Here is a 55,074-nt window from a genome sequence, read left to right on the forward strand (position 1 = left end):
AAAAATGCCGCCATGCGTTACCACCTGCTGGTCAGCGGCGTGTACTGGCAGGTCAATGAGCAGATCCAGGGCTTCTCGGCCAGCCGGCCGCCCACCTTGCGCGCGGGCCAGGACGCGGCCGGCCCGCAGCCGCCGGCACGGCGCCGGGAACGCGCCACGGCGGACGAACTCGCGGCCTTTGAAGCCGCCTGGGAAAAAGGGCGGGCGCTGCAGATCGGCGACCGTGTTTACGACTCGGACATTGCACCGCTGGAGCCGGATTCGCGCAAGGGAGACAGCCGAGGCTAGGAGCCTGGGCGGCAGAAGGAACATCGGCTGCAAAGCGAGCGCAGCGGTCCATTTTTCACCGGCTTTTTGTCCCATAGCTGGGCTATGGCCTGCAAATCCGGCAAAAACTGTCCTCGCTGGGCTCGCTTTTCGCTTCGATGCCTTCTGCCGCCCAGGCTCCTGGCGATTCCCCTGTCAGGACCGGCGCCGCTGGAGGTGGTTCGAAGAAAGACCAAGGCCGGGCCACGCTACCCAAGATGGGCGCAAAAGCATCAGCAGTGAAATGCACCAGCCGGACGAGAAAGGATTGCCGGGGCGCAACAGCGGATGCATGTTCTTTCGCCGGACCAAGCCGGCCAGTTTTCACTGGAGCTTGCGCATCAAGCGCTCCGACAGGTACATTGCGCCATCAACACTCAGGTGTTCTGCATCGCGATAGAGCAGCTTTCCATCCCTCAATGCCCAGCAGCTGTTGCCGTCGCATAACTCCTGCGCGGAATCGGCGACCGTGACCCTGGGGAATTCCCGCGCAACTTTATTGACAATCAAATTAAATGATTCGCCCCGCGCTTTCGCCTCGCTCTGCGGCATTGCGCACGGGGTTTTCAACTGGAGGGGCGTAATACGCCAGGGCCGGGAAGCCACACAAGTGCGGGGATCAAAGTCCAGCATCGGTGCGCTGATCAGGAGCACGATTTTTTTGTTCGTGGCCGACAGGCGGGCCAGCGTCATCCGCATCGAGTGTTCCAGGACGGCGAGGTTCGTGTTCAAGGCTGGATCGGCGATGCTGGATACCCGGATGAAGAAGGGATTGACGGGGGTCGCGGACCGATAGCCTTCGGCGTAGCCTTCTCCCATCATGGAGAGCACCACGGTCCTGATCGACGGATCATTGACTGCGTGTGCAAGGGCTTTTTCGGCGACGGCGTTGCAAGGCATCTTGGTGTTCCCGGCGCTGACGTCCAAGTCCAGGAGCGGGGGGCAGAGTCCGTGTCCAAGATTCAGCAAGTTGTCTCCATCCTTGGCATAGGCAAGGGAAAGCCCGGGAAAGAAATGGTTTGCATTGCTGTCGCCCAGCAGGATGACCGTGGGTCTTTTGTTCGAATCGTAGATGGAACAAAAATCCCAAGATTCTTCGCCGAATGCCTTCTGGCATTCACGGGTAGGCGCCCATTTTTTTTCCCATTTTGTCGGACCCGATTCCGGGACACCCGAGTGTGAATGGATCTTAAAGCCGGTAAATCCTGTGATTGCCAGGGCGGCACCCAGTCCGGCAATCAGTTTCAAGGTTTTCCCGTTTCTGACCGGCCGTTCTATCAATCGATACGTACCCCAGGCGAGCACCAGGCTTAAAGCGATGATGGCCAATCGCATTTCTTCGCTGACTGGTCGCTCTTCCACGATTCTGGCGAACGACAGCAAGGGCCAGTGCCAAAGATAAAGCGGGTAGCTGATCAAGCCGATGAACACAAGCGGTCTTGCCGCCAGTATGCGGCGGTTGATCCAGGCTTCGTTGCCGCTGACGATGAGGCAAGCCGCTCCGATAACCGGGAAAATTGCCCGCCACCCCGGAAGTGGCATTCCGGCGGAAGACTCGACCAGCGCCCAGGCAATCAGGACGACTCCGGAGAACGCTACAAGATCGGGGCTCCTGGTCACCCAAGCCTTCTTTTGCAGATGAAGGTGGGCCAGAAATGCCCCGACCAGCAATTCCCATGCGCGGGAAGCCGGGCTGAAGAACGTCATCGTCGGCCATCTCTCGACCATTGCCACATTCAGGGAAAATGAGGCAAGGAGCAACAGCAAGGTCAATTTCTTCGTGTCGAATTTTTGGCGCGATGCCAGCATCAGGGCCAAAGGCCAGACCAGGTAAAACTGCTCTTCAATGCTCAGCGACCACAGATGCAGGAACGGTTTGCTTTCGGACGAAAAATCAAAATATCCTGCTTCGGTCAGCAGCAGGAAATTTGAAACATAGGCCGCCCCTGCCAGCGCGTGCTGGCCCAGGCGTCGATATTCCTCCGGCATAAGCACCCACCGGCCCGCCAGCAGGCAGCAGGCCATCACCAGGATCAGCGCTGGAAATATCCGCTTGATGCGGCGGGAGTAAAAGTCAACAAGGCTGAAGGTTTCCTTCGCCTGGGATTCAATGATGATGCCGGATGAGATAGCCGGATATCACAAAAAAGATGTCGACCCCCACGAAACCGCCCGGCAGCAGCCCCGGAAAGGCATGGAACAGCACGACTGAAATGACTGCCAGAGTGCGCAAACCATCGATGTCGGGGCGGTATGTCAAACGAAATTTTGTGATTGCTGGGGTATCGTAAGGCCAGTCCCGATGTTCAATCGGGCGGCCAGATTAACAGATTGATGTTTGGGCAAGAAGCTCAACGCGCTTGGCGTTGTTTATTGACACATGCGGCCCGCTCAGGACCTGCGCCGCCGCGGCGCCACTGTCAGCTGCATCACGTTCTTGGCCAGCACCGCGCCCACCGTGACTTGCTGCGGCGCGATGTCGATCAGCTGGTCGGCCTGCCAGACCTTCACCTGCGCCGCGCCCTCAGGCAGGTCTTCAAAGGTCGCGATGCCTTCCGAGCTGGTTTTGGCGGCCCACGGCGATTCACTGGCATAGATGTAGCCGCGCATGGATCCGTGAATAAAGCAGCCCAGCAGGGTCGCGCCCAGCACGCCGGCCTTGTCCAGCGTCACGTCGGCGGACTTGCCGGGCTTGCCGTCCGGTTTGCCTTCCAGCCGCAATTCAAAACCCGCGTTCGTCGCGCTGAACTGGCCCATGCCCGCGGGCGAGCTGCGCACGTGGTGGTCCCAGGGGTCGTTGTTGATGAAGTGAACTTTGGCGCCCACGGGCACCACCGTCACCGCCGGGATGAACTGCATCTTTTCCTGGTTGATGGTGGCTTGCAGGGGTAGCGGGTTTTTGGGCGCGGCGCCCTTGCTGGCCGGCGTCACCACCACCACCGCGTCCTGCACCGGCTTGCCGTCCTTGTCGAGCACTGAGACCACCAGGTTGCCGGCCTGCGCCGCCATGCCGGACGCCAGCAGCGCCGAAAGGGCCATGCCCTGCGCGAGGGCCTTCATGGCCTGGCCGCGCCTTCCGGCGGCGTGATGATGTCGCGGTTCATGGGCGCGAGCAGCGCCAGCATTTCGTTCTGCTTGCGAAAGGGAATGCCCTTGGCATCCATGCTTTCCTGCAGCACCTCGACCAGTGCGTGGAAGTCGGATTTCCTGATCTCCAGGTTGGCATGCGAACTCTTCATGTCCGCGCCCTTGTAGACGCAGGGGCCGCCGCTCAGCGCGCAAAGCTGCTCGACCAGTTGCTCCTTCACGCGTTGCTGGTTGGCAGGCTTGAAGTGCGGGCCGGTGCGCGGGTCGTCCAGCAGGCGCACCATGAAGTCGTCCATCAGCGCGACCAGGCCGGGCTTTTCGCCGAAGGCCTTGTAGAGCTGGTCCTTTGGGGCTGGGGTTTGCGCGAAGGAGGCGCCGGCCGACAGCAGGCCGAAAGCCGTGAAGGCCAGGCATGTTGCTATTTTTTTCATGAGGATTCCTTGAGTGATGTGGGTACTGGTTCGGAGTGGGTTCAGAAAGCGACCTGGGCCGACAGGTAGTAACCGGTCTGCTTGCGGCTGGCGGTGGTGGCGGGCACGATCACGCCCAGGTCCACATAGGCCAGGGTCAGCGAGACGTTTTTGTTCGGCGCCCAGGCGATGAAGATGTCCTTCCAGTCTTCCGAGCGCAGGCCGTTGCCCAGGCCCGCCGCGCGGCCGGCGCTTTCCAGCTTGTTGCGCATGAAGCGGTATTCGGCGCCCACGGCGATGTTCTTGCTGACCAGGTAGGCCACCGAAAACTCCGGCTGCAGGCCGTAGCGGTTTTCATTGCCGCCCAGCGTGGCGCCGTAACCCAGCAAGCCGTTCTGGTTGGCCTTGGTCGCGCGCAGCGTGGCATTGACCAGCAGGCTCTGGCCCAGGAAGAGTTTGGTGGCGCTCACATACACGTCCACACCCTTGCGTTTGGCGCCCAGGGCCGACAGCGTGCCGTCCAGGCCGGTCGAGCCCAGCGTCTTGTACTGCACGCCCACCGCCACCTGCGGCACCAGCGTGTCGCTGTCGAGCACGGCATCGCCGAGCACGCGCACCTTGGCGCCCACGATGGTCTGCTTCAGGTGCAGTCCCGGCAGGCCCAGCGCCGTGCCGGTGTCCCGCGTGTTGAAGTCCTGCTGCGCGATGGACAGCTCGTAGCGGTCGTGGATACCGACTGCGGCACCGTAGATGTTCAAGCCGTAGTCGCGCGTGCCTGCGTTTGTCAGGTAGGCGGAGCCGCCGATTTCGTCCGCCGTGGCATTGCTGCCGATCACGGCCCAGGGCGTCAGGCCGCCGCCGGCCGCGCCCTCAATGCTGCTGACGCCGCCAGTGAGCAGCAACTTGCCGGTGTCGGCCTGGGCGCCGGCGCACATCAGGGCCAGCAGGCCGGCGACCAGCGAGAGGGGAAAGCGGTGGTGAATGGGATCGGAAATGGGATGGCGCATGGTGGGTCCTGGTTTTTTTGGGAAGGAGGCGTGGGAAGCGTGACTTGTAAAAAGATGTGTACTTATCAGTTCCAGTACGGCAGGGGCGGGCCAAGTGGATTCAACTATTTGAAAAAACAGGCGTGGAATGCCAAAAAGTGAATCCGGGCGGGGGTTGCGGGCGTATCTGGTACAGACACCCACACCTCACTTCAGGACAGCTGAATGCCCGCTTTTTCTCCGGCCGTGCGCCGGCCGGTTTTTCTCGCAAGGCGATCGGTGATTGCCCTGGCTTTGGTTTTGATGGGTGTGGCCGCCCAGGCACAGCCCGCCCCGGCCCGTGAATGGACCAGCCCGCCGCCGGGCGACGTTGCGCGCGGCGCTGCGCTGTACCAGGAGCGCTGCACCGCCTGCCACGCCATAGACGGCAACAAGATAGGCCCGGCCCACCGCGGCGTGATGGGCCGGCGCGTCGGCAGCCTGCCGGGCTACAAGTATTCGGACGAGCTGGCGCGCTCGCGCCTGCGCTGGACGCCGCAAACCCTCAATGCGTGGTTGCAGGACCCGGAAGAACTGGTGGCCGGCCAGCGCATGGGCTTCCAGGTGGATGACGCGCGGGAGCGGGCGGACCTGATTGCTTACCTCGGCACGCTCAAATAAACAGGTTCTGGCCGGTTGTCCGGAATACCCGGGGGCCGTGCCGGGTGTTGACGTCAGGCGCGCGCGACCCAACCCCGGAATGCGAGGCCGGTGTAGAACACGCCCACATGCGTGAAGCCCGCCTCCTTCAGCAAGGCTTCCTCTTCCTCGGGGCCCAGCAGCGGCAGGCGTGAACCTATCATCGTGGCCGCGTTGCGCGCGTCCGCGGGATCAAGGCCTGAAGAAATGGCGAACGCCGCGTAGCGTGAAAGCCATGTGTCCCGCTCTTCGGGCGCCTGCGGGAAACTCAGGTGGGCAAGCAGGCTGGCCCGCAGGCCGGTGCCTGTTACTTCGTCGCCGCGCGGGCGGCTTCGGCCTTGCGTTTGGCTTCGTCGGCCTTGTGCTGCAGTTCCTGGGCTTCCTTCTCGGCTTTTTCCGCTTCTTTGGCCTTGGCTTCCTTGTCTGAAGAGGAGCCGCCGGCCAGCGCATTGCCTGCCATGGAGCCCGCCACGGCGCCCACGGCGGCCGCACCCATGGTGCCCATCATGCCGGGGCCGCGGGCGGCGGGGGCGGCCGCCGCAGCCGGAGTTGCGGTGGCTGCGGGTGCGGGTGCGGCCGGGGCCTTGGCCGCTGGCGCAGCGGCCGGGGCAGTGCTGGTCCGGGCGGGAGGCATGGACCGGCCTCCGCCGCCCATGCGTTTGGCGTGTACCAGCGAAGATGCGGCCATGGATGCGATGGTCACGGCGATCACGGCGGCGGCTGAGGTGAGAAAAGAAGTGCTCATGGAATTCCTGGAATAAAAATGAATGAAAGTGAATGGGCCCGGCTGGATTTGCGTCTCAGTCGAAAATTTCACTGAGCCACGACTTGGGCTTGCGCCGGCCGTAGCCCGTGTTGTGGCGGTAGTCCGAATCCTCAAAATCGGGACGGCGTGCGGGTTGCTGGTACACCGGCTGTGGTTGCTGCGCTGCCGGCGCGGGAGCCGCGTCGCGCGCGATGAGCTTGTCCAGCTCGCCGCGGTCCAGCCACACGCCGCGGCATTGGGGGCAGTAATCGATTTCGACGCCTTGGCGCTCCGTCATGACCAGGGTGACGTCGTTGCAATGAGGGCATTTCATGATGTTTCTCCTTGAAATCAGTCGTTGTTGCCGCCGAAGCCGAAAAGGCTCAGCAGGCTGGTGAACAGGTTGAACAGCGAAACGAAGAGGCTCACCGTGGCCATGACGTAATTGGTTTCACCGCCGTTCACGATGCGGCTGGTTTCGAACAGGATCATTCCGGCCGACAGCAAGGCCACCATGGCCGACACCGCCAATGCCAGCGCGGGCAACTGCAGGAAAATCGCAGCCACGCCTGCCAGCAGCGCGATCACCATGCCCGCGAACAGGAAACCGCCCATAAAACTGAAGTCGCGCCGCGTTGCCAATACCCAGCCCGACAAGGCCAGGAAAGTCACGCCCGTCGCGCCCAGTGCCAGCGTGATGGCCTGCGCGCCGCCCGGCAGTGACAGGTGCAGCGATAACAGGGGGCCCAGCGTGTAGCCCATGAAGCCGGTGAGGGCGAAGACCGCCGGGACAGCCCATCCGCTGTTCTGCACCTTGTGGATGAGGAACAGCAAACCGAAATAGCCGGCCAAAGTAATGATGAATCCGGGAGCCGGCAGTTTGAGCATGACGCCCAGCGCGGCCATGGCGGCGCTGAACAGCAATGTCATGGACAGCAAGGCATAGGTATTGCGAAGCACCTTGTGCTGTGCAATGCCGGCGGCCCAGCCGGAGCCGCCGGCGGACGATGGAGAGGGAACAACAAGAGGTCGGTTCATGGTTTGCCTTTCGGGAATGCGGAAGGAGGAGTCCTGCACGCAATGACTCCAAAGAATAGGGCTTCAATGCTGAATAAAAAAGCAGACAATGCATGAATAACCATCCCGTAAAATCTGACCATGAGCCTCGCATTCAACTACCGGCACCTCTACTACTTCTGGGTGGTGGCGAAAGAAGGCGGTATGTCGCACGCCGCCGCGCGCCTGGGCATGGCGGTCCAGACCGTGAGTGCGCAAGTCCGGGAGCTGGAGCGGGACCTGGGCTGCCAGTTGCTCAAGCCCGCCGGGCGCGGGCTGGTGCTGACCGAAGCCGGGGTGGTTGCGCTGCAGGAGGCGGAACACATCTTCCAGCTGGGCGAGGCGCTTCCCGAACTGGCGCGCAGCGCCGCCCAGGCCAAATCGGTCCGGTTGACGGTGGGTATTGCGGACGGCCTGCCCAAGCTGGTGGTGCAGCGCCTGCTCCAGCCGGTGCTGGGCACGCCCGACCTCAGGCTTGTCTGCCATGAAGGTGAAATGGCCGACTTGCTGGCCGACCTGGCCATGCACAGGCTGGATGTCGTGCTTTCCGACCACCCCGCGCCCTTCAACCCGCACCTCAAGGTGCACAACCACCCTTTGGGCACTTCAGGGATGGGTTGGTATGCGTCGCGGCACTGGTGGGCGGCGGCGCGCAAGGATTTTCCGGCATCCCTCGGCAAGGTGCCGGTGCTGCTGCCCACCACGCATTCCATCGTTCGCGGGCCCCTGGACCAGTGGTTCATCCAGCACGGGCTGCGCCCGCGGGTGGTCGGTGAATTTGAGGACAGCGCCTTGCTGGAGACCTTCGGCGGCAGCGGCCTGGGTGTGTTTCCCGCCGCGCTGTCGGTGCAGGACGACCTGCTGCAGCGCCACCAGGTCAGGCTGCTCGGACCTTGCGAAGGCGTGAACGAAAACTACTATGCCATCAGCACCGAGCGCAAAGTCAAACACGTGGTGGTGCAGAGCCTGCTCACCCAACGCTGACCTTTGCGCTCAGTCTTTGCCGCGCGGTTTCTTCGCTGATTTTTTCCCGGCCTTCAGCGCGCGGCGCCGGCTCTCCAGCAAGGCCAGCAGCCGGTGCTCGGCGGCGTAGAGGCGGCGCATTTTTTTGCCTGATTCCAGCTGCGGCCACAGCGTGGCCATGGCCTGGGCGTCTTGCGCCAGATGGCCGCCCAGCTCCAGCACGGCGGGGTGGATGTAGGATTTTTTACAGACGGCCGGTGTGTTGCCCAGCAGGCGCGCCACTTCCTGCAACACCGCTTTGGCGCTGTAGCTGTTGGCGGATGCCGCATCGCCGGCGCCGTTACTGTTGCACGCCAGGCGCGTGAGTTCCAGCGCCTGCACCGTGCCGTGCCAGGTGCGGAAGTCTTTGGCGGTGAAATGTTGCCCCCACGGTTGCTCACTGCGTGTAGCGTCCTGCCCCCCGAGGGGGCCGCTGCGCCTGCGGCCTGGCAAAGCCAGTTCCGCGGCCCCTGTTTGATGGGGAACTTGTGTCGACGCATGTCTGCTTCTTGTGGGTGGAGCAGTTATCTCCGCCAGGTAGTCGTTGACGTCGCCCGAACCCACGGCGCGCAGCTCGCCGGCCTCATCTTCATACTGGAACAGCAACTGGCCCGGCAACTGCTGGCAGCGCCGCACGACGGCCGCCACTTTCGGGTCGTCGACTTTGAGGTCCTGCATCACGCCGCTTTTGCCGCGAAAGCGCAGCTGCAGGGTTTTGCCGCGCACGCCGGCATGCGGGTTGCGCAGCGTGGTCAGGCCGTAGGAGCCGTTCTCGCGCGCGTACTCGTCGTTGCCGACGCGCACAAAAGTGGTGTCCAGCAGGCGCACCAGCGTGGCCAGCACCAGGCTGCGGCTGACAGGCTTGTTGCGTTGCGGCGCCAGGTCGCGCGCCACGCGGGCGCGCAGGCGCGGCAAGGCCTCGCCGAAGGCCTGCAGCCTTTCGAATTTGCTGTCGCCGCGCAAGGCCTGCCAGTCTGCGTGGTAGCGGTATTGCTTGCGGCCGCGCGCGTCATAGCCGGTGGCCTGCAGGTGGCCGTTGGGCCGCGGGCAAATCCAGACACGGGTATAGGCCGGCGGAATCGCCAGCTTGTTGATGCGGCGGATTTCCTCGGGGTCCTTGACTGGTTTTCCCGAAACGTCGCGGTAGCGAAAGCCGCCGCCGCTTTTGATCCGTGTGAAACCGGGCGCGTCGTCGCTGACATACACAAGGCCTGTGCCTTTGAGGTCCGGCGCCGCGTCGGCTTTGGCGGTGGAGGGTTTTGCGCTGCGCGCGGACACGCGCGAGCTGATGGTCTCTGACGAAGAGGGCGTTGGGCCTGAAAGCATGGCTTGCATTGTGCGAAGCCCGAGCCGGCGGGGCTGTAGGACCCTGCCGCTTTGCGCGGCGGGCGCATGTCGTGCCGCGCGTTTTCTAGAACAACTGGTCGGTGGTGTTCGGCTCGGCGTTCTCAGGCGAGCTCGAGGCCCGTTTCTCATCAGGCAGCGGCACTTCATCAGCCCGCGCCAGTGTGGCCGCGCGCACGCCCAGCAGGCGTAGTTTTTTGTCCAGAGGCACGCGCTTGAGGCACTGGCCCGCCAGGCGGCGAATGGTGGCACCGTCGTCGGTATAGGACTCCGAAGTCTGGTCGCGTGTGGCGATCTTGAAGTCGTCGTAACGCAGCTTGATGCCTATGGTTTTGGCGACGTAACCCTTGCGCCGCAGGTCTTCGCCCAGCCTCACACACAGGTCGGTGAAGATGGTGCCCAGTTCGGCCTTGTTGCGCACCGCGTGCAGGTCGCGGTCGAAGGTGGTTTCGCGGCTCATGCTGACGGGCTCGCTCTCGGTCACCACCGGGCGGTCGTCGCGGCCCCAGGCGGCTTCGTGCATCCAGGCGCCCGTGGCCTTGCCGAAGTTGTCCACCAGCCAGCCGGGGTCCTGCGCGGCCAGCTCGCCTATCGTGTGCACGTGCAGCTTGGCGAGCTTTTCGCCGGCCTTGGGGCCTATGCCGTTGATTTTGCGCACATGCAGCGGCCAGATCTTTTCCTGCAGGTCCGATTCGTAGACGATGGAAATCCCGTTGGGCTTGTTGAACTCGCTGGCCATCTTGGCCAGCAGCTTGTTGGGCGCCACGCCGACCGAGCAGGTCAGGCCGGTCTTTTCAAAAATCTCCTTCTGGATCAGCCGCGCCAGCACGCGCCCGCCCTCGCGCTGGCCGCCGGGCACGTCGGTGAAGTCGATGTAGACCTCGTCCACGCCGCGGTCCTGCATCAGCGGCGCGATGTCGGTGATGGTGCTCTTGAAGAGCTGCGAATATTTTCGGATTTCTGAAAAATCCACCGGCAGCACGATGGCCTGCGGGCAAAGCTTGGCGGCCTTCATCATGCCCATGGCCGAACCCACGCCGAACTGCCGCGCGGCATAGGTGGCCGTGGTGATCACGCCGCGGCCCACATAGTCTTTCAGCAGCGGAAAACTCTCAACCGGGATGAAGCGCAACGCGCGTTCGCCCTGCGCTGCCCGCAATTCCTCATCGACCTTGCGCCAGCCGCCGCCTATGACCACGGGCAGGCCCTTGAGCTGCGGATAGCGCAGCAACTCGACCGACGCAAAAAAAGCGTCCATGTCGAGGTGGGCAATGCGGCGGATTTTGGGGGCAGGGGAAAGGGGCGGGGCGCTCACCCGGCAAGCATAGCAATTCGCGGGACCCTGATATAGGGCAGGATCTGGATGGCGAGAGCTGTCGCCCTAGCGAACGCCCTGCGCTTCAAGGCGCTGGACAGAAGCCTTTGCCTTGGCATGGCCCTGCGCGACTGACTTCCGGTACCAGGCCAGGGCCTGCGCGTCATCCCTGGTGACGCCAAGACCCCGCTCGTAATAATCACCCACCGCGTTCAAGGCGATTTCATCGCCCAGCGCGCCCGCCTTCTGGTACCAGGCGAGCGCATTGGCGTTGTCAGGCGCAAGCCCGCCACGGCCCACGGCATGGAAGCTCGCGATCATGACCATCGCCCGGGTGTCACCGAGCACCGCCGCTTTCTGAAACCATTGCAGGGCGAGCACGTCATCTTTGGGCAACCCCATCGAGCCCTCGCGATACGCAAAGCCCAGGTTCAGCATCGCCTGCGGTTCCCCCAGCGCGGCGGACTTTTGTGCCCAGTTTTGCGCTTCCTGGTTGCTCTTCGCCAAGCCGATAAAGCCCCACTGGTAGTGGAAACCCAACTCGGCCATGGCCCGGGCATTGCCTTTTTCCACGGACTTCATGATCCATTCCTGCGCGAGCTTCTTGTCTTCGCGCAGGCCGCCTTCGGCCATTGCATACAGCGTGCTCAGCCCGAACATGCTTCGCGCGTCGCCCGCTACGGCGCCTTTGCGCCACCATTGCTCCGCCGCCACCTTGTCGGCGCCTGGGCCGTTGGCATAAACATCACCGAGGCCGCCCATGCCTTCGGCACTGCCCAGCTCGGCGGCTTTGCGGTACCACTTCGCGGCTTCCGCCTGGCTGCGTGCCTCGTGGTTCTTTTCAAACCTGGCGGCAAGCTGCAGCATGCTGGGCACGTCTCCCGCTTCGGCCTTGCCCTGGACCAGCGCCGCGGCCTGCAACTCCGCCTGCTGCGCGGCCTGCCTGTCGGCGGCGGCCTTCTGCTCGCGCTCAAGGGCCAATCTTTTTTCTTCGGCGGCGCGCTGGGCTTCCAGCGCCTGCTGCTGCTTCAGGCGCGCCTCCTCTTCCCGGGCGCGCTGCTCCTGCTCCTGCCGGGCCCTGGCCGTGAGCTGCGGCTGGCCGAGCTCCACCTCAATGCGCTTGACCGTGCCCGCAGCCATGCGTATTTCCTGCTCGAAGACGCGCTCACGCGAAGCATCCACCGGCTTGACGACCTTGAGCTTGAGCGTTCCTTCACTGACCGGTACGTCGACCGAACATTCGCCCTTGAACACGCCGTTGATTGTGACCTCGGCATTGTTGGCCGCGCCGTCGCAGACGACGCGAAGCATGGCCGTGGGGGATTCGGCGGGTTTTCTGGCGGGCTGCTGCGCCTGTGATGCGACGGGGCCGCATAGGAAGGCCGCCAGCAGCGGTGCGGCGAGGGCGGTTGAAAGCGGTTTTGTCACGTCAGGGTGTCTGCGGCAAGGCACTGTTTCAGTTCACGTTGCAGGGATTGATCTTGACGACCTCGCCGTCGCGGTAGCAGAGCGTGGTCGGCGGGCTGGAGAAGTACATGTTCATCTGCCCGTGCTGCCTGCCCAGCTTCAACGGTGTTTTGCTGGTCAGTGTGGTGCCGTTGTAGGAGCTCTGTTCGCCCCGGTCGCCGGACGTCGGCACCACAAAGCTGACGAAGGCTTGGTCCTGGGTTTTTTGCGCCGCCGGGTTCTCAAAATAGCTCAGCAGCAGCAGGCTGGACCGGGGCGTTCCCGCACCCGCGGCTTCGCGCGTGTTGAAGACCATCTGCATCAGCCTGCCGATGTCGTTGTTTTTCATCATGGCCTCGGTTTCGGGCTTGGTGTAACGGGTCAGAGCGCGTGTGGCTTTGGTTTCGGTCAGCGGCCCGGCCTGTTTGCCGGCCGCCATCACCGTCCTGACGTGAAGCAGTTCCCTGGTAATGGTGATGTTGGCATCCGTGCCCGTCACGGCGACCGCAAAGGCCCAGAATTCCAACGGCCCCGACAGCTGCCCGGCCGCGCAACTCGCCTGCACCGGCCACAGCTTCACGTCGCGGATATAACTCACGGGATTGGCGCTGAAGGCCTGCATGAGTTTGCGAAAGCGCTCCTGCTCTTCGGCGGGTTTGTCGCTCAAGCTGACCAGGCGCGCCACGGCGCGCATGCCGGCGGCGGCGTTGTCGCAGGGCATGGCCATGGCCTGGGCCGGCGGGAAAAAGCCCGCGCCCCTGGCCGCCTGGTAAACCGTCGCTTCCTGCCTGGCCTGCTGCAGCCAGGCGTTCACCGCCGCGTCGGGCGCCGCGGGAATCTCCAGCCGGATGTTGATGCCGTTGTTCTTGGGCGGCATGGGGCAATCCACGCAGTCCGGGTGGCTGCCGGGCTCGCGTGCGCGTTCCTCCGCCAGCATGGCGCTGGCAATCACGTCGGTGGCCTCAGCCGCTCGCGCCATGGCCGCCGCCGCGGCGCGCTGGCGTTCGGCCGCCAGCCGCTCGGCCTCGGCCTTCTCGCGGGCCAGCCGCTCATCTTCCAGCTTCTGGCCTTCGGCGGTGAGTTGCGGTGCGCCCAGTTCCACGTCCACGCGCTTGGCGGTATCGGCCGCCATGCGGAACTCCTGCTCGAACACGCTTTCACGGCTGGGTCCCACTTTTTTGAGCACGCGCAGCTTGATGGTGCCCGCGGGGACCGGAATGTCCAGCGGGCAGTCGCCCTTGAAGACGCCGTTGATTGTCACTTCCGCGTTGGCGGACGGGCCGTCACAGGCCACCCGCAGGATGGCGGTGTTGGCCGGAGCGGCCGGCGCGGCGCCCGGCTTTTTCGGCGGCGTCTGCGCACCGGCCTGCAATGCGGCAAAGATGAGGGCGAAGAAGACAAGCGATGGCAGGCGCATGGGGAAACTTTCAGGGAGCAGTTCGAAAAAAAGCGTACCGGCGTCGCCGGCTTCACTCGCTGTAGGCGATGCTGGGCGGGTAGTCGAGGCCGCTGTCGTTGGTGACAGGCGCCGAGAAACTGCCGAGGCTGGCATTGAGCTTGCCTTGCACTTCGGCGGCGCTGTTGCCGATCTGGCTGTAGACGCTCCAGCCGTGGCAGCCGTCCGGCGTGGGGCTGCCTTCACCGCAGATGGTGTATTTGTCCCGCAGGTAATCGAAGAATTTGGGCCGCATCTGCTTGAGCAGCAGGTCGCTCACCTGGTAAGGGATCGCATTCGACGCGCCGCTGGGCTGCTGCAGCGGCGAGACGCGCGGAACGTCGTATGTCCATGGCACCGGTGTGACGCGCCCGACGAAGGTGACGTTGTTTTTGTCGCTGCGGCTGTGCTTGAGCGCCGCATAGTGGACGACGTACATCGTCCCGTGGAGCTTGATGCGGCTGTCCTGCTGGCCCGCGCTGCCGGCGTTGCCGGTGCTGTTGTTTGAGCTGGTGCTTGAGCCGCCGCCGGCCGTATTGCCCGCAGGCGTGCGCGCGTTGTTGGCGGCCGCAGCCAGGGTTTGCGCCGTGGCGCGGCTTTGCTGCTCGGCCTGTGCCGCCGCCCTGGCGCGGGTGTCGGCTTCCTGCCTCTGGGCAGTTTGGGCGGCCTGGGCACGCTGCGCGGCGGCGGCTTCCTGCTCGCGCTGCGCCTGCGCTTGTTGCACTTGTTGTGCCTGCTGTGCCTGCTGTGCCTGCCGCAAGTCCGCCTGGGCCACCACCTGGCGCTGTTGTTGCTGCGGCTGCTGCAACCGGCTGCGCTGCGCCTCCAGCCTTGCACGCTCTTCCGCAAAACGCTGCTGGTTGCGCGCCACCTCGGCCTTGCCGGCGTCGATTTGCTGCTGGAAGCGACGGGCATTGGCCGCCTCGGCGATACGCGTGGCGGCCTGGTTCTGGTAAGCCTGGCCCAGCAGGCTGCCGAACAGCGCGATCTTCTGGCCGGTGCTCATGCCCGAGTCCTGTTCGGCTTCGCGGGCGGCGGCCTGCTGCGCGGCGCGTTCCTCGGCGGCCTGCAGGCGGCGTTCCTCTTCCTCGAGTTCGCGCTGGCGTTTGGCCAGCGCCTGGCGCTCGGCCTCCACGGCTTCCTTTTCGGCCAGCTCACGGGTTTCGGCGCGGCGCAGGCTGTCTTTCGCCGCATTGCCCATGGCGAACTTGCGCGCGGTTTTCAGCTGAGCCTCGCTGCACTCGAAATCACGCGCCTGGATGCACTTGTCGGCTTTGGCGATGGCCTGCTCGAAATCCAGCTTGTCCATCTTGTCGAGCTGGTCAGTCAGGCGCATCAGTTCGGCGGGGGTGGCCGCCTGGGCGGTGCCGGCCGCCGCCACGAGGCAGGCCGCAGCGAATCGGGTCAGCAAAAAACGAATTGCCATGGCGTGCCGCAAAAGGTCGGTGAACCGGCGGTAGTGAACCGCCGTGAGGGGTGTTGAAGCGAACATGCCAGCAACTCCGGCCATTATTGTCGCAACTGGTTACAAGTCAATCCGGTGACGCCGATTTGCCACGCTCTGGCATCATGGCCGGCTTGTTCCTATCCCCTGAAAGGCGACGCCATGCCCTCCCATGCCACCGGAAGCTTTGAAGTCAACCTCGTTCCGCAATCCCTGGCGGATGCGGACGCCGGCCCGCTGATGGGCCGCCTCAGCATCAACAAGACCTTCAGCGGCGACCTGCAGGCCACCAGCAAGGGCGAAATGCTGAGCGCCGGCACCGCGGTCAAAGGCTCGGCAGGTTATGTCGCCATGGAACGCGTGACCGGCACGCTGAACGGCAAAAGCGGCAGCTTTGTGCTGCAGCACAGCGGCACCATGAACCGCGGTACGCCGCAGTTGACGGTCAGCGTTGTGCCGGATTCAGGGACTGGTGAACTCACGGGGCTCACCGGAACGCTCAGCATCCAGATCGCTGATGGCAAGCATTCGTATGCGATGGACTACGAGATTTCGCAGCAGGCGTGAGAGAGCGCACAACCATGGCCCACCTTCATCGGTTCTGGTTTTCTTTCCAGAATCTCCCGCCCTTTTCCGTATTGAATGTAGGTTGCGGCGTAACGGCCTATACCTATGACGACGCGGTTCAAATACTCAAAAACCAGGTCTTCCAGCAATCATTGCCGGCATGCTCGGTGATTGAAGATATTGACATCAGCACGCTCGATGAGAACCTCGTCCGGCCCAATTTGGGTGTGGTGACGTAGCGGGGCGTATGGTTTCCGCTGGGTTATTAAGCAATGGGAATTTGTCGTTCACTGCGGTCAGGGCACTGCCTGTATACCTGGAAATAGATGGGATGGTAAAGATGGACACCCGCGTTCCCGCTTTGGTGAAGAAAATTGTTGTGTGGCTGGTAGCGCAGGACTTTGGTGCTGTGGATGAGTATTCACGCGGCGTTCGATTGACGGCCGATCAGATTCGACAGGCAGTATTCGACTACGGCCGGAAATTAATTCTGCCGCCCGACAGTGCATTCACTAACCTCGACGTCATTCAGGTTTCAGGTGCGCGTCACCCAACGTGGTCAATTCGATTTGATCTGTGGACAGCAGAGGAAGGGCGATCAGACTTGACGCTCGAATGTCGTGTGATTGATTGCGGTGGCGAGGTTCTCGCCATGGAAGTAGACAACCTTCGTGTTCTTTAGGGTCAATACGTGCCGGGCACAAAAATGCTGGTATCCACCGCCTTGATGTCGGTGCGCCCGCAAAAGGCCATGGTCAAATCCAGTTCCTTGTGGATGATCTCCAGCGCCTTGGTCACGCCTTGTTCGCCCATGGCGCCCAGGCCGTAGAGGAAGGCGCGGCCTATGTAGGTTCCCTTGGCGCCCAGGGCGACCGCCTTGAGCGCGTCCTGGCCCGAGCGTATGCCGCCATCCATGTGCACTTCGATCTGCTGGCCCACTGCCGCGACGATCTCGGGCAGGGACGAAATGGAGGACATCGCGCCGTCGAGTTGGCGGCCGCCGTGGTTGGAGACGATCAGCGCGTCCGCGCCTGAGTTGACGGCGAGCTTCGCGTCTTCAACGTCCTGGATGCCTTTGAGGATCAGCTTGCCACCCCAGCGCTTCTTGATCCATTCCACGTCGCCCCAGTTGAGCGCCGGGTCGAACTGCTTGGCCGTCCATTCCGAGAGCGAACCCATGTTCTCCACGCCCTTGACGTGGCCCACGATGTTGCCGAAGCCGTGGCGTTTGGTGCCCAGCATGCCCAGGCCCCAGCGTGGCTTGGTCATGAGGTTGAGGATGGTCGCCAGCGTCGGCTTGGGCGGCGCGCTCAGGCCGTTCTTCAAATCCTTGTGGCGCTGGCCGAGGATCTGCAAGTCCAGCGTGAGCACCAGCGCCGAGCAATTGGCCGCCTTGGCGCGGTCTATCAGGGCTTCGATGAAGGCGCGGTCCTTCATGACATAGAGCTGGAACCAGAAAGGGTGGCGATCGGTGCCGGCGGCCACGTCTTCGATGGAGCAGATGCTCATGGTCGACAGCGTGAAGGGGATGCCGAATTTTTTGGCGGCGCGCGCGCCCAGGATTTCCCCGTCGGCGTGCTGCATGCCCGTCAGGCCCGTGGGCGCGATGGCGACCGGCATGGCCACGGGCTGGCCGATCATGGTGGTGGCCGTGCTGCGGTTTTCCATGTTGACGGCGACGCGCTGGCGCAGCTTGATCTTCTGGAAGTCGCTTTCGTTGGCGCGGTAGGTGCTTTCGGTCCAGGAGCCGGAATCGGCGTAGTCGTAAAACATGCGGGGCACCCGCTTTTTGGCCAGAACGCGCAGGTCTTCGATGTTGGTGATCACGGGCACAGTGTTGTCTCCTCAGTCGCCCAATGCTAAAGGCTTGCGGCGCCCGGTGATTGAATAAATTTTGGCGGGCTTCAAATTATTTCAATACGGGGCGCCGGCCCCCGGCCATGGCCGGCCTCTTGTCCGTTTTACCAGCTGCCCGACGCGCCGCCGCCGCTGCTGGAGCCGCCCGACGAACTGCGACTGCTGGAACTGGAGCTTGAACTTGAACTGGAGCTGGAACTGCTGCCCGATGAGCTGCTGCTGCCGCTTCCACTGCCGCCACCCATGCTCCCCGGGAAAAAACCAAACAGCATTGACAGGCCGGCCGCGGCCGCCGTGGGCAGCCAGGATTCCCAGTCTGTCCACAGCGAACCCGGCGGGTTTTCGAAAGCCACATAGCCCACGATGCCGGCCACCACGGCGCAGCGCACGCCGAACTCCAGCAGGCTGCGCTGCCAGGCCATGCGCATGCCCATGACGATCAGGCCGACCAGCAGGCAGACGACACCGCCCGCCATCGCATAAAGAAAGCCCCACCAGAACCGGTCGGCGCCCACCGCATAGCCAATGCCGACCAGCAGGCCGATGACCAGCACGAAACCGCCGGCTATCCAACGCACAATGCGGGAGCGGCCGCAGCCAAAACCCAGCGCAAACGCCAGCGGCGCCGGGAAGGACAGCAGGATGGCCGCCATGCCGGCGTCCATCAGCACGGCCGCCGCCACCACCGGCACAACAGCGGCCACGCCTATCGTCACCGGCCACTTCCAGGTGTAGCGCGCGCGAACCACACCCACGGCGAAACCCCACAGCAGCGCGGCAAAAAACGCCCAGCCAAACGGCGTGATGCCGCCGCGGTCCGGGGCGGCCGGGGCCTCTGGCTGCGCATCGCCGCGCACCAGCGCGCCCAGGCTGCTGATGGCCGCAGCCAGTCCGCCCGCATAGTCCTTGTCCTGAAAGCGCGGCTTCATCTGCTGGTCGATGATGCGGCCCGCCAATACGTCGGGCACGCTGCCTTCCAGGCCCTGGCCGACCTCGATGCGCATGCGCCTGTCCTGCAGCGCGACCAGGATCAGGATGCCGTCGTCGCGATGGGTATCGCCCAGTTTCCATGCCTCGAACACGCGCGTGGCGTATTGCTCGATGGCTTCTTCGCCCGTGGTCGGCAGCATGAACACGACCACGGCGGCCCGGGTGTCTGCCTCCAGCGCCAGGATCTGCGCGTTCAGGGCCGCGAGCTGCGCGGTGTCCAGCGTGCCGGTGGTGTCGAGCACACGCGCGCTGTAGGGCGGCACGGGCACTTGCGCGGCGGCGGCCGGCGTAGCCAGCGCACAGGCCGCCAGCACGCACAGCGCCGTCCACAGCACGGCCAGGGTTTGATGGAGACGTTGTGCTGTTGGCATGGGTGGGGATTTCAGGGCAGGTAGGGGAAAAGGCATGGCGTGCGCAGCGGCGCCCGATGCCGGGGCTGTGAAGGTCACCGCGCCGCAGTCACGGCGCCACGCGCGCTGGCTTCGCGCACACCGGCGCCGCGCACTTCGAGCTTGATCTCGTCGGCCACCTTGCCGCCGGCGTCGACCAGCTGCACCACATGCCGGCCCGGCCCGGGCAGCCACTGCGCCTGCGGGCCGCGTGCGAACTCCTTGCCGTCCATCAGCCAGCGCGTGCCGCGGCCCTGGGCGCTGAAGCTGATGCGCTGGTTTTTGGGCGGGATGTCCGGGTCCAGCGCGATGATGGTGCCCGAGGCCGGCGCGGTGATGCGGGCGGGGGCGTCGGGTTCGGTGTTTACAGGTTTACGGCCGCCCCTGGCGTGCCGCAAATCGCCCGCGCCTGAACTCATGGCAAACACCGCCTGCTCCGTGCCCTGGATGAACCACTCGCTGCGCGCCGCCTCCAGCGGCGTGCCGCCCTGCTTGCCGAACTCCGCGCGGCTTTGCACCAGGCCGGCAGGCGGCGCGGGCGCGCGGCTGCGTTCGGTCTTGTGCAGGTAGTTCATCAGCGCCGCCCAGATGGGCGCCGCGCCGCTGGTGCCGCTCACGTCCCACATGGGCGCGCCGCTGGAATTTCCCACCCACACGCCCACGGTGTAGCGCTGTGAGAAGCCCATGGCCCAGTTGTCGCGCATGTCCTTGCTGGTGCCGGTTTTCACGGCCGTCCAGAAGCGCGTGGCCAGCACGCTGTCGGTGCCGAAGGTGCGCGCGCGCGCCAGCGGGTCGGCCATGATGTCGGTCGCGATAAAGGCGGCGCGGGCATCGAGCGCAGGCCTGAACACGGGCTTGGGGTTTTTCGCGAGCGAGGGCGTGCTGTAGCGCCCGCCGTTGGCCAGCGTGCGGTAGGCGTTGGTGAGCGACAGCAGCGAAACCTCGCTGCTGCCCAGCGCCAGGCTGTAGCCGTAATAGTCGCCTGATTCCTTCAGAGGCAGGCCCACGGCCCTGAGCTGCTTGTGAAAGGCGTCGGGCGACACCATCACCAGCGTGCGCACCGCCGGCACGTTGAGCGAGGCGCCCAGCGCGGTGCGCGCCGACACCAGGCCCTTGAACTGCCGGTCATAGTTCTGCGGGATGTAAAGGCCGCCGGCGGTCTGGATCTGCGAGGACGAGTCTTCGAGCAGCGAGGCTGCCGTGATGCGGCGCTCGGCAATCGCCTCGGCATACAAAAAAGGCTTGAGCGTGGAACCCGGCTGGCGCAGCGCCATCACGCCGTCGACCTCGGCCGCGTCGCTCAGCTCACCCGAAGAACCGACCCAGGCCAGCACCTCGCCCGTGGCGTTGTCCAGCACCACGATGGCGCCGTCCTCGACGTGGCGGCCGCGCAGTTCGCGCAGCTGCTGGGTGAGGGTTTGAACGGCGAAGCGTTGCAGGGGGGCGCGCAGGGTGGAGCTTATGGTCTGGCTCTTTGAATTCGGGGAGCCCTCACCCCTGCCCTCTCCCGGGGGGAGAGGGAGCAAGGCGGGGTCATTGGCCGCCACCCTGGAAGAGGCAGGCTCGCCGGCATTATTCCCTCCAGCCTTGGACGCGGCAGGCTCACCGGTATTACTCCCTCTCCCTTTGGGAGAGGGCAGGGGTGAGGGCGCGCGAAGCGCCAGCAGCCTGCGCGCCACATGCGGCGCCACCCCTTCACTCGCATCAAAGGCCCTGCGCTGCAGCGCAGCCGCCGCAAACAGATCCAGCCCCTCGCAATCGACCTTGGCCGGCGCCTGCGACCGCCGCGAAGGGCCGCCCCGAGCAAGGTCAGCCCCCTCGGGGGGCAGCGCAGTACGCGAAGCGACAAGCGTGGGGGTTTGCATGATTTTGAGCACGCCGCAAGCGCGCTGCGACACCTGCGCGGCCTTGGCATTGGGCGCGCGCACCAGCGCGGCCGCCAGCGCCGCCTCGCGTTCATCCAGCCCGTGCGCGGCCTTGCCGAACAGCGTGCGGCTCAGCGCGTCTATGCCCACCATCTCGCCGCGAAAGGGCACGAGGTTGAGGTAAGCCTCCAGGATCTGGTCCTTGCGCCAGCGCGCTTCCAGCACCTGGGCCGACACCGTCTGCCCGACCTTCTGCGCCAGGCTGCGCCCGCCCGCGCCGGCACGCCAGTCCTCGTCCATCAAGCCCGCCAGCTGCATGCTGATGGTCGACGCGCCGCGCGTTTTGGTGTTCCACAAATTGCCCCAGGCCGCGGCCGACACTGCGCGCCAGTCCACGCCGCTGTGCTCGTAAAAACGTTTGTCCTCGCTGAGCACCAGCGCGGTGCGCAAAGCCGGCGACACATCGGGCAGCGCCACCCACTGGCCGCGCCGCACGGCGCTGTCGGTGCGCAGGCGCTGGAGGACCTCGCCGCTGCGGTCCAGCACCAGCGTGTCGGAAGGTTTGAAATCGCGCTTGACTTCGTCGAAGGTGGCGACGGCCCAGGCGGACGGGATCGCACCGCTGGTCAACAAAGTGGCCAGTGCGGAGTTTGCTAGGAAGCGCCTGGTGAAGCGAATCATTTCTTGGTGCAAAGTTTCAGGTTGGTCCGCGTCGCGCGCACCACCGGCAGATACACCTCCGAGTCACTCGGCGGATAACTCCCCGTGATTTCGGCGTCGGACTTCGCGGCGTCGGGTGCGAGGTCCTTCAAGGTGTGGAGGCAGGCGGCGCGGTCACCGAGCTTGAACTGCGTCAAAGCCAGGTCGTTCAGGACCCAGGCCGACTCCACCCAATGCAGGAAGGGCTTGCATTGCGTGGCAACAGGATTGATGACGGCCAAGGCGGCGGCGTAGTCTTTCGCCACATAGCTTTTCTTGAATTTTTTCTTCGCGTCGTCAATGCTCTTGCGCATACAAAGTGGTGACGGTTTGCGGTAAAGCCCCTCAAACCAGGCCCGCATGCCGCAAAAATCCCTGCAGGCGTCGGAGCCGTTGGTCGCGACCCTGACGTCCTGGCCCTCGGCTTTGAAGCTCAGCTGGCAGGCCGACTTCGCGATCTTTCCTTTGCCGTCGGCGATCACACCGTCCAGGCCGCAGATGTGCGCATTGGCCCCGACGGTCTCTATGCTGAACTTCCCGCGGGGCTGAACCTGCAGCGTTCCCCAGGCCCCGTCGCTGATCACGTACTCACCCTCGGCCGGCGTGCTGTACTGCGCCAACGCCAGGTTGGCGCCGAACAGCATCAAGGCATAGACCGCGAACTTCACTTCGCCGCCTCCACCTTCACCCGCGCGTTCGGCCACTCGCCGAACATTTCGGGCGCATACATGGCCTCGACACGGCTAGGGGGCAGGGCGAAGTCGCCGACGTTGTTCAGGCGCACGGTGTATTCCATCTTCACCACACCCTTGGGCAGGTATTCGTAATAGCTGCGGAAGGCCTCGAAGCTGCGCTCTTCAAAGGCGGGCCAGCCGGCGCCGGTTTTCTTTTCGCCGCTGGTCGCGATTTCCGAGTCGCGGCCCAGGCCGCCGCCCAGGATGGTCGCGCCGCCGGGCACCGGGTCGCTGATGACGACCCAGGTCATGTCGGCACTCGCGTTGACTTCCAGCGAGATGCGGATCACGTCGCCGCGCGTGTACATGCCCTTGACGGCTTGCTCCACCGGGGTGATGGTCTTCTTGATCTGGTAACCGGCGTTGAAGGGTTCCTTCAGCTGGATGGCCGCGATGGACTGCAGCGTGAGCCATGGCTTGCCCGGGCCCTGGTGAGTCACGGTCAAGGTGTCTTTGGCCGCACCGCCCCAGGGCAGGAACATGCTGTTGTTGCGCAGGTTGCCGGGCGAGGCGGGCGCGCCGAAGAAGGTGGTCTGGTTGGGTGCGCCGGCCGCGTCGGTGGTCTTGACGCGGTCGACCTTGGCCCAGTCCACACTCGCCACACTCGCGGCCGCGGCCGCCAGCGTGGCCTTGGTCACGCCGGCCACCGGCGTGGCTTCAAATTTGGCCGAGAACTTGTCCAGTGCCAGGCCGCCCCAGAGGTTGGCCGTGGTGGTGTGCCAGGCGCCTTTTTGCTGGCGCGCGATAAAGCCGTTGGCCAGGCGGCCCATGTCGTCCTTCCATGTGGGGTCGTCCATCACGGCCAGCATCAGGCGCGCGGTGTTGACGTCGCCGTTGGTCATCAGCCACCACCAGTAGTCGTCCTTCTCGGTGCTGAAGACCAGCTTGGTGCCCTGGAAGGACAGGCGCGAGCGCAGCACCTGGTTGGCTTCGGCCATTCGCTGCTCGCGCTGCGGCACGTCGGCCACGCGTTTGAGGATGTTGAGCCAGTCGATCACGGCGTGGGTGGGCCACTGGTTGGGCGCGATGGTGATGCTGCCCAGCATGCGGCCCTGGGCCTTGCCGTAGCGCGACAGCGCCTCCAGCGCGGCCAGCTTGCGCACGTCCAGGTCTTTGCGCGGGCTCCAGAACTCGCGCTGGATGCGGCCTTCCACAAAGGCGATCAGGCCGCGCTCCATGGGCGCGCGCGCATCGTCGGGCAAGGCAAAGGCCGGGTTGACGCCCGAGGCCTCATGCGTGGCGGCCAGCAGATAGGCCGTCAGCGCGTCGCTGCCGCGGTTGGCTTCACCATCGCGCGGCGGGAAGTAATTGGCCAGGCCGTCGCTGTCGAGGTAGCTGGGCAGCTGCGCCAGCACGGTCTGCCACAGCTTGCCGTCGCGCAGGCCTACGGCCTTGCTGGTTTTTTGCTCCAGGCAGATGAAGGGGTAGTTGGCGAAATAGTCGCGCACGCCGTCCATGCCTTCCGCCAGTTTGGGCTGCAGCGACATCTTCAGGCCGCCCCTAATTTGTCCATTAGCGGGCAGGGCGTCGGCCGGCGGGTTCACGTCCAGCGTGAAGGTTCCGTCGACCTGCACCAGCGTGGCCTGCTGCACCGTCAGCGGCACGGCCGGGATGATGCGCTGGCGCGCCTTCAGGCCGTCGCGCGCGCCGGTGATCGTGTCTTTCGCCTCGATCTCCCACAGGATGGCTTCGGCGCGCGTGAGCGCCAGCTGCGCGGGCGCGGTGACCATCCAGGCCACCTCGCGCGCTTCACCGGCGGGGATGTCCACCGTCTGCGGCTTCAGGTCCAGCAGCGTGGCGCGCGGGCTTACTTCCACCTTCATCGCGGCCTTGGTGGTGTTGCGCAGGGTCAGCTGCGCGCGGAACTGGTCGTCCTCGCGCACCAGCGGCGGCAGGCCGCTGATGATCTGCAGGTCCTGCGTCGCCTTGATGCTGGTCTGGCCGGTGCCGAAGAGGCCGGTGCCGGCATCCGCCACCGCGACGATCTTGAAGGTCGTCAGCGCGTCATTGAGCGGCACCGTCACCACGGCCTGGCCCTTGGCGTCCAGCACGATGTTGGGGTTCCACAGCAGCAGGGTTTCGAGCAGTTCGCGCGTGTTGCTGCGCCCGCCGCCGCCGCCGGCCGCCACGGCCTTGCGCCCGTAGTGCCTGCGGCCGATGATTTCCATCTGTGCCGTCGAAGTCTCCACGCCCCAGGATCTGCGCTGCAGCATCGCGCCCAGCAGGTCCCAGCTGTCGTTGGGCATCAGCTCCAGCAGCGCCTGGTCGACCGCGGCCAGCGCCACTTCGGCGTTGGCGGCCGGCTGGCCGTTGGGCAATTTGGCGGTGATGGTGACCTTGGCCTGGCCGCGCACAGCGTAGCTCTCTTTATCCGCCTTCACACTCACGTCGAGCTGGTGCGCCTTGGTGCCCACGCGGATCTCCGCCAGGCCCAGCCGGAAGGCCGGTTTGCTCAAATCCACCAGCGCGGTGGGGGCCACGTATTCGCGGCCTTCGTACCAGAAGGAGGTCCACCATTCACGCGGCGCCTTGTAGCCCCAGGTGAAGAAGCTGTACCAGGGCACCTCGCGCAGCCGGCCGCGCAGGGCCAGCACGCTGACGTACACATTCGGGCCCCAGCCTTCCTTGATCTGCAGGTTGACCGTCGGGTCCTGGCCGTTGAGCTGAACCACCTGGGTTTCGATCACGCCTTCGCGCTCAATCGCCACCAGGGCGGTGGCGAAGCGGAAGGGCATGCGCACCTGGAACTTGGCCATTTCGCCGGGCTGGTAGCTTTTCTTTTCGGGCAGCACGTCCATGCGGTCGTGGTCTTCGCCGCCGAACCAGAGTTCGCCCTGGCGCGTGACGTAGACATTGCTGGCGGCCTTGATGGTGTTGCCGTCCTTGTCCGTGGCCGTCACGATGAGTTCGACTTCACCCGGCTCGCCGAGCTTGGTCTCGCACAGCAGCAGGCCGCGCGAATCGCTCTTGCCGCTGCAGACGCTGCCGAGGTCTTTGGTCTCGGTCTTGTTGTCGTAGGTGTAGAAGCCGCCCACCATGCGCTTGCGGCTGGTGGTGGTGATGCGCGCCACGGCGTTCACTTCCAGCGACACGCCCGGTGCTACCTTGCCGGTCAGGTCCAGCGCCAGCGCCTGGAACCTGATTTTCTGGCTGGAGGACACCCAGCCCTCGGTCTTGATGCCCGCCACCACGGCGGCCGGCCAAACGGTGGAGACGCTGCGAATCGTCTGCACCTCACCGTTGGGGTCGGCGTAGGTGGCTTCCATCAGCAGCTCCTGCGGCTGCTTGTGCACGGGGATGTCGTTGATGGTGAGCTTCCCCGCGCCGTTGCGGTCCAGCGTCAGCGGCAGCTTGTCGGCGATCACGCGCTGGTCCTGCGAGGAGATGGCTTCTTCGTTGTCCTCCCTGGCGGCCTGGTCGCGGTTGATGCGCGGCGGCTGGAAGTTGAATTCTTCATAGTCGCTGTAGCTCAGCGACTTGGCGCGCACCAGCGCCGACACGCGCACCGGCAGGTTCACGGCGCCGCCGCCCGAAACGTAGTTGATCTGCACGTCGGTGGGCACCGACTGCACGTTGACCAGCGCTTTTTTCTCGGTCGGATTGATGCGTCCTTCGAGCACCGGCAGGCGGAACTCTTCGACGCGGAACTGCCCGGTGCTGAAGCTGCGGGCGCGGTTGCCGCGGCCGTTGCCGCTGTCGTTCTGGCCCTTGAGCTGCACTTCATACATGCCCAGCTTGGCGGCCGGCGGGATCGCAAAGGTGTTCTCCGCGCTCAGGCCGCCGGTGGCCGTCTTGCGCCAGGTGATGGGCTGGGTGTACTGCTGGCCGCTGCCCACGTGGGTGACGACCAGCGTGGCCGGCGTGCCCTCGGGCAGGCCGAAGCCCTTGCTGGTTTCGGTGCGCAGCAAATGTTTCATCGACACCGTTTCGCCTGCGCGCAGCAGCGTGCGGTCAAAAATCGTGTGGGCCCGTTCGTCGGGCATGGGGTCGCGGCTGGTCGGCACGTTGAAGCGCCAGGGCTCTATGCCCCGGTGCCAGTCGCTCCAGGTAAAGGCCAGGTCTTCAATGCCGGCCACGGTGCTGCGCGCGCTCACAAAATAGGCATTGCTGCCGTCATTGCCAGGGCAGCGTGGCGGCTCGGACGACAAGCCGGCAAAGTTGGCGATGCCTTGCGCATTGGTCACGGCCTTGGCGACTTCGGTGCCGTTGCAGCCCGAGACGCGCACCGTGGCGCCCGCCACCGGCGCGCCCTTGTCGAGTGTGGTCACCCAGGCCAGCGAGTTCTCGCGGCCAAGCTTGAAATGCACGCCCAGGTTGGTCACCAGAGCCGAAGTGCGCACATACATGGTCCGGCTGTCGCCGTGGCGTTCGTCCAGCAGCGAGCTGCCGAGTTTTTGCGAGGCGATCTCGACCACGTGGAAACCGGGCGCCAGCGGGATGCCGACCACCTCGAAGGGGCGCGGGTCGCCGCCGCCCACGGGCTTGGGCAGGTCCAGCGTCTTCACGCCGGGCTGGCCTCCCAGCAGCGACAGCATGCGTGACTGCACATAGTCCTTGCCCTGGGCGTCCAGCGCCTTGGGCAGCGGGCCCTTGACGTCGGCGGCGGCCGTCTTGCGCGAGACCTCGTACTCGTCGTAGCGCTGCACCTTGCGGAACCAGGCAATGATGTCCGCGTCGGTGCGCGGCTGCAGGTCGCTGACCTTGCCGGCCGGACCGGGCGCCAGGCCCTTGACCTGCAGGGCCGCTTCCACGTTGCGCAGCGTCACCGGCAACAGGGCCGGGTCGCCGGGTTTGGTGTTGGGTTCGGCGTAACGTTCAACGATGCCGAAGGGCGAGGCGGCAAATTTCGCCAGCGGCGGCATCGCGCCCGTCGCCACTTTCAGCGGAAAGCTGTCGGCATTGCGCAGTTCGCGGCCCGAGGCGTCCTTGAAGCCCCGGGGCAATTCCAGCGTGAACTGGGCCTGCTCGGCGAACATCGGCTTGAAGGTGACCGTGGTGACCACGTTGTCGCCGTCGCTGTTGCCTTCGTCGAAGGAGGGTTTCGTGTCCTTGTCGCCTTTGAGGCGAATCGCCTCGGCCAGCTTGCGCGGCACGGGGGCATTGAAGTTCAGGCTCATGGGCCGCATCGGCAGGCAGGCGGCCTGGGCGTTTTCGCGTTCGCAGGTGAAGCTGGCCGAGAAAGGCTCGCGCACCTGGAAGTTGTAGCGTTTTTCCACCGAGCTGGCCACGCCGCTGGGCGTGCTCACGCCCTTGCCGTAGACCAGTTGCACCTTGGTGGCCGGCGTCAGGCGCCGGTTGCAGGCCAGCGTCACGTAGCGCAGTGGGTCTTTGGCCGCGGCCTTGTCCAGGCCCTGCGACTTGAGCAGCTCGTCGCGCTCCTTGCCCTCGATCAGCTTGACGGGCACACGCTCGCCCAGGCCTTCGGCATTGCACCAGACGTTGTCGCGAATGCTTTGCAAGGTGGCCGCGCCGTTGAGCTGCAGCAGGAAGTACTGCTCTTCGTCGATGCGCTCATAGGTGCCGGGGCGCAGGTTCTGGATGAAAGGCCCGCCGGTGTTGAACTTGTAGGAAGTGGTGCCCGCCACGGGCTGGCTTTTGGGCGACTTGAAGGTGCCGACCACGTTCAGCGAGCAGCTCACGCCCGGCGGCAGGTCGTTTTCGAACTCAAAAGCCCATTCGCGCTCGCTGATCCAGCGGCCCGAGCCCTTGTTGGCCTGCGCGTCGCTGCAGCTCAGCGACAGCGGCGCGGGCGCTTTCGGGTCGCCGAAATTGACGGCCCCCTCATCGAACTTGGCGACCACCTGCCGCACCCGCGCGACCTCGCCCTGGGGCGAGAGACTGGTGATTTGCAAGGCCTGGGCATGCAGCGATACCGCCGCGGCAAGTAACAGGACGGCTTTTTTCATTGTTTGGCTCACGTTTCCTTCTCCTTCGGAAGGCCAAGGGTAGCCGATTTGCATGTAACAAGATGCTGCGGTGCCGGGGAAAATGCCGGGTGGGCGCCGGGGCGCGTCCAAGCTGCGGGGCGCCGCTAGACTCCCTGGGCGCAGGGCTGCGGTTTCCCCGGGCCGTGCGCCGCACGCTCTTTGAACCGCAGCCCATGGAAGACAGAAGATGGCGAATGATGATCGCACCCGGTTTGTTCCCAGGAGAACCACCGAATCTAGGTTGAAGGCACGGCTTTTGAACGGGCGTCCGCTATGGCCCGAGGCGGCTACTATCGGCCAAAAGCAGGCTATCAAGGATCACCATATGCGTCGGCTGTACCCTATCCCTGATGATTTCGAAGCGACGATTCGAATCCTCACTGCGCAGGAAGGCGGTAGAACGACACCCCCTCGAAACGGCATTCGCTGGGACCTATCGTATGAATTGGATTCCGAACCCAATCAAATCTGGATGGTATGGCCGGATTTCTTCGATGCGGCTGGAGACAGCCTGCCTATCAACGAGCCGTTGCCTGTCGATGTGCCCATTTCTGCACGACTGACCGTACTAAACGATGACCTTCGCAAGGAGATACACGGCGCACGCATTCGCGTTGGCCGAAAGTTTTACTGCGTTGAGGGGAGTAAGCGAGTGGCGATAGGCACGGTTACGCGGATAACCGGCTTGCACAGTGACCGGAAAAATGGCAATTAAACGCTTCGTGGAATGTCTGTTGTAAGCTGCGGACATTGCGCCGGCAACCATATGAACTCAACAGATAGCCCAGACACGCGTTGGCTCGCAACCCTCTCCAACGTTGATCGCGCCCGATTTATGGCAAAGCTTTTGCATGGGCTGTCCGTTGGTCAAAGAGTGCTTTTTTATGACGACAACCTGGAAGGGGCTCGGCAGCTCAATGAAGCCAACCATCAGATTGCAGGATTTCTTGTCGATGCCCTCGACGGTCGCATGCAGCGAATGTTCGGCTCATTCCTGTTCCAGTTGACTGATGCACAAGCCGGAGTGCAATTCGCTCAGGCATGGACCTCCGCAAAAGCCACTTTGGCGGCTGACGACCAAGAGCAGACATTGCCGCAGCCTTGAGACCCACCATGCACAAATTTCCAGTTCCCCGGCTTGCTGAAGCGACAGTTCTGGAATGGGCCGAAGAACTTGCTGCACGGCTCGGTTGTAGCTCCGCAGAGTTGAGGGATAACACTGAGGGAGTTGCCTTTCCGCATGACACGGTACGGGTCGAACTTGTAGATCAGTCAATTGTCGAATTCAAGAATTCGCTATTTGTCGTAAGCAACGCCAAGCGGGCGATCGCGGTATTTACCGAGCATTGCGGCCATCATGTTTTCCCCTATCACGAAGCGAAAGTCTCAGTGAACGGTCAACTGCGCTACTCTCAGCAATAGCTGCTACTGGTTTGGCTCATTGAACCCTGATCAGATGACGACATTCGGCCAGAAGCGGACATTTGATCCCCGGCGTTCTTCGCCTCAGTATTATTTCCCTGCACCCAAGTGACGAGATATCTAGCGATGATGTTTGCGATCGTGCTGGCAACCAGCCTGGCGCTGTCCGTCGTCTGGCAGCTACCTTATATCTACACGGTCACGGGATTTGCAGGATGGATTTTCGGTGGCCATTTGGTGACGATCGACGACGATTGGAAGGGCGGTTGGAGCAATCCCGGTGGAACAAGGTCTTTCCCATGGGCCGAGCTCTTGATAAAAGCCGCGATATTCGCCGGACTGCTGCTAACCTGCTTTGTCTCTCCAGCAATCCGCCAATTCGGCGGGTGAGCCTGGCGTCACATTCAATGGCTTGTGCCGGCTGCTATCGGCCAGAAAGGGGAAACCGTTGACATGTAGCTCCCTTTGCCAAGTGAACATCCAGCAAGCGCACCCCCCGGATGCCCCCATGATCGCCTCCGTCCTGCAGGACGCCGAACTCTGGCTGGCCGGCGGGGGCAGGGCACTCTGGCCGGCAGCCGCCATCGGCGACGAACGTGTCCTGCAGGACACCAGCGCGGGGCTCTTCCACGTCGCCCGTGACGGTGAGCAGATAGTTGGGGTCATGAAGTTCGAGCTGGAGGACGCCTATTTCTGGCCCGAGATCCCGCCGGGCACTTCGGCCTTTGTTCACAAGCTCGCCATTCGCAGGGCATGGGCAAAGCAAGGGATCTCGACTGAGCTCCTGGCGTATGCCCGAACCCGCGCCCAACAGCTCGACCGTGCCCACCTCCGGCTGGACTGCGTCGCGGACCGGCAAGGGCTGCGGAAACTCTATGAAGGATTCGGCTTCGCGCTGCACAGCGTCGTTCAGAAAGGAGCCACCTCATTTGCGCGGTACGAGCTCCCGACGGCTGGATAGCAAAAACATTCGGCCAGAAGGCGGCAACGGCCCGCGTGCAAGAATCCCGCAAGGAGATTCGACATGCTGCAATGGCTGAGAAGAAAGCGCGAACCAGCAACAACGGGGGCAGGGGATACGGACGTAGCGGCATTGAGCGAGGCGTTTCCTCCGCAGGAAATATGCTGGCGCGCCGACGCCAGCCTGCCCCTGCCCGATTGGCATCAGCAGCCGTGGCCTGAAGAGGGGGATGCAGATACGCTGCACCGTCACGCCAACGGCTCGGCGGCGGCCTGGCTGGACGCGACGGCAGCCGCCTTGACCGACCGATACGCGCGCGCCGAATCGGCCAACTTCATGCTTCTTTCCGCGCTGGAGCCGCGTGCAACACGTGTGCTGCTGGATTACCTGGAACGTTCGCGCAAGAGGGTGCTTGCCGCCCTTGCGGGAATCGCCGCCGACCAGGGTCACGGAAAAACAGTGGTCATGGTGTTTGGGGAGGAGGACCTCTACTACCAGTACATCGCCAATTACAGCAGCGATTCGTCTCAGCCTGAGGCACACAGCAGCGGCATGTTCATCGATGCGGGTTATGGGCACTTCGTGTTCACCCAGAGCGGCTTTGAAATCATGGAGCCCATAGTGGTCCACGAAATGACCCATTGTCTCGTTCGCCATCTGCAGATCCCGGCGTGGTTGAACGAAGGCCTGGCCGTCAACACCGAGCACAGGTTCGTCCCGGTGCGTCCGCGTTACCGCCCCAATGAACTGGAATACCTGTTTGCCAATTTCTGGGATGCGTCCACGATCCAGGAATTCTGGAGCGGCAAGTCTTTCCTGCGGCCCGACGACGGCCAAGCCCTCAGTTACGAACTGGCCGGGCTGCTGGCGCAGCTCTTGGGCAAGGACTACGAAGTGCTCACGCGCTTCTGTGAAGCTGCTAGCTTCCAGGACGGTGGGGAGGGCGCGGCGAAGACGATTCTGGGAATGGGCCTGGAAGACTTCGCTGCGATTGTGCTCGGGCCTGGCGCATGGAAGCCGTCCCCGGCGCTGTGGACTGATGGCACTGAAAAAGGCCAGTTTTAGCCGGCGCATGCCTTTGTCCGTAAATGCTATGGTCGCCTACCTTCAATACCCCTGGGTTAAAAAACCATGAGCTCATTGCTGAAATTTCTTGGCACCGTGTTTCTGGCGGCCTTGCTGCTGCTGGGCGTCGGCGCCGCTGTCTATGTTTATAAGGGCGTTGCGTTGCAGAAGAACGCAGCCGCTTATGTCGAAACAAATATCCCCTTGATTGTGCAGAACTGGAACCCGGAGGAGGTGGTAAAGCGCGCCGCGCCCGAGTTCCTGGTTCCCGCCGTGCAAGAAGGATTGCCGGTGGTTTTTGGGCAGCTGTCTAAACTAGGCTCACTGAAAAATCTGGGGAAACCGCAAGGCGGGATCGTGGTCGCCGATCTTCAGCTGGCCTTTCGCGAAAACCGGGTTCATGTGGGCATCAATAGCGGACAAGTTCAACCGGTGTGGGCCGAATTTGTCACCGACGCCGACTTTGACGCGGGGCCGGCCAAAGTCAAGGTGATGCTGGTTCGCCGCAGTAATGATTGGCGCATCATGGGCTTCTGGGTAAGTCCGCCTGCCGCGGCCCCCGGGGGCTGAGAAGTCCTTGCTGCGAAGCGCCTGCAGCCCCCTTTTTCCATACATCGATGGCACGAACCAAGCCACCCGCCATCTCGCCGCGGTGGGTAAGCCTGGCGACCACCTGGGGCGGTTGATGTCGGCTACTATCGGCCAGATCCTGAGGTTCGCAACAGCTCACCTATGAAGACCGACTACAGCAGACTCGACTTTTCGATCCTCGATATTGTTGCAACGCAAGCGCAGTCACTTGATCGGATCCTGGCCGTCGGCACCGTGCGGAAAGTTGCCCTTCAGCTTGCGCGGCGGAGGGCTGGTGCATCGCCCAGTGAAAGCGCTGACGAAACCATCAAGGAAAGACTGCAGGCCCTGCGTCGCGCGGGAAAAATTGAGTTTGATCGAGCTACCTCTCGATGGATGGGGGCTCACAGCTTGCGGCAAGAGCGGACATTGGCAGAAACAGCTGACCCACAGGAATTCTCAAATGGTTTACGACAAGAATCAATCGCCGGTGAACTGGTACCTGGTGTCGTACCTGCTTCGTTTCATCGAACTGAACGATTCATTGAAGAATGACTACGAAGCGCGCTTCATGTCATGGGAAAACACGATTCTGGTCCACGCAACATCCCTCGGCGAGGCGTATGACAAGGGACGAAAAGTGGCGCGTAAGAGTACGAAGCCCTACAACGGTGGTCCCAAAGGCGGCGTACCCGTTCAGTGGAAGTTGGTCGGTATCACGCAAGTCCTTCCCATTTACGAGGCGCTCGAAGACGGCTCTGAAATTGCCTGGGCGGAGCGTGCCCCGCGCAAGCTCAAGAATCTGAAGCGGATGGTGGGGTCAAAGCGCTCATTCATTGAATAACTGACTGGAGCATAGCGTGGCGTTTTTTTGACGTCCAAATGCCATCAACAAGCACCATGAAATCACTCCCCGGACAAGCCTGGGGAAAGGAGCTCCAAAACGTATGACAACGCTACTCAGTTCGGTTTACGGCAATGAGGCCGGCCTCGTTGAACAAGTTAAAACCCATATTGCTCAAGGAGAGGACATCAACAGGGTCACCGAGTATGGGGAGTCGGCGCTTCGGGTTGCGTCCAAGCACGGTCGATTCGATGTCGTTGAAGTGCTGCTCAATGCCTCGGCAGATCGAGGTCAACTCGAATGGAGCAGCACGATGTATGAAGTTGTCTATGGCACACATGACAGCATCGGGAAATCGGTTGAGAAAAATAACGACCTTGAATCCGTTGACTATTGGGAACGAACGCCCTTCCTGATGGCGGTCCAGCTTGGCGACACCGGGAAAGCCCAGGCGTTGTTGGAGCTGGGTGCCAGTCGATTGGCGACAGGGCGATGCGGAAAGACACCCATGCAGTACGCCGTCCAGCACAACAACGTGGCGATGCTGAACTGGCTGGTGGACCAGGGGTTCGATATCGAATCCACGGATGAGTACCTGGAGACGCCTTTGATCGCCGCCGCCTCGCAAGGCATGGTTGACTGCGTGATATTTCTGCTTCAACGCGGGGCGGATATTCATAAAACCAATGACATTCCTGAGCAGGCCATTGAAGTTGCGGCAAATATGGAAATTGTTCGTATCCTGGTGAGCCATGGCGCCGATATCAATGACATCAGCCCAGAAATGCACGCCCGCTTGCTCGGGGTTGAGCATGATTCAGAGCCGGAAGTTTCGCCAGATGATTACGCTGCGGGGAAGAGTCGCCGGTTCGGTACCGCAAACCCCGAGGAAATTGACGACCCGTTCTGGCTTTCAATGATTCGTTCCGGAGCTACCGCGTGGAAAGCGGTCCAAAAATTCGCGGACTCGATCGGCGGCGGGCGCGCTCCGGTATGGAGCTACGAGCGATTCGGGAGGTCCACCACCATTCTGGACGATGGCCGCATCATTGAAATCGCCGGCGAACACGAGGACCACTACGACCCGGACTTCTGCATTTACAACGATGTGACGGAGTTCAACACGGATGGGACGATTCGCATCTTTGGCTATCCGGAGCGCGTGTTTCGTCCGACTGATTTTCATACCGCCACACTGATTGGTAACGCCATCCTCATCGTTGGTTGCCTTGGTTACCCGCAAGACCGGCAGTTTGGGCGAACCCCCGTCTATCGCTTGAATGTCACCAACTTTGAAATTGAAGAGATTGAAACCAGTGGCGATCACCCAGGATGGATTCGCAGGCACAAAGCCAGGCTTGATGGACAAGGCCGCATCATTGTTTCTGGAGGAGAAGTCGAGCGGGGTTTGAATACGCCCTCTCTCGAGAACATCGAGGAATGGGCGCTTGACCTCACGACCTGGGTCTGGACACGCAGCACGGATCGTCGCTGGCCCCAATGGACTTTTGCGCGACTTGACCGAAAACAGAATCACCTATGGAAAATTCGACAGGCGCTCTGGACTCGCAACTCAAACTGGAAGAAAGATTTCCAGAGTGACATGCTGCGGCTTTCTGAAAGTCTGGGCCATGAACCTGACCTCGATGCGGTGGCATCCATTTACCGTGTGGATGGCGTTACATCCGATGTTCCAGCAAAGGTTGGTGAAGACAAGATTCTCAAGGTTTATGTGGATGGTGTCGCCATCCGCATGAAAGAGAGCCATTGGCTTGTTCAGGTCATGGTGGAGGGAGATTTGCCTGAAGCAAAGCTGAACGCATTCAAGGAAGGGGTTCTCACCAATCTTGCTCGCCTGGAAGGCGTAGTTTGGGAAGTCGGTGAGCTTTGCGACGAGGCATGAAAAAGTGCAGACATGAATAAAAGCAAGCCGAAAACATTCATCCTGATCCTGTTGCCTGTACTCGCCGTGTTCGCGGGAACCTTCATTGCATTCGGGCCGTTTCAAGACCATGCGACTCGATCTCACTTGTCCTCGTTTTTTATGCACTTTGCATCTGGATATGGAGAGTCATGCTTGCGCTGGCCGTGGCGCTGGCCGTGGGGTGGGGATTGAGTTATGCCGTCCCGGCCAACGCCGGATACCTCAGTTATGCGCTTCTCGTTGCGGGGCTCGCCATGGGATTTTTTTGGCATGTGCGTCACCGGCGGAGCGTCGCAAAGGGTGATGAGCCTCTTGAGGCGCCCCTTATGAACAAGCCCTGAAGCCTGGAGTAAACATGTCTCTGAACTCCTTCTTCTCGAAATTCGGCCGGAAAGCGTCCCCGGAGCAGCCTGGGGTTTCGTCTGTCCATGCAACGTCCAACTGCAGCCGCTACAAGCATCCAGAGTTTCAGATCCGTGTATCAAGTACCGCGGTGCCGGCCGAAGACATCTCATGGCTTCTGCAGTTCTTCGAAAGCCGTGTCGCTCAGGGGGAAAAATTCCAAAGTGGCGAGAGCCTGCAAGTTGGCTGGATGCTCACGATGCTGGAAGACGGGCCGGGCGGGTCCTTGCGAGTCCTGGAGCCCGACATGCGTGTTGTGCCCGTGAAGTTTATCGATTCAGTCGATTCCGCGCTGAGGCATTTACGCAATCAGCAAGACATTGTCAGGAGCCTGGCCTCTCCGGTCGAGCTGGACTTCCCGTCGCTTCGCCAAAGTGCCGTCGTTCACGTGAACTACAAGGATTCGGTGCGAATCCTGCTCACCCGGAGCGACGCGGCCGACGGGACGGATTCCGGCTGGTGGCTCTCAGACCTGGATGACCAGGCGAGGTCCCAGGACCCGGCTCGCTTTTTTAAGACGTCTCTTTACCAGTTGGGCGTGGACCGTCCGGACCTGATCAAATTTTTTGCTGTGCCGGCGGGACTGCAAATCGTTGTGGACGGCGCGCGCATCGGCGTACTCCAGGCGGGCGACGAGGTGCCACAGATTCCTGGCTCTTACCTGAGCGAACTTAACAAGCTCTGATGAACAAGCTCTGACTTCGCATTCATGACTCAAGCGATGGATCCGCGGTGTTTGCCATCAGTTTTGCGGTGGTGATGAATTCGTTCACCGTGCTGGAAGGCGTTTCCTTGTTCCAGACGATGCCCACGGCCCCGAATTTCACTCTTCTGTCAATTTTGATGCGGTGCAAAGTGCCTCGCACCATCTGGACCTGGGTCATGGCCTCTGAGCACGCGCCAATGTAGTCGCCATGGTGCAAAAGGGTAATCAGTGTGGTGATGGCCGATGTCTCGACTTTCGGGGTAATCCATGCAATGCCCGCATCGACAAAGGCGGCGTCCAGCTGGCTTCGCATCGCGGTGCTCTTTTGCGGTGTGATCCATTGCCTGTCGGCCAGGGACTTCAAGGTGTGCAAGGACGTGTCGCCCCACAGGGGGCTGCCGCGGCCCACGACGATACAGATATCGTCCTCAAACAGAATCTCATGCACCAGCTGGCCCTGGTAGGCGCGGGCATCCAGCATGCCGACGGCGATGTCCAGCTCCTTTCGGGCCAGTTGCTCCAGCAGGTTGCTGAAAGGCGCTTCGGTCACGGTGATGGAGACGTCGGGGTGCTCCTGCTGAAAACACGCCACCGTTCTGGGGAGCAGTGAAGCGACGCCCGCCCATACCGTTCCGATACGCAGGCAAGATGATTTGCCTTGCGCGGCGGCGTTCAAGGCCTGGCCGGTTTTGGCCACATCACCCAACACGCTGATGGCGAGCTGCTTCATCAGTTCGCCCGCAAGGGTCAGTTCCAGTCGCCGGCCCCGAATGATCAGCGGTGCTTCGACCAATGCTTCCATTTCAGCCAGCCAATGAGACATCGCCGGTTGGGTCATATGCAGCCGGGTTGCCGCCTCCGTCAGCGTGCCGGCTTCTTCCAGGACGAGCAGCGACTCAAGATGGCGCACCCTCAACTTGCGCGCCCATGTGTAGCCATTTGGCAAATCTGACATAAGCGTTTGTTTATGGCTGTATAGATTAATTTCAGTGGCGTTGAAATGTATTTAGTGGAAATAATGAATTTCCGCGTCTAAAGAGCCTGGCCAGAAGCTGAGAATTTCATTTTGGCATAAGTTTTTTACATGCTTCGACCCGCTGGATTTCATTTCGAACAGTGGTTGTTATTTCCGATGCAAATCGGGTTTGAGTGAGAAAGTTTATGGAAAACACAGGTATTCAGCGCCGTTCTGTCGTGATGCTGGCCGCAGCGGCCGCATTGGGTTCCCAATCCGCGCTGGCCCAGGAATATCCATCCCGGACCATCAAACTGGTGGTGCCCCAGGGCCCGGGTTCAGGCGCCGACGCCACGGGCCGTCAGTTTGCCGACTTTTTGGCCAAGTACCTCAACACCTCGGTCATCGTTGACAACAAGCCCGGTGCCAATGGGATTCTGGCCGCATCCACCGTCGCCAAGGAGAAGGCGGACGGCTACACCGTATTCCTCAGCAGCGTGTCCATCGCGAGTTTCAATCAGCACCTGTACAAAAAAGTGCCCTACGACGCGATCAACGACTTCACCTATATCGCTCCCGTTGTGGACGCCAGCTTCATGGTGATTGCCAGTAAACGAAGCGGCATCAAAACCTGGGCGGACTTTTTGAAAAAGGCGCGCGCGGAACCCGGCGGCCTGACTTTTGCGAGCGGCGGCCTGGGCAATTCCACGCATCTCTACATGGAAAAGATCGCAAGGGACCTGAAACTGGACTTGCGCCATATCCCCTACAAAGGCTCAGGCCCCGCACTGATGTCGGTGGTTTCGGGAGAAACCGATCTCATGTGTGTGACGACGGTGTCAGCCTTGCCCCAAGTTGATGCGGGAACCGTCATTGCCTTGGCGCAGTCAGGAGAAAAACGTTCAGCCCGTATGGCGAACATTCCGCTTGTCAACGAGCTGGCGCCTCAAATGCCCGCCTTGCCCGGCTGGTACGCGCTGGTGGGGCCTGCGGGCATGCCGGCGGATGTCGTCAAGAAACTGTCAGCGGCCGTGATCGCCTTCCTGGACGATGACCAGAACAAGAAGAAACTCAATGAGCAGTTCCTGTTCCCGATTCCCGGCACCAGTGAGCAGATCAAGAACCGCGCCCAGCAAGAGTCGAAGATCTGGGGCGACCTGATCAAGACCCTCAACATCAGCCTGGATTGATCAGAAACATGTCGGATCTTGATTTGAATGGTGGCGCATGGAAGCTGGCGCCCAGCCAGTATGCGGAAAAGCGTCCTCCCCAGTGGAAAGTAGGCGCGCCGCGCTCCCGGTACCTGACGATGCAGGATGGATGCCGTCTCGCGCTGGACGTCTATTTGCCTGAAGGCGGTGAAGGCGGTGAGGGCGGCGCGGCCCCCGCGGCATGGCCGGTGATCGCCGTCATGACACCGTATTACCGGCGCTTCAAGGTGAGCGCGCCGGGCGCTGAGGCTGCTCCCAATATTGCAAGCTACCGTGACTTTTTTGTGCCTCGCGGCTATGTGCTCGTGGTGCTGGATGTGCGGGGCAGCGGCTCCAGTTTTGGCCGGCGTGACGCGTTTCGTTCGCCCAGGGAGCGCGGCGACTATCTTGAGTTTGCAAACTGGATTGCGGAACAAGCCTGGTGCAACGGCTCAATTGGCGCAACGGGAATTTCCTACCTTGGCGCAGCCTCCTGTTTCCTGGGGAGCACGGGGCACGAGGCGGTCAAGGCCATTGCGCCGCTGTTTGCCGTGTCCGACACTTACAGCGACCATGTGTTCCCCGGCGGCGTGATGTGCAAAACAGTCACGTCCAACTACGACGACCTGATTCGCGCGCTGGACTGGGATTTGCGTGATGAACTGAAAGCCTACGCCTACTTCTCCGATCCGCGCTACGCCGGGCCTGCGCCCGTCGACGACGATGCAGACGGCGTATTGGTGCGGCAGGCCATCGAGGAGCACAAGGACAGCTTCATGCTGCGCGACATGGCGCCGGAGATGGCTTACCGGGAGGAGCCGGTGCTGTATGACGCCGCGCTTCACAGTGGCGCATGCAGTCCTTACTGGTATCTCAACGAAGTGGCCGGCAAGGTTGCGGTGTATTCCGCGTCCGGCTGGTATGACGGGAGCGCGTTTGTGCATGGCGCCATATCCCGTTTCATGACATTAAAAGGCCCCAAGGATCGTCTCCTGCTTGGCCCTTGGGACCACGGCGCCCGCACGAACGGCTCTCCCTGGCGCACCGCCGGCCAGAGTGCCTCCGAGTTCTCCATCCTGTCCGAGGTGTTGCGGTTTTTTGATGAACACCTGGCCGGCATGGATACAGGGTTGGAGGCCGAAGCGCCCGTCCACTATTTCTGCACCCATGCGGAAGAGTGGAGAAGTTCGGCGACCTGGCCGCCGGCCGCACAGGCCACGGACCTGTACCTCAAGGGTGGCAAGCTGCTGCCTGAACGGCCAGGTCAACCGGGGGTGGACCTTCTGCAGACGAAGTTCACGGTGTCCAGCGGACGCAATACGCGGTACGAGCGCCTCGCGGCGCAGGCCATCGTGGACTACTACAAGGACTGGCCGGAGCACGAAGCGGACATGTTGTCCTTTGTCTCCGACCCCTTGCCCTCGGACCTTGAACTGGCGGGCCATGTTCTGCTGGAGCTGGCGCTCAGTTGCAGTGAAGGAGACGGCGCCATCTTCGCTTACCTGTCGGAACTGGATGCGGACGGCAGGCTCATCTATATCAATGAAGGCTGTCTCCGGTTGGCGCATCGCGCGACAAGCAAGGCGCCCGACAACTACCGGACGGCCTGGCCGTTCCGCGATTATTCGCGGCGCAATGCCCAGCCCATGACGGCGGGAAAGACTGAAGTGGTTCAGGTCGCCCTGTTGCCGATCAGCTGGAAGCTGTCTGCCGGGAGCAGGCTGAAGCTGTCGCTTTCGGGTTCTGACGCCGAGCATTTCATGCAGGTTCCCCACGGCCGCCCGCCGCTCTTTACGCTGCAGACGGGTGGTTCGCAGGGATGCCGTTTACAGCTGCCGGTGGTGACAGGCAAAACAAAAGCGCCTCAATAGTCAGCCTGCTGTACGGATCGCGATCAAGCTGCGTCAAGAGCGCTATTGCCCCTTGGAGGCTCGCCACAAAAGCGCCAGGCAGCAATGAAATAAGCAGCCACAGCGCGGCATACGCCGAAGTCTTTCGGGCTTGGTCGGCTGCTCAGCGCCGCGTCGCTTCGCAAGCCATTCGCAAAAATGCGGCCGACTTCAGCCGTGGAAGCGGCTGGGGAATTCTGGGCCGCCGACATATCAGGCATCACCGGGCTCACGGTGCCCGTGCCGGCAGCCGGCGCCGCACTCAGGTCCCTGCGGAACAGGGAATCCACGGCGTAGGCGGAACCTTGGTCGTGTTTGCCGTGTCCGCGGCCCCGCCGGCACCTGCTGCTGCCGCGACCGCTCGCTGCGGCGCCCATCCCAGCCTTCCCCCAGCGGGAGAAGGAGCCATGCAGGAAAACGTCAGTGCAACGCGACGGTCGGCCAGTTGACGTCGATACCCAAGCCGGCACGCGCGAGTATTTGCGCAATCTGGTTAATCCGCGCATCCACATCGGTCACCGGGCTGTCGCCCAGGCTGAATTTGGCGACTTCCCAGTTGCGCACCCGGCGATCACAGGGGCGAAGGGCCAGGATGGCGCAGGCCAGGTCCGGCCTCTCACTGGACAGGCAGGCGTTGAGCCGGGCGACAAGCAAGGCCTCCGTAACCGCGATGCGGGAAGGCGATGCTTCTCGTTCGCGGAGTTCGATAAGGGCAGCTTGCGCAGGCACTTCAGCCCCTGGCGGACATCAGTTCCTGTTTGCGCGCAGCCATTTGCTGGCCCAGCGCCACCATGTCGATTTTGGTCTTTTTGGCCTTGGGGAACATCTCGGTGTGCTCTTCCTTGACGTGGTGCTTCACGAACTCGCCCATCACCTTCACCCTGGCGTCATACATTTCGCCGTCAGGTGTTTTCCCTTCGACCTGGGCAATGAGGTCCTTGACCGATGCGTGCTCCACATTGGCTTCCGGGATCAGTTCATGGTCCTTCAAGGCAGCTTTGACGGCGGGGTAGAAAATCTCTTCCTCGATTTCGGTGTGCACCGTGAGCTCCTTGCAGATCTTGGCGACGATGGCGGCCTTGCGGGTGTCCGAACGGGTTTTCTCAAACTGTTCGAACAGGTCGGAGACCACCTTGTGGTCGGCGCGCAGCAAGGCGATGGCGTCTTGGGGCGCTGCCTTGCGGGCTGGGCTCTTTTTTGCGGGGGCTTTCTTCGCTGCGGTCTTTTTTGCGGTTGCCATGGTCTGTCCTTTTATGCGTGGGTTCTTCGTGGTTGGGGCCTGAGCCCACCAGCGGAATCGCTGGCAACCGAATTTCGCCCGGCCGCGCCGCGGCGTGTGTCGGAACGCCCGCTACATGCACGTAGGCCGAATACGATCTGTTGCCTTGGCGATATAAAACCGCGGCATGTCAAAAGACGTAGCTGCGCGCGAAGGCGCCGGCTATTTCCCGCGCGGGTTGGTATTGGAATGGCGCATAAAAAACCGGACCATCGCCTGGCTGGCATTCGGCCCCTTGGGGTCCGTGAAGGAACCGGCGGCGTCACCGCCCGCCCAGGCGTGGGGAGCGGACTGGATGGTCCAGATTTCCACTTGCGCTGTGCCTGCCTGGTCGGTCCACCGGACAACGCTTGATTCGCGTCCCTCGCTGGAAGGGACCTCGCTGCGCGTGGAGGAAAGATGGATTCCCTCACGGGCCCGGGAGGCCACTTCCTCCTGGGCAATCGCGTCCGCATTGGCGGGTGAAACTGTTTTGTCCCCGGACCCCTGGAAGATGATGGTGGGAAGCCCGATCGCGCCCAGGGCGGCCGACTTGCCGGGCCCCCTGCGCATGGCGGTGAATGCGGACGCGACGTCCCTGGCCGCGCCCGGCGCGAGGCCGGAATGCACACCCACCGCCGCGAACACCTCGGGGTACAGCTTGCCGGCCAGCGCGGCCATGGCCCCACCGGCGGACAGCCCGGCGATGTAAATCCTTGCCGGGTCCGCCCGGTGAAGTGAAGCGATGTGAGACGCGAGCGCCGCGATCATCGCAGGCTCTCCTTCGCCGCGGGCCTGGTGTGCCGGCTCAAACCAGTTCCAGCAGCCCATGCTGTTGGCCTGGCGCAATTGCTCCGGGTACACCACGATGAACTTCTCCCGCTCGGCCACGGCGTTCATCGCCGTTCCGGCGGCGAAGTCCGCGGCGTCCTGTTTGCAGCCGTGCAGCATGACGACGACCGGCAGACCCGGCCGGGGATGGCTGGGGACAAAGACTTTGTAGGGGTAGCGGTGTTTGCCGGATTCAAAGGTGCCGGGGCTGAATGAGGACGCTACGGGCGCGGGGGCCGGGGTATCCGCAGCTTCGGCTGCCCCGGCGGTTTCTTCCGGAGAAACGAATTCACGAAACGCCACATCTTCGACGTCGGCGGCCGGGCTGTAAAACACCGGCTTGCCGTGCGGCACGGGCGCGTGCGGCATGTCCACCACGGGCCCGTCATCCGCGGATGATCTCTCCGCCTTGTGGGCAAGTCCCAGGCCCTGCTGGATCGCCAGGGTCGCTTCCATCAATTTGCCCCCCAGCGTCAATTCCCTGGCCCTGAGCATCGCATCGTGAAATATCCGCATGGTGAATCCTTTGTTGCATCGCAGCATTTTGGGCGATGAGACCCATTAGCAAGGGGCCGGCACCGCCTTTTTGTAAGCGGAAGCCGGGCGATGGTGCAAGGAGGCGCGCCGCCGGAATACGCGCTGGCGGTTGCGGTGGGGCGAGATACATCCATGAGATCAGCAGGCTGAACGGAGTGGCGGACCAGCCCATGGCGTGCTGCTCCGGGTTGAATCGCAGGGAGTGGTGTGGAGTCGTTGGATCGATGATCGACAGGATCAATGATCAGGGCGGGAATTCACCATTTCCGTTTTTTGCCGCGAGGCCCTAGGCTTGCCAGCTTTGCCCACTTCATTCTTGCCCACTGCCCCATGAAAAAAATCGCCGTCCTCCTGGGAAGCCTGCGCACCCATTCTTTCAGCCGCAGCCTGGTACAGGCCCTGGCCCCGATAGCGCCGCGGCCGCTGTCCTTCGACATCGTGGAAATCGGCGACATGCCTTTCTACAACCCCGACCTGGAGGGCGATGACGCGCCCGCGGCCTGGCAGGTGTTTCGCCGGCGCATCCTGGCGGCCGACGCCTTGCTGTTCGTCACGCCCGAATACAACCGCTCGGTGCCGGCTGTGCTGAAGAATGCCATCGACGTGGGTTCAAGGCCTTACGGCCAGAGCGTGTGGCAGGGCAAACCCGGCGCGGTCATCAGCATCTCGCCGGGGCGGCTGGGCGGCTTTGGCGCCAACCACCATTTGCGGCAGTCGCTGATGTGCCTGAACGTGGTCACCATGGCCACGCCGGAGGCCTACATTGCCGACGTGGCGGCATGCCTGGACGGGAAGGGCGGCTTTGCCGATGACGAGACCCAGGCTTTTTTGCAGAGCTATTTGCAGCGCTTCGCGAGCTGGGTGCAACTGAACACCGTCGCGCCCGCCATCGTCTAGGCTGCTTCAGGGCGGGCGCGCGGCGCCTTGGTTCGCCCGGCGGAAACGGCCGGCCTGGCCCGCTTGCCGGCGCCGCTTGACGCTTTGACGGGTTCGGCTTCCGTTGAATAGGTCTTGGGCCGCGAGGTGCTGGCCATGGCGGTCTTGCGCAGCAGCGCCGCGAAGGCGCGGACGGCGCGTGTTTGCGGCCTGTCTTCCTTGAACAGCAGCCCCGGTGTGCGCAGCGGGGTCGGGTTTTCCATGGGCACGACGGCCAGGCCCGTCATCTGCCCCAGCGCGTTGGCCGCCACGATGGCCCCGACCTGGATACGCGCCACCACGCCCAGCATGGCGGCGATGGTGTTCATTTCGGCCACGACGTTGGGCTCGGCCCCGGCGGCGGCAAAACATTCATCCAGCAGGCGCCGGGTGGAAAAGCTCTGCGGCAGCAGCACCAGCGGCTCGCGGTGCAGCTCGATCATGCGTATGCGCTTGCGCGCGGCCAGCGGATGGGAGCTGGCGACCACCAGCACCAGCTCTTCGTTGAACAGCGGCTCGAAGCGCAGGTCGCTGCGCTGCTCCGGCCTGTAGGCCACGCCCATGTCGAGTTCGCCGGCATCCAGGCGGGTGGCGATCGCGTCGGCGGAGAGTTCCTCGACCACGACCTTGACGGTGGCGTTGCGCGACAGGAACACCGCGATGCATTCGGGGATAAAGCCGAGGTTGAAGGTGTGGGTCGCGCCTACCCGCACCACGCCGGACATGGACGCCGGGCTGGTCTTGAGCTCGCCCAGGCCCTGGTCGATTTCCCGCAGGGCGCGCGTGGCGTAGGCCAGGAACACGCCGCCGGCTTCGGTCATGACGACGCGTTTGCCGATGCGGTCGAACAGCGGCTGCCCGACTTCGTCCTCGAGCTGGCGAATCTGGTGCGACAGCGTCGACTGCGTCACATGGACGCGCTCGGCGGCCCGCGTGAAGTTCAGCGAACCCGCCAGCGCGATGAAATAACGAAGGTGTCTCAGTTCCATGGCGCTCGCCTGTTGATCGATGCCATCAATGATAACCAAATAAATTAATCATTTTGGTCTTTGGTGCAGGCCACTTACGCTCACGCCATTGCGCTTCAAGCCGCCCCCGCCGGGGCACCAGAGACAGCGGGAAGCCGCGGAGACAAGCATGCACCACAAGGGAATTTCCAGGGACGAGGCCTGTCGCCAGGGCCGCTGCGCGCCGTCCACTAACCCCGCCAACCCTTTTTTCAGACATCCCCAGTGAAGGAACAAACACCCATGCCGAAGGTATTGGAAGGCATCACCGTGCTCGAACAGGGCACTTTCATCACGGGTCCCGCGGCGGGCATGCTGCTGGCCGACCTGGGCGCCAACGTCATCAAGATCGAGCAGCCCGTCACCGGCGACCCCTTTCGCGCCTTCAAGGGCGGCCTGTACAGCCCGCACTTCCAGACCTACAACCGCAACAAGCGCAGCATCACGCTGAACACCAAGGACGCGGAAGACGCCAAGGTGTTTGACGAACTGGTGCAAGGCGCGGACGTCTACATCCAGAATTTCCGGCCCGGCGCCGCCGAGCGCCTGGGTGCGGGCGAGGCCCGCCTGCGCGCGCTCAACCCGCGGCTGGTCTACTGCGCCATCAGCGGCTTCGGCCAGACCGGGCCCGCGGCCGGCCGGCCGGCGTATGACACGGTGGCGCAGGCCGCCAGCGGCTTCCTGAATTTGCTGGTCAACCCCGAGAACCCGCGCATCGTGGGGCCCGCGATCGCCGACGCGCTCACGGGCTTTTACGCCGCCTACGGCATCCTGGGCGCGCTGGTCGAACGCGGGCGTACCGGCGTGGGGCGCTCGGTCGAGGTCTCCATGCTGGAAGCCATGTGCCACTTCAACCTCGACGCCTTCACCCACTTCTTCGCCGAGGGCGAGGTCATGGGCCCTTACAGCCGGCCCAGCGTGTCGCAGTCTTACACCCTCAAGTGTTCGGACGGCAAGTGGGTGGCGCTGCACATGTCTTCACCCGAAAAATTCTGGCGCGGGCTGGCCGAGGCCATAGAGCGGCCCGACATCTTTGACGATGCGCGCTTCAGTTCGCGCGAGGCCCGCATCGCGCACCAGGACCAGCTGATCGCGTTGCTCGGCAGCATCTTCGCCACGCGCCCGCGCGCCGAATGGTGCCAGCGGCTTGAGGCGCAGGACGTGCCCTATGCGCCCATGTACGACACCAGCGAGGCGCTGCAGGACCCGCAGGCCAAACATATGCAGCTTGAAATCCAGGGCACGCACCCGGTGCTGGGCAAGTGGACCACCGTGCGCTCGCCGGTCAGCTTTGACGGCGTGCGCCCCACCGACGTGGTGCCGCCGCCCATGCTGGGCGAGCACAACGAGGAGATCCGGGCGTCACTGGCCGCGGCGCTGCGGGCCGCGTGACGCAAGGGATGCTGACAGGCAAAGAAGGCAAAGAAGGCAAAGAAGGCAAAGAAAGCGAATAAGCGATTCGGGAATTCGGCAGTGGTTTAAAAAATAACAGGAGACACATCGTGAACGCATCCACACTATCGGCAGAAGCCGCCGTCGACACGGCCCCCGGGAAGGCGGCGGGCAGCACCCCCTGGGTTCAACTGGTGCTGGGCATGGTCGCCATGATGGCGATCTCCAGCCCGCAATATGTCTGGGCGCTGTTTGTCCAGCCGCTGCAGACCTCGCTGGGGGTTTCGCTGTCGGCGCTGCAGGTCACCTTTGCGCTGTTCAGCATCTTCCAGTGCGGCATAGGCCCGGTGCATGGCGAGCTGGCGAGCCGTTTTTCTTCGCGCACCTTCGCCGCCATGGGCGGCCTGCTGGTCGGCCTGAGCTGGGTGAGTTCGGCCTACGTCACCTCGCTGCCCTGGCTGTACCTGACCTACGGCGTGCTGTCGGGCATAGGCACGGGCTGGGTGTACGTCGCCGTGGTGGAACTGATGGTGCAGTGGTTCCCGGCGCGGCGCGGCTTTGCCGTCGGCATGGTCGCGGGCTGCTACGGCTTTGGCGCCATCGTCACCACCTTCCCGATTGCGGCCAGCATCCGCGACAACGGGCTGCAAAAGACTTTGGTGATGTTTGGCATCGCGCTGGCCGTCATCATCGTGCTGGCCGCCCTGGGCATGAAGCGTGTCGTCTCGGCCAAGGACCCGGTGGATGCCGGGCTCGCCGCGCCGGTTCCGGTGGCGCCCGGCTATGCACCGCGCGAGATGCTCAAGACGCCGCTGTTCTGGCTGATGTTCCTCATCATGGCCATGGTCGCCACCGGCGGGCTGATGGCGATCTCGCAACTCGGCGCGCTGGCCAAACATTTCGGCATCAGCAGCGAGACCGCCGTGCTGGGCATGGCGGCCCTGCCGCTGGCCCTGACGCTGGACCGCATCGCCAACGGCCTGACGCGCCCCTTCTTCGGCTGGGTCTCCGACCGCATAGGCCGCGAGCCGACCATGCTGATCGCCTTCATGCTCGAAGCCTTCGCCATCCTGATGCTGCTGAAGTTCGGCACCAACCCGGCGGCCTTTGTGGTGCTGTCGGCCGTGGTGTTTTTCGGCTGGGGGGAAATCTATTCGCTGTTCCCCTCGCTGCAGGCCGACGTGTTCGGCGTGCGCCATGCCGCGAAAAACTTCGGCTACCTGCTGATCGCCACCGCGGTGGGCTCCATCCTGGGCGGCCCGCTGGCCGCGCTGCTGTATGAAAAGACCCAATCCTGGGACCTGATCATCTACATCATCGTGGTGATGGACATCGCCGCCGCGCTGCTGTCGATTGCCGTACTCAAGCCCATTCGGGTGCGCTGGGTGGCCCAGGCCCGGCAAGACGGCCGGCTTTGATTTTCACGAACGGACAGGAGTGCGCGCGTTATGACGACAACCATCCAGCAACTTGAACTCACCCAGGCGGTGGTCAACAGCATCGCCAAATCGCGGGACCCGCGGTTCCGCCAGCTCATGGGCAGCCTGATCGTGAAGCTGCACGAGTTCATCCGCGAGGTGGACCTGACGCCCGAAGAGTGGATGGCCGCCATCGAATTCCTGACGGCCACCGGCAAGACCTGCACCGACAAGCGCCAGGAATTCATCCTGCTGTCGGACACGCTGGGCGCGTCCATGCAGGTCGTCATGCTCGCGCAGGCGCGTGCTTCGGCGCAGGCCAGCGGCCGCTTGCCGGCCACCGACGCGACCGAGGCGACCGTGCAGGGCCCGTACTACTGGCCGGGCGCACCCGACAGGGAACTGGGCAGCAACATTGCCGAGGGCGTCGCGGGCGAACCCGCGTATTACACCGGGCAAGTCACCGACACCGAGGGCAAGCCGCTGGCCGGCGCGCTGCTCGACGTATGGTCCGGCGACGGGGAGGGCGTGTACGACATGCAGGTCGAGGGCCAGACCGAGATGCTGGCGCGCGCGCGGTTCCGCACCGACGCGCAGGGCCGCTACGCCTTCTGGTCCATACGGCCGAGTTTTTACCCGATTCCCATGGACGGCCCGGTCGGCAAGATGATCGAAGGCATGGGTAAACACCCGAACCGCCCGGGGCACATCCACTTCATGCTCTCCATGCCCGGCTACGCGGGCGTGACCACCCACCTGTTTGTCGCCAACAGCCCTTACCTTGATTCCGACGTGGTGTTCGGCGTGCGGGACAGCCTGGTGGTGGATTTCGAACGGCACGAGGCGGGCAAGGCGCCCGACGGCCGCGACATGGACAAGCCCTGGTGGTCGGCGCGGCACGACTTCCGCCTGGCGCCGGCCAGGCACTGATTTCTCCCACCCCCTTCACCAACCCGAAGAAAGCACCATGAAAATCGGCAAAGCGACCGTGCCTCGCACCTCCATCAGCACCTCCAACGAGGACACCATCGTCGTGCGCGGAGAAGACCTCTGCAAGGACCTGATCGGCAAAATCTCCTTCACCGACTACTTCCATCTGCTGGTCACCGGAAAGCGGCCGACCCCGGCCGGCACGGCCGTGCTGGACGCGACGCTGGTGGCCATCGCCGAGCACGGCCTGGTGCCCAGCGTGCAGGCCAGCCGCATGACGCTGGCGGCCGCGCCGGACGCGCTGCAGGGCGCGGTAGCGGCGGGCATTTTGGGTTGCGGCTCTGTCATCCTGGGCGCCTCGGAAACCGCCGGCAAGCTGTTCATCGAAGTCGAGGAACGGGCCAAGGCTGACGGCAGCGACATCGACGCCGCGGCCCTGGCCGTGCTGCAGGAATACCGCGCGGCGCGCAAGGCGATTCCCGGCTACGGCCACCCGCTGCACAAGGCGCGCGATCCGCGCGTCGAGCGCCTGTTCGCCGTGGCCCGGGAGCACGGCGCCAACCTTCATTACATCGCCATCGCCGAAGCCATAGAGCGGCAAATACCGCAGCTCATCGGCAAGGACCTGCGCCTGAACGTCTCCGCCGCCATCCCCGCGGTGCTGCTGGGCATAGGCTTCCCGCTGCTGGCGCTCAAGGGCGTTCCCATCCTGGCGCGCACGGCCGGGCTGATCGCGCACATGACCGAGGAGCTGGAGCAATCGATAGGCTTCGCGCTGTCCTACCAGGCCACACGCGAACTGGTCTACGACGGCGAGCTGCCGGCCGGGTTCTCCGCCACCGCAGCCGCCACCCATTCCTGATTTCGAGACGACACCGGACGCCAGGTCCATTTTTTTCAACAACCAAGAGGCCCGCATGACATCACTGCAAACAGAGACCGCCATCCGCATGGTTTGGCGCACATTGACCGCAACGGCGCTGGGCGCCGCGCTGCTGGCGGCCTTGCCGGCCGCCGCGCAGGGCGATTACCCGAGCCGGCCCATCAAGATGATCGTGCCCTTCGGCGCGGGCACTTCCACCGACACGGTGGCTCGCATCCTCGCGGACGCCATGGGCAAGTCCCTGAAGCAGCCCATCATCGTGGAGAACAAGGCCGGCGGCGGCGGCTCCATAGGCACGGATTTCGCCGCGCGCGCACCGGCCGACGGCTACACGCTGGTAATGGGCACGGTGGGCACCCACGCCATCAACAAGACCATGTACCGCAAGCTGCCCTACGACCCCATCCGCGATTTCGCGCCGCTGGGCCTGATCGGGCAGACGCCGACCCTGCTGGTGGTGAGCGCCGACTCACCCCTGAAGTCGCTGAAGGACCTCAAGGCGGCGGCCGCCAAGCCGCCCGGCGTCAGCTTCGCATCGGCCGGCAACGGCACCTCGGGCCACCTGGCCGGCGAGCTGCTGAAGTCCAAACTCGGCGGTGAAATGGTGCACATCCCTTACAAGGAAGGCGGCATGGCCATGTCCGACGTGATGTCCGGCCAGGCCCACTTCATGTTCTACCACCCGGCCGCCGTCATGCCGCACATCAAGGCCGGCAAAATGCGCGCGCTGGGCTCTTCAGGCGCGCAGCGCAGCAGCGCCGCGCCCGACGTGCCGACCATCAACGAGCAGGTGCCCGGCGGCGGCTTCGACCTGGTCGCCTGGTTCATGCTGTACGCACCGTCGGGCACGCCCACGCCGGTGCTTGAGAAACTGCGCGGCACCGTCAACGCGGTGCTCGCCAGCCCCGAGATAGCCTCCAAGCTCGCCGCACAAGGCGTTGAAAAGAGCACCGTCAAGCCGGCAGATCTTGGTAGTTTCTCGCTGCGCGAGATCTCGAAGTGGGCCGAGCTGGTCAAGCGTTCGGGTGCGCAGGTCGACTAAGCCGCCAGTTTTTCAGCGCGGCGCGCGCGGCCTCATAGCCGGCCTGGATCGCGCGCTCCTGCGAGTCCCGGGCGGACATGCCCGGCACGCTGACGGCCGGCGCGATCAGCACGTCGGCCTCCGCCATCTCCGCGGCGGCGACCAGGCAGCTCTGGGTCTGCATGACCCGGCTGAGGATGGTGGGCACGGACAACCCCTCGGCGCGCGGGCCGTGGCAATAGATGTCGACGGCGATCACCGTGTCCGCGCCCATGGCCCGCGCAAAGCGCACCGGGACCAGGCTGGTGATGCCGCCGTCAACGAGGTGGCCGGCCGGGTAAGCCACCGGCACGTTCACGCCCGGCACGGCGGATGAGGCCTGGATGGCGCGGCCGGCGCTCCCCTTGGCGATGAGCACGGCTTGCCCGCTTTGCAGGTCTGTGGCCACCGCGGCGAAGCGCACCGGAAATTGTTCCATGGGCAGGCCGTCCACCCAGCCGGCCAGCTTGTTGCCGCGCATGATGCCGCCGGAGCTCCAGGTGAAGTCCAGCAGCGAGGACACCTTCAGATTGAGCGCGGCCGACTCGATCTGCGCGGCGCTCATGCCGCTCGCATAGGCCGCGCCCACCACGGAGCCGGCCGAGGTGCCGACCACGATGCCGGGCCGGATGCCGGCTTCTTCCAGCGCCCGCAGCGCGCCCACATGCGCAAACCCCCGCAGGCCGCCGCCGCCCAGCACCAGCGCCACGATGGGGCGGCCGGTGGCGGCGGCAGCGTGGCGCACTTCCGCGAGCCGTTGCGGCGCCAGGTCCGGCGGCGCGGCTTGCCCGGCCTGTCCTGTGATGGCGCATCCGGTGATCGCCGCCGCTGCCAGGGCGGCCGCGGTGCAGAGGAGTTTGTTCAGGGGTTTCATGGTGTGCCGCCGCTACTTACTTCTGCGAGGCGATGGCCACCGCATCGGCGCCCGCCGGGTAGTGCAGGGTGGCGCCCGCATCATTCGCCGCGCGCCACACCGCTTCGGCCACATCGGCCGCCGTGGTCACGGCGCTCATGGTGCCCAGCGAGGCAAAAATGCCTTGCGCAAACGGCGCATAGGGCTCGGGGATCAGGCCCTGCATGCGCTCCGCGCCATTGGCCGTGAAGCGTGTGCCCGGCCCATAACCCGGCTCGACCAGCTTCACCCGCACATTGAAGGGGGCGAGCTCCAGCGTGAGCGATTCGCTAAACCCCGTGATCGCCGTCTTGCTCGCCGTGTAGGCCGCCACCAGCGGCATGGGCGCCAGCGTCACCGTCGACGTCACGTTGACCAGCAGGCCGGCCTTGCGCGCGCGGAACTGCGGCAGCACGGCCTGGGCCATGGCCATCATGCCGAAGGTGTTGGTTTCAAAGATCTCGCGCACCGTGGCCATGGGCGTGGCCTCGAAGGCGCCGAAGAGGCCCAGGCCGGCGTTGTTCACCAGCACGTCGATGGGCCCGGCGGCCTTTATCGCGGCCGCGATGCTTTCGGGCTGGGTCACGTCCAGCGCCAGCACGCGCATGCGCGCGTCGCGGGGCAGGGCGTCTTCGCGCGGCGTGCGCATCGTGGCGATGACATTCCAGCCCTGGGCGTGGAAGTGGCGCGCGGTTTCCTGGCCGTAGCCGGACGAGCAGCCGGTGATCAAAATGGTTTTCATGGTGTGTTCCTTGGGGTTGAAGGTTTGCTTGGGAGGTGCGTAACGATATCGCCCAGGGGCAGGACTTACTACAATACGGAGTCCACATTTTGTTTGCAGGAGTCCTGTATGGTCGATCCCCTCGCCGAAGTCATCGCCTTGCTCAGGCCGCGCGCCGTGTATTCGAAAGTGATCAGCGGCGCCGGGGCCTGGGCCGTGCGCTACTCGGCCTTCGGTCAGCCCAGCTTTTGCGCCATGCTGGAAGGCGAATGCGAACTGGCCGTGGACGGGCAGCAGCCCCTCACGCTGGCCGCCGGGGATTTTTTGCTGATGCCGGCCACGCCGGGTTTCACCATGTCCGGCGCCGCCCCGGCGCCCCCGGTCTTCCTCAACCCTAAAACCATGCCGCCGCCGGAAGGCGAAATCCGCCACGGCAGGCGCGAAGGCCCGCCCGACGTGCGCATGCTGGGCGGTTATTTCGCCTTTGATTCGCCCGACGCGGGCCTGATGGTCTCGCTGCTGCCCTCGGTGCTGCACCTGCGCGGCATAGGGCGGCTGCCGCTGCTGGTGCAGCTGGTGCGGGAAGAGTCGCTGGAACAGCGGCAAGGCCGCGAACTGGTGCTGGCGCGGCTCGTCGAAGTGCTGCTCATCGAAGCGCTGCGCGGGGCGCCCACCGAAGGCGCGCCGCCGGGCCTGCTGCGCGCGCTGGCCGACACCCGCCTGGCCGCCGCAGTGCGCCAGATGCACGGCGACCCCGCGCGCGCGTGGACGGTGCCCGAGCTGGCAAGGACGGCCGCGCTGTCAAGGTCGGCCTTCTTCGAACGCTTCTCCCGCGCCGTGGGCCTGCCGCCCATGGAATACCTGCTGGCCTGGCGCATGGCCCTCGCCAAGGACTTGCTGGGCCGCAGCGGCGTCGCCCTGGCCGAGGTGGCCGAACGCGTGGGCTACAGCTCGGCCAGCACCTTCAGCACGGCTTTCAGCCGGCATGTGGGGCAGGCGCCCGGGCGGTATGCGCGGCTTGCATCGGCGGTCACGGCCTAGTCCCCTTCAAGGGCGGGCCTGCTCACGCGGCCAGGGCCGGCCTGGTTGCGCGTGCCACACCCCGGTGCAACTGGAACACCGAGACCGCGCGCGACAGCTGCACCGACTGCTCGTCCAGGCTGGCCGCGGCCGCGGCGGCCTGTTCCACCAGCGCCGCGTTCTGCTGCGTGGCCTTGTCCATGTGCGACACCGCCAGGTTGACCTGGTCTATGCCGCTGCTTTGCTCGCGGCTGGCGGAGGTGATCTCGCCCATGATGGTGGTCACGCCCTGCACCGATTGCATGATCTCCGTCATGGTCTGGCGCGCTTCGCTCACCAGGCAGTTGCCCAGCTCGACTTTTTTCACCGAGTCGCCGATCAGCGTCTTGATCTCCTTGGCCGCGCCGGCCGAGCGCTGCGCGAGGCTGCGCACTTCCGAGGCGACCACCGCAAAGCCCTTGCCCTGTTCCCCGGCACGCGCGGCCTCCACCGCCGCGTTCAGGGCCAGGATGTTGGTCTGGAAGGCGATGCCGTCGATCACCGCGATGATGCCCGCGATCCTGTTCGCCGAATCGCTGATGTCGTTCATGGTCGCGCCGACACGGGCCACCGCATCGCCGCCCTTGGCCGCCACTTTCGAGGCCGAGACCACGAGGCGGTTGGCCTCCAGCGCGCTGTCGGCGTTCTGTTTCACCGTCGCGGAGAACTCCTCCATGCTGGCGGCGGTTTCCTCCAGGCTCGAGGCATGCGTTTCGGTGCGGCTCGACAAGTCCATATTGCCCGCCGCGATTTCGCTGGTGGCCACGCCCATGGAGGCCACGTTGGCGCGCACGTCGCCGATGATGGCGACAAGGTTCACATTCATCTGCTGCAGGGCGCGCAGCAGCTGGCCCATGTCGTCGCTGCGCCGCGTTTCCAGCTTGCCCGACAGGTCGCCGCCGGCAATGGTGCGCGCGGCGCGCGTCGCGGCGCGCAGCGGCAGCACGACGCCCACGTGCAACGCGTAAGCCAGCCACAGCACGCCGGCCACACCCAGGGCGGCGGCAGCGGCAAACCAGCCGGCCGCACCTTCGCCCAATGCGTTGAAGCCGGCCCAGCCCATGCCGATGAACAATGTGGTCATCACGGCCAGCGCAGCGCCTATGCGAATGCGCATCGAAAGGTTGTTCAGCGCGGCCCAGACACCGGCCAGGCCGGTGCGCACCGCCTGACCCTGGCGTATGGCGACGCCATCGGCCTGCCCGGCCATGATGCGGCGATAGAGCTGGTCGGCCGCCTCAATCTGTGCGCGGCTCGGCTTGTTGCGCACCGACATATAGCCGGTGGCCTGGCCGTTTTCCATGACCGGCGTGACGTTGGCGACGACCCAGTAGTGGTCGCCGTTCTTGCGCCGGTTCTTGACCATGCCGTTCCACGGGATGCCCGCCTTGAGCGTGTCCCACAGGTCGGCGAAGGCCTCGGGCGGCATGCCGGGGTGGCGCACCAGGTTGTGCGGCGCGCCCAGCAGTTCCTCTTCGGAATAGCCGCTGACCTCCACGAAGTAGGGGTTGACGTAGGTGATCCTGCCCTTGAGGTCGGTCTTGGAGACGATGGGCTTGCCGTCCTGCATGGCGTATTCAACATCGGTCACCGGTAGATTGCTGCGCACGAGCGTTCCTTGTTCTGAATCAACATCACGGCTTGGCCCATTCACTGCATAAGCCTGGCTCCACCCGAAGCGCTGTCCGATGTGAAAAGTTTACGCAGGGCGGGGTGCTTCAGGCTTGATCTACATCAAGGGCGGGGCCAGCTGGCGCGGGCTGGTTTGAAGCCTGGCTTCCGCATTGTTTCTGTTGTGTGGATCTCGCATTGTTCGGTCTGGCCGTGCTGCCGGTGAAAAGCAGGATTTACACATGGGATTTCGGTTTAAAAGCTATAGTGACGATCACGAATGCGCGCGCATCGGAGTCGACAACCGGGTAAACATAAACGGGACGCGGCTTTGTGCCTGCCGCTCCTAT

52 protein-coding genes and 1 pseudogene are annotated in these 55,074 nt (G+C 63.7%); 26 read left to right on the plus strand and 27 right to left on the minus strand.

All coding sequences use genetic code 11. The features are described from left to right. A pseudogene (locus tag ACLV8F_RS14290) lies at positions 1–288 on the plus strand (hypothetical protein); the annotation flags it as partial. 342 nt (positions 289–630) lie between these two features. Here the strand turns inward: ACLV8F_RS14290 and ACLV8F_RS14295 are convergent. The 5 genes from ACLV8F_RS14295 to ACLV8F_RS14315 all read right to left on the minus strand — a co-directional run bounded on the left by ACLV8F_RS14295 (position 631) and on the right by ACLV8F_RS14315 (position 4,810). Continuing rightward, positions 631–2,436: an acyltransferase family protein gene (locus ACLV8F_RS14295; RefSeq protein WP_411884940.1), complete on the minus strand. Its 1,806-nt coding sequence runs from the start codon at positions 2,434–2,436 to the stop codon at positions 631–633. Further along, complete coding sequence (locus tag ACLV8F_RS14300; RefSeq protein ID WP_411884863.1) at positions 2,414–2,566, minus strand: acyltransferase family protein; 153 nt, start codon at positions 2,564–2,566, stop codon at positions 2,414–2,416. The genes ACLV8F_RS14295 and ACLV8F_RS14300 overlap by 23 nt, the downstream gene beginning before the upstream one ends. Before the next feature lie 131 nt (positions 2,567–2,697). Continuing rightward, complete coding sequence (locus ACLV8F_RS14305; RefSeq protein ID WP_411884864.1) at positions 2,698–3,366, minus strand: plastocyanin; 669 nt, start codon at positions 3,364–3,366, stop codon at positions 2,698–2,700. Continuing rightward, positions 3,363–3,824: a group I truncated hemoglobin gene (locus ACLV8F_RS14310; protein ID WP_411884865.1), complete on the minus strand. Its 462-nt coding sequence runs from the start codon at positions 3,822–3,824 to the stop codon at positions 3,363–3,365. The genes ACLV8F_RS14305 and ACLV8F_RS14310 overlap by 4 nt, the downstream gene beginning before the upstream one ends. 41 nt (positions 3,825–3,865) lie before the next feature. Next, positions 3,866–4,810 carry a DUF3034 family protein gene (locus ACLV8F_RS14315; RefSeq protein WP_411884866.1) on the minus strand — a complete coding sequence of 315 codons (945 nt, stop codon included), beginning with the start codon at positions 4,808–4,810 and terminating at the stop codon, positions 3,866–3,868. 204 nt (positions 4,811–5,014) lie between these two features. On the opposite strand from ACLV8F_RS14315, the gene ACLV8F_RS14320 reads away from it, so the two are divergent. After that, positions 5,015–5,449 (plus strand): c-type cytochrome, encoded by a 435-nt coding sequence (locus ACLV8F_RS14320; protein ID WP_411884867.1) that lies wholly within the window; start codon positions 5,015–5,017, stop codon positions 5,447–5,449. A gap of 53 nt (positions 5,450–5,502) precedes the next feature. Here ACLV8F_RS14320 and ACLV8F_RS14325 read toward each other — a convergent pair whose 3' ends face one another. The 4 genes from ACLV8F_RS14325 to ACLV8F_RS14340 all read right to left on the minus strand — a co-directional run bounded on the left by ACLV8F_RS14325 (position 5,503) and on the right by ACLV8F_RS14340 (position 7,250). Continuing rightward, positions 5,503–5,631, minus strand: a complete 129-nt coding sequence (locus tag ACLV8F_RS14325; protein ID WP_411884868.1) for a hypothetical protein — start codon at positions 5,629–5,631, stop codon at positions 5,503–5,505. A gap of 143 nt (positions 5,632–5,774) precedes the next feature. Then, a complete protein-coding gene (locus ACLV8F_RS14330) occupies positions 5,775–6,212 on the minus strand; it encodes an ABC transporter substrate-binding protein (protein ID WP_411884869.1) in 438 nt (145 codons plus the stop codon). Between the two features lie 55 nt (positions 6,213–6,267). Further along, on the minus strand, positions 6,268–6,546 hold the full coding sequence (locus tag ACLV8F_RS14335) for a zf-TFIIB domain-containing protein (RefSeq protein WP_411884870.1): 279 nt from the start codon (positions 6,544–6,546) through the stop codon (positions 6,268–6,270). A 17-nt stretch (positions 6,547–6,563) separates the two neighbouring features. Continuing rightward, a complete protein-coding gene (locus tag ACLV8F_RS14340; RefSeq protein ID WP_411884871.1) occupies positions 6,564–7,250 on the minus strand; it encodes a Bax inhibitor-1/YccA family protein in 687 nt (228 codons plus the stop codon). Between the two features lie 120 nt (positions 7,251–7,370). Here ACLV8F_RS14340 and ACLV8F_RS14345 point away from each other — a divergent pair, with 120 nt between their 5' ends. Continuing rightward, positions 7,371–8,252, plus strand: coding sequence for a LysR family transcriptional regulator (locus ACLV8F_RS14345; protein WP_411884872.1), 882 nt, complete (start codon positions 7,371–7,373; stop codon positions 8,250–8,252). Positions 8,253–8,261: 9 nt separating this feature from the next. On the opposite strand, the gene ACLV8F_RS14350 is transcribed toward ACLV8F_RS14345, so the two are convergent. The 5 genes from ACLV8F_RS14350 to ACLV8F_RS14370 all read right to left on the minus strand — a co-directional run bounded on the left by ACLV8F_RS14350 (position 8,262) and on the right by ACLV8F_RS14370 (position 15,236). Further along, the gene (locus tag ACLV8F_RS14350) at positions 8,262–9,596 is read right to left on the minus strand and encodes a DNA topoisomerase IB (RefSeq protein ID WP_411884873.1); all 1,335 of its coding nucleotides are present in this window, start codon (positions 9,594–9,596) and stop codon (positions 8,262–8,264) included. Positions 9,597–9,681: 85 nt separating this feature from the next. After that, positions 9,682–10,872: a Y-family DNA polymerase gene (locus ACLV8F_RS14355; RefSeq protein WP_411884874.1), complete on the minus strand. Its 1,191-nt coding sequence runs from the start codon at positions 10,870–10,872 to the stop codon at positions 9,682–9,684. Positions 10,873–10,995: 123 nt separating this feature from the next. Next, the gene (locus tag ACLV8F_RS14360; protein ID WP_411884875.1) at positions 10,996–12,357 is read right to left on the minus strand and encodes a tetratricopeptide repeat protein; all 1,362 of its coding nucleotides are present in this window, start codon (positions 12,355–12,357) and stop codon (positions 10,996–10,998) included. Positions 12,358–12,385: 28 nt separating this feature from the next. Continuing rightward, entirely contained in the window at positions 12,386–13,792 is a 1,407-nt protein-coding gene (locus tag ACLV8F_RS14365) for a hypothetical protein (protein ID WP_411884876.1), read from the minus strand. A 52-nt stretch (positions 13,793–13,844) separates the two neighbouring features. Next, entirely contained in the window at positions 13,845–15,236 is a 1,392-nt protein-coding gene (locus ACLV8F_RS14370) for a hypothetical protein (RefSeq protein ID WP_411884877.1), read from the minus strand. Between the two features lie 180 nt (positions 15,237–15,416). On the opposite strand from ACLV8F_RS14370, the gene ACLV8F_RS14375 reads away from it, so the two are divergent. From ACLV8F_RS14375 to ACLV8F_RS14385, 3 genes are all read left to right on the plus strand, one after another. Then, positions 15,417–15,821, plus strand: a complete 405-nt coding sequence (locus ACLV8F_RS14375) for a DUF3224 domain-containing protein (RefSeq protein ID WP_411884878.1) — start codon at positions 15,417–15,419, stop codon at positions 15,819–15,821. A gap of 14 nt (positions 15,822–15,835) precedes the next feature. Next, a complete protein-coding gene (locus ACLV8F_RS14380; RefSeq protein WP_411884879.1) occupies positions 15,836–16,060 on the plus strand; it encodes a hypothetical protein in 225 nt (74 codons plus the stop codon). A gap of 101 nt (positions 16,061–16,161) precedes the next feature. After that, the gene (locus ACLV8F_RS14385) at positions 16,162–16,503 is read left to right on the plus strand and encodes a hypothetical protein (RefSeq protein WP_411884880.1); all 342 of its coding nucleotides are present in this window, start codon (positions 16,162–16,164) and stop codon (positions 16,501–16,503) included. 2 nt (positions 16,504–16,505) lie between these two features. Here ACLV8F_RS14385 and ACLV8F_RS14390 read toward each other — a convergent pair whose 3' ends face one another. The 5 genes from ACLV8F_RS14390 to ACLV8F_RS14410 all read right to left on the minus strand — a co-directional run bounded on the left by ACLV8F_RS14390 (position 16,506) and on the right by ACLV8F_RS14410 (position 28,261). Further along, on the minus strand, positions 16,506–17,654 hold the full coding sequence (locus ACLV8F_RS14390) for an L-lactate dehydrogenase (protein WP_411884881.1): 1,149 nt from the start codon (positions 17,652–17,654) through the stop codon (positions 16,506–16,508). A gap of 128 nt (positions 17,655–17,782) precedes the next feature. Next, positions 17,783–19,039, minus strand: a complete 1,257-nt coding sequence (locus tag ACLV8F_RS14395; RefSeq protein WP_411884882.1) for a TPM domain-containing protein — start codon at positions 19,037–19,039, stop codon at positions 17,783–17,785. Between the two features lie 74 nt (positions 19,040–19,113). Further along, positions 19,114–21,603 (minus strand): transglycosylase domain-containing protein, encoded by a 2,490-nt coding sequence (locus tag ACLV8F_RS14400; RefSeq protein WP_411884883.1) that lies wholly within the window; start codon positions 21,601–21,603, stop codon positions 19,114–19,116. After that, a complete protein-coding gene (locus tag ACLV8F_RS14405; protein WP_411884884.1) occupies positions 21,600–22,325 on the minus strand; it encodes a hypothetical protein in 726 nt (241 codons plus the stop codon). The genes ACLV8F_RS14400 and ACLV8F_RS14405 overlap by 4 nt, the downstream gene beginning before the upstream one ends. Further along, positions 22,286–28,261: an alpha-2-macroglobulin family protein gene (locus ACLV8F_RS14410; protein WP_411884885.1), complete on the minus strand. Its 5,976-nt coding sequence runs from the start codon at positions 28,259–28,261 to the stop codon at positions 22,286–22,288. The genes ACLV8F_RS14405 and ACLV8F_RS14410 overlap by 40 nt, the downstream gene beginning before the upstream one ends. Positions 28,262–28,469: 208 nt before the next feature. Here ACLV8F_RS14410 and ACLV8F_RS14415 point away from each other — a divergent pair, with 208 nt between their 5' ends. The 11 genes from ACLV8F_RS14415 (at position 28,470) to ACLV8F_RS14465 (ending at position 36,155) form a co-directional block, all read left to right on the plus strand. Beyond that, positions 28,470–28,997: a hypothetical protein gene (locus ACLV8F_RS14415; RefSeq protein WP_411884886.1), complete on the plus strand. Its 528-nt coding sequence runs from the start codon at positions 28,470–28,472 to the stop codon at positions 28,995–28,997. Positions 28,998–29,048: 51 nt separating this feature from the next. Next, entirely contained in the window at positions 29,049–29,387 is a 339-nt protein-coding gene (locus ACLV8F_RS14420) for a hypothetical protein (RefSeq protein ID WP_411884887.1), read from the plus strand. A gap of 8 nt (positions 29,388–29,395) precedes the next feature. After that, positions 29,396–29,704, plus strand: coding sequence for a hypothetical protein (locus tag ACLV8F_RS14425; protein ID WP_411884888.1), 309 nt, complete (start codon positions 29,396–29,398; stop codon positions 29,702–29,704). A 129-nt stretch (positions 29,705–29,833) separates the two neighbouring features. Beyond that, positions 29,834–30,094 carry a hypothetical protein gene (locus tag ACLV8F_RS14430; RefSeq protein WP_411884889.1) on the plus strand — a complete coding sequence of 87 codons (261 nt, stop codon included), beginning with the start codon at positions 29,834–29,836 and terminating at the stop codon, positions 30,092–30,094. 118 nt (positions 30,095–30,212) lie between these two features. Further along, the gene (locus ACLV8F_RS14435) at positions 30,213–30,665 is read left to right on the plus strand and encodes a GNAT family N-acetyltransferase (RefSeq protein WP_411884890.1); all 453 of its coding nucleotides are present in this window, start codon (positions 30,213–30,215) and stop codon (positions 30,663–30,665) included. 63 nt (positions 30,666–30,728) lie between these two features. Beyond that, entirely contained in the window at positions 30,729–31,730 is a 1,002-nt protein-coding gene (locus ACLV8F_RS14440) for a hypothetical protein (RefSeq protein ID WP_411884891.1), read from the plus strand. A 66-nt stretch (positions 31,731–31,796) separates the two neighbouring features. Beyond that, on the plus strand, positions 31,797–32,300 hold the full coding sequence (locus ACLV8F_RS14445; protein ID WP_411884892.1) for a hypothetical protein: 504 nt from the start codon (positions 31,797–31,799) through the stop codon (positions 32,298–32,300). A gap of 463 nt (positions 32,301–32,763) precedes the next feature. Beyond that, positions 32,764–33,144 (plus strand): DUF4288 domain-containing protein, encoded by a 381-nt coding sequence (locus ACLV8F_RS14450; protein WP_411884893.1) that lies wholly within the window; start codon positions 32,764–32,766, stop codon positions 33,142–33,144. A gap of 103 nt (positions 33,145–33,247) precedes the next feature. Continuing rightward, complete coding sequence (locus tag ACLV8F_RS14455) at positions 33,248–35,047, plus strand: ankyrin repeat domain-containing protein (RefSeq protein ID WP_411884894.1); 1,800 nt, start codon at positions 33,248–33,250, stop codon at positions 35,045–35,047. Positions 35,048–35,217: 170 nt separating this feature from the next. Continuing rightward, positions 35,218–35,409 (plus strand): hypothetical protein, encoded by a 192-nt coding sequence (locus ACLV8F_RS14460; RefSeq protein ID WP_411884895.1) that lies wholly within the window; start codon positions 35,218–35,220, stop codon positions 35,407–35,409. 14 nt (positions 35,410–35,423) lie between these two features. Next, entirely contained in the window at positions 35,424–36,155 is a 732-nt protein-coding gene (locus tag ACLV8F_RS14465) for a hypothetical protein (protein ID WP_411884896.1), read from the plus strand. A 22-nt stretch (positions 36,156–36,177) separates the two neighbouring features. On the opposite strand, the gene ACLV8F_RS14470 is transcribed toward ACLV8F_RS14465, so the two are convergent. Continuing rightward, on the minus strand, positions 36,178–37,131 hold the full coding sequence (locus ACLV8F_RS14470) for a LysR family transcriptional regulator (RefSeq protein ID WP_411884897.1): 954 nt from the start codon (positions 37,129–37,131) through the stop codon (positions 36,178–36,180). A 206-nt stretch (positions 37,132–37,337) separates the two neighbouring features. On the opposite strand from ACLV8F_RS14470, the gene ACLV8F_RS14475 reads away from it, so the two are divergent. Together ACLV8F_RS14475 and ACLV8F_RS14480 are read left to right on the plus strand one after the other, a co-directional pair. Further along, positions 37,338–38,321 (plus strand): Bug family tripartite tricarboxylate transporter substrate binding protein, encoded by a 984-nt coding sequence (locus tag ACLV8F_RS14475; RefSeq protein ID WP_411884898.1) that lies wholly within the window; start codon positions 37,338–37,340, stop codon positions 38,319–38,321. Between the two features lie 8 nt (positions 38,322–38,329). Continuing rightward, positions 38,330–40,192: a CocE/NonD family hydrolase gene (locus tag ACLV8F_RS14480; protein WP_411884899.1), complete on the plus strand. Its 1,863-nt coding sequence runs from the start codon at positions 38,330–38,332 to the stop codon at positions 40,190–40,192. Positions 40,193–40,630: 438 nt separating this feature from the next. Here ACLV8F_RS14480 and ACLV8F_RS14485 read toward each other — a convergent pair whose 3' ends face one another. From ACLV8F_RS14485 to ACLV8F_RS14495, 3 genes are all read right to left on the minus strand, one after another. Next, positions 40,631–40,864 carry a hypothetical protein gene (locus tag ACLV8F_RS14485; RefSeq protein ID WP_411884900.1) on the minus strand — a complete coding sequence of 78 codons (234 nt, stop codon included), beginning with the start codon at positions 40,862–40,864 and terminating at the stop codon, positions 40,631–40,633. Positions 40,865–40,940: 76 nt separating this feature from the next. Then, positions 40,941–41,450, minus strand: a complete 510-nt coding sequence (locus tag ACLV8F_RS14490; protein WP_411884901.1) for a hemerythrin domain-containing protein — start codon at positions 41,448–41,450, stop codon at positions 40,941–40,943. 201 nt (positions 41,451–41,651) lie between these two features. After that, on the minus strand, positions 41,652–42,815 hold the full coding sequence (locus tag ACLV8F_RS14495; RefSeq protein ID WP_411884902.1) for an alpha/beta hydrolase family esterase: 1,164 nt from the start codon (positions 42,813–42,815) through the stop codon (positions 41,652–41,654). Positions 42,816–43,166: 351 nt separating this feature from the next. Here ACLV8F_RS14495 and ACLV8F_RS14500 point away from each other — a divergent pair, with 351 nt between their 5' ends. After that, the gene (locus tag ACLV8F_RS14500; RefSeq protein WP_411884903.1) at positions 43,167–43,733 is read left to right on the plus strand and encodes an NADPH-dependent FMN reductase; all 567 of its coding nucleotides are present in this window, start codon (positions 43,167–43,169) and stop codon (positions 43,731–43,733) included. On the opposite strand, the gene ACLV8F_RS14505 is transcribed toward ACLV8F_RS14500, so the two are convergent. After that, on the minus strand, positions 43,730–44,740 hold the full coding sequence (locus tag ACLV8F_RS14505) for a LysR substrate-binding domain-containing protein (RefSeq protein ID WP_411884904.1): 1,011 nt from the start codon (positions 44,738–44,740) through the stop codon (positions 43,730–43,732). The genes ACLV8F_RS14500 and ACLV8F_RS14505 overlap by 4 nt on opposite strands. 261 nt (positions 44,741–45,001) lie before the next feature. Between ACLV8F_RS14505 and ACLV8F_RS14510 the strand changes: the two genes are divergently transcribed. The 5 genes from ACLV8F_RS14510 (at position 45,002) to ACLV8F_RS14530 (ending at position 50,423) form a co-directional block, all read left to right on the plus strand. Then, positions 45,002–46,150, plus strand: a complete 1,149-nt coding sequence (locus ACLV8F_RS14510; protein ID WP_411884905.1) for a CaiB/BaiF CoA transferase family protein — start codon at positions 45,002–45,004, stop codon at positions 46,148–46,150. 110 nt (positions 46,151–46,260) lie between these two features. Next, entirely contained in the window at positions 46,261–47,568 is a 1,308-nt protein-coding gene (gene oxlT / locus ACLV8F_RS14515; RefSeq protein WP_411884906.1) for an oxalate/formate MFS antiporter, read from the plus strand. A gap of 30 nt (positions 47,569–47,598) precedes the next feature. Further along, entirely contained in the window at positions 47,599–48,498 is a 900-nt protein-coding gene (locus tag ACLV8F_RS14520) for a dioxygenase (protein WP_411884907.1), read from the plus strand. A gap of 37 nt (positions 48,499–48,535) precedes the next feature. Beyond that, the gene (locus tag ACLV8F_RS14525; protein WP_411884908.1) at positions 48,536–49,360 is read left to right on the plus strand and encodes a citryl-CoA lyase; all 825 of its coding nucleotides are present in this window, start codon (positions 48,536–48,538) and stop codon (positions 49,358–49,360) included. A gap of 55 nt (positions 49,361–49,415) precedes the next feature. Further along, on the plus strand, positions 49,416–50,423 hold the full coding sequence (locus ACLV8F_RS14530) for a Bug family tripartite tricarboxylate transporter substrate binding protein (protein WP_411884909.1): 1,008 nt from the start codon (positions 49,416–49,418) through the stop codon (positions 50,421–50,423). On the opposite strand, the gene ACLV8F_RS14535 is transcribed toward ACLV8F_RS14530, so the two are convergent. Both ACLV8F_RS14535 and ACLV8F_RS14540 read right to left on the minus strand, forming a co-directional pair. After that, entirely contained in the window at positions 50,395–51,315 is a 921-nt protein-coding gene (locus ACLV8F_RS14535; RefSeq protein WP_411884910.1) for a patatin-like phospholipase family protein, read from the minus strand. The genes ACLV8F_RS14530 and ACLV8F_RS14535 overlap by 29 nt on opposite strands. A gap of 16 nt (positions 51,316–51,331) precedes the next feature. Then, a complete protein-coding gene (locus ACLV8F_RS14540; protein ID WP_411884911.1) occupies positions 51,332–52,075 on the minus strand; it encodes an SDR family oxidoreductase in 744 nt (247 codons plus the stop codon). Positions 52,076–52,183: 108 nt separating this feature from the next. Between ACLV8F_RS14540 and ACLV8F_RS14545 the strand changes: the two genes are divergently transcribed. Beyond that, positions 52,184–53,095 (plus strand): AraC family transcriptional regulator, encoded by a 912-nt coding sequence (locus ACLV8F_RS14545; RefSeq protein WP_411884912.1) that lies wholly within the window; start codon positions 52,184–52,186, stop codon positions 53,093–53,095. Positions 53,096–53,117: 22 nt separating this feature from the next. Here the strand turns inward: ACLV8F_RS14545 and ACLV8F_RS14550 are convergent, their stop codons facing one another. Further along, positions 53,118–54,722, minus strand: a complete 1,605-nt coding sequence (locus ACLV8F_RS14550; RefSeq protein WP_411884913.1) for a methyl-accepting chemotaxis protein — start codon at positions 54,720–54,722, stop codon at positions 53,118–53,120. Positions 54,723–55,074: the final 352 nt, after the last annotated feature.

The organism is Polaromonas sp. YR568, from assembly GCF_943369675.1.
Taxonomy (GTDB): Bacteria; Pseudomonadota; Gammaproteobacteria; order Burkholderiales; family Burkholderiaceae_C; genus Polaromonas.

What these genes read in the sequence shown, in the direction of transcription:
- ACLV8F_RS14305 (WP_411884864.1), bottom strand. Translation starts at nt 3,366, where the DNA reads ATGAAGGCCCTCGCGCAGGGCATGGCCCTTTCGGCGCTGCTGGCGTCC.
- ACLV8F_RS14310 (WP_411884865.1), bottom strand. Translation starts at nt 3,824, where the DNA reads ATGAAAAAAATAGCAACATGCCTGGCCTTCACGGCTTTCGGCCTGCTG.
- ACLV8F_RS14315 (WP_411884866.1), bottom strand. Translation starts at nt 4,810, where the DNA reads ATGCGCCATCCCATTTCCGATCCCATTCACCACCGCTTTCCCCTCTCG.
- ACLV8F_RS14320 (WP_411884867.1), top strand. Translation starts at nt 5,015, where the DNA reads ATGCCCGCTTTTTCTCCGGCCGTGCGCCGGCCGGTTTTTCTCGCAAGG.
- ACLV8F_RS14325 (WP_411884868.1), bottom strand. Translation starts at nt 5,631, where the DNA reads ATGATAGGTTCACGCCTGCCGCTGCTGGGCCCCGAGGAAGAGGAAGCC.
- ACLV8F_RS14330 (WP_411884869.1), bottom strand. Translation starts at nt 6,212, where the DNA reads ATGAGCACTTCTTTTCTCACCTCAGCCGCCGCCGTGATCGCCGTGACC.
- ACLV8F_RS14335 (WP_411884870.1), bottom strand. Translation starts at nt 6,546, where the DNA reads ATGAAATGCCCTCATTGCAACGACGTCACCCTGGTCATGACGGAGCGC.
- ACLV8F_RS14340 (WP_411884871.1), bottom strand. Translation starts at nt 7,250, where the DNA reads ATGAACCGACCTCTTGTTGTTCCCTCTCCATCGTCCGCCGGCGGCTCC.
- ACLV8F_RS14345 (WP_411884872.1), top strand. Translation starts at nt 7,371, where the DNA reads ATGAGCCTCGCATTCAACTACCGGCACCTCTACTACTTCTGGGTGGTG.
- ACLV8F_RS14350 (WP_411884873.1), bottom strand. Translation starts at nt 9,596, where the DNA reads ATGCTTTCAGGCCCAACGCCCTCTTCGTCAGAGACCATCAGCTCGCGC.
- ACLV8F_RS14355 (WP_411884874.1), bottom strand. Translation starts at nt 10,872, where the DNA reads ATGGACGCTTTTTTTGCGTCGGTCGAGTTGCTGCGCTATCCGCAGCTC.
- ACLV8F_RS14365 (WP_411884876.1), bottom strand. Translation starts at nt 13,792, where the DNA reads ATGCGCCTGCCATCGCTTGTCTTCTTCGCCCTCATCTTTGCCGCATTG.
- ACLV8F_RS14370 (WP_411884877.1), bottom strand. Translation starts at nt 15,236, where the DNA reads ATGGCAATTCGTTTTTTGCTGACCCGATTCGCTGCGGCCTGCCTCGTG.
- ACLV8F_RS14375 (WP_411884878.1), top strand. Translation starts at nt 15,417, where the DNA reads ATGCCCTCCCATGCCACCGGAAGCTTTGAAGTCAACCTCGTTCCGCAA.
- ACLV8F_RS14380 (WP_411884879.1), top strand. Translation starts at nt 15,836, where the DNA reads ATGGCCCACCTTCATCGGTTCTGGTTTTCTTTCCAGAATCTCCCGCCC.
- ACLV8F_RS14385 (WP_411884880.1), top strand. Translation starts at nt 16,162, where the DNA reads ATGGACACCCGCGTTCCCGCTTTGGTGAAGAAAATTGTTGTGTGGCTG.
- ACLV8F_RS14395 (WP_411884882.1), bottom strand. Translation starts at nt 19,039, where the DNA reads ATGCCAACAGCACAACGTCTCCATCAAACCCTGGCCGTGCTGTGGACG.
- ACLV8F_RS14400 (WP_411884883.1), bottom strand. Translation starts at nt 21,603, where the DNA reads ATGATTCGCTTCACCAGGCGCTTCCTAGCAAACTCCGCACTGGCCACT.
- ACLV8F_RS14410 (WP_411884885.1), bottom strand. Translation starts at nt 28,261, where the DNA reads ATGAAAAAAGCCGTCCTGTTACTTGCCGCGGCGGTATCGCTGCATGCC.
- ACLV8F_RS14415 (WP_411884886.1), top strand. Translation starts at nt 28,470, where the DNA reads ATGGCGAATGATGATCGCACCCGGTTTGTTCCCAGGAGAACCACCGAA.
- ACLV8F_RS14420 (WP_411884887.1), top strand. Translation starts at nt 29,049, where the DNA reads ATGAACTCAACAGATAGCCCAGACACGCGTTGGCTCGCAACCCTCTCC.
- ACLV8F_RS14425 (WP_411884888.1), top strand. Translation starts at nt 29,396, where the DNA reads ATGCACAAATTTCCAGTTCCCCGGCTTGCTGAAGCGACAGTTCTGGAA.
- ACLV8F_RS14430 (WP_411884889.1), top strand. Translation starts at nt 29,834, where the DNA reads ATGTTTGCGATCGTGCTGGCAACCAGCCTGGCGCTGTCCGTCGTCTGG.
- ACLV8F_RS14435 (WP_411884890.1), top strand. Translation starts at nt 30,213, where the DNA reads ATGATCGCCTCCGTCCTGCAGGACGCCGAACTCTGGCTGGCCGGCGGG.
- ACLV8F_RS14440 (WP_411884891.1), top strand. Translation starts at nt 30,729, where the DNA reads ATGCTGCAATGGCTGAGAAGAAAGCGCGAACCAGCAACAACGGGGGCA.
- ACLV8F_RS14445 (WP_411884892.1), top strand. Translation starts at nt 31,797, where the DNA reads ATGAGCTCATTGCTGAAATTTCTTGGCACCGTGTTTCTGGCGGCCTTG.
- ACLV8F_RS14450 (WP_411884893.1), top strand. Translation starts at nt 32,764, where the DNA reads ATGGTTTACGACAAGAATCAATCGCCGGTGAACTGGTACCTGGTGTCG.
- ACLV8F_RS14455 (WP_411884894.1), top strand. Translation starts at nt 33,248, where the DNA reads ATGACAACGCTACTCAGTTCGGTTTACGGCAATGAGGCCGGCCTCGTT.
- ACLV8F_RS14460 (WP_411884895.1), top strand. Translation starts at nt 35,218, where the DNA reads ATGCTTGCGCTGGCCGTGGCGCTGGCCGTGGGGTGGGGATTGAGTTAT.
- ACLV8F_RS14465 (WP_411884896.1), top strand. Translation starts at nt 35,424, where the DNA reads ATGTCTCTGAACTCCTTCTTCTCGAAATTCGGCCGGAAAGCGTCCCCG.
- ACLV8F_RS14470 (WP_411884897.1), bottom strand. Translation starts at nt 37,131, where the DNA reads ATGTCAGATTTGCCAAATGGCTACACATGGGCGCGCAAGTTGAGGGTG.
- ACLV8F_RS14475 (WP_411884898.1), top strand. Translation starts at nt 37,338, where the DNA reads ATGGAAAACACAGGTATTCAGCGCCGTTCTGTCGTGATGCTGGCCGCA.
- ACLV8F_RS14480 (WP_411884899.1), top strand. Translation starts at nt 38,330, where the DNA reads ATGTCGGATCTTGATTTGAATGGTGGCGCATGGAAGCTGGCGCCCAGC.
- ACLV8F_RS14490 (WP_411884901.1), bottom strand. Translation starts at nt 41,450, where the DNA reads ATGGCAACCGCAAAAAAGACCGCAGCGAAGAAAGCCCCCGCAAAAAAG.
- ACLV8F_RS14495 (WP_411884902.1), bottom strand. Translation starts at nt 42,815, where the DNA reads ATGCGGATATTTCACGATGCGATGCTCAGGGCCAGGGAATTGACGCTG.
- ACLV8F_RS14500 (WP_411884903.1), top strand. Translation starts at nt 43,167, where the DNA reads ATGAAAAAAATCGCCGTCCTCCTGGGAAGCCTGCGCACCCATTCTTTC.
- ACLV8F_RS14505 (WP_411884904.1), bottom strand. Translation starts at nt 44,740, where the DNA reads ATGGAACTGAGACACCTTCGTTATTTCATCGCGCTGGCGGGTTCGCTG.
- ACLV8F_RS14510 (WP_411884905.1), top strand. Translation starts at nt 45,002, where the DNA reads ATGCCGAAGGTATTGGAAGGCATCACCGTGCTCGAACAGGGCACTTTC.
- ACLV8F_RS14520 (WP_411884907.1), top strand. Translation starts at nt 47,599, where the DNA reads ATGACGACAACCATCCAGCAACTTGAACTCACCCAGGCGGTGGTCAAC.
- ACLV8F_RS14525 (WP_411884908.1), top strand. Translation starts at nt 48,536, where the DNA reads ATGAAAATCGGCAAAGCGACCGTGCCTCGCACCTCCATCAGCACCTCC.
- ACLV8F_RS14530 (WP_411884909.1), top strand. Translation starts at nt 49,416, where the DNA reads ATGACATCACTGCAAACAGAGACCGCCATCCGCATGGTTTGGCGCACA.
- ACLV8F_RS14535 (WP_411884910.1), bottom strand. Translation starts at nt 51,315, where the DNA reads ATGAAACCCCTGAACAAACTCCTCTGCACCGCGGCCGCCCTGGCAGCG.
- ACLV8F_RS14540 (WP_411884911.1), bottom strand. Translation starts at nt 52,075, where the DNA reads ATGAAAACCATTTTGATCACCGGCTGCTCGTCCGGCTACGGCCAGGAA.
- ACLV8F_RS14545 (WP_411884912.1), top strand. Translation starts at nt 52,184, where the DNA reads ATGGTCGATCCCCTCGCCGAAGTCATCGCCTTGCTCAGGCCGCGCGCC.